This window comes from Mycobacterium genavense ATCC 51234 (assembly GCF_000526915.1).
GTDB classification, from domain to species: domain Bacteria; phylum Actinomycetota; class Actinomycetes; order Mycobacteriales; family Mycobacteriaceae; genus Mycobacterium; species Mycobacterium genavense.
Genome location: NZ_JAGZ01000002.1, coordinates 575,640 through 632,490 on the forward strand (window position 1 = coordinate 575,640; position 56,851 = coordinate 632,490).

Genomic DNA, 56,851 nt, shown 5'->3' on the forward strand with positions numbered 1-56,851 from the left:
CCCACTACCTGGGGTACTCGCTGGGCGGCAGAATCGGTTTAGCGATGGCGGTGCTGCACCCGGGCCGGGTTCGCTCGCTGGTCGTCGTCGGATCTTCGCACCACGCCCAACACGACCTCGCGGAGAGGTTCTTTTGCCGGGGCGCCGTCGAGATCCTCGAGACCGACGGGATGCCGGCTTTCCTCGCCCGGTGGCAACAGGCACGCGGCTTCGTCCTGAGCGCGAAGAACCTCGACCGATTGGCCGGTCACGATCCCCTGGCGCTGGCCGCCTACCTGCCTCCTGCCAAACGGATCCGGGCATCGATGAGCACCAACTTTCGCGGATCGCGATTCCGACGCTCATCTGCGCCGGCACCGATGACGCTTTTCGTTTCGAGGAATCAGCCGAACTGGCGGACCTGATCCCCGGCGCCACGTTTTACGCACTGGCAGGCAAAGACCACGGTCCGACGATCACGACCGGCGCGCCCGAACTCCTCGACCAACTGACCGCGTTCTACGCCGTCAGCAACGCCACCGAATGGGCCGCGTGAGCTACGGCTGGCCGGGTTTGAGTTTGACGAACAACGCATCGGCTTCGGCCAGCAGCGTGTCGCCGTCGTCAACTTGCCCGACACGAAGATCTTGCGGCCGTCCACGCGGTCGATGCCGGCGTCGAACTGCAGGTCCTTTTCGATCGGGACGATGTTGCGGTAGTTGATCGTCAGATAAGCGGTCCGCTGCCGGCGGCTGCCGGTGAGCACCGACGCGGTCAGGCCGAGCACGGTGTCGAACAGCATCCCCAACGACCCGCCGTGCACGGCGCCGTTGCGGCCCAGGTGAAACCGCGCGAAGCGGGCGGTGCCCTCGATCCGGCCGTCCGCGGTCTTGCGGGACGTCAACGGCACCGTCAGGACGTTGCCGCGCATCGGCAGGTCCATTCGGCGGCCCGACGGCGACTCCCACTCGTCCGCGTCGTACGGGCTCAGCAGCACGGACAGCTTCTCCAGCGTGTCGGCGGCCTCGCTGATCACCTCGTCGGGAGCGTCGACGGCCCGCGCGTGGTCCTGCAGCTTGCGCACCGCGTCGATGAACCGGCCGTAATCCGGCCCGCCCTTGGTCGTCGGTTCGGGTGGGTTGAATCCCCCGCCGGGGTGTTTCTGATGCTCACCGGCCACCAGAACACCGTATTGGGTGTGGAATTACTTCGCGCCGGCAGCCGCCAGGGTCTCGAACTCCTCGTCGGACAGCGTGATCTCGGCCGCGGCCACGTTCTCCTCCAGGTGCGACACCTTCGACGTGCCGAGGATCGGCAGCATCACCGGCGAGCGCTTCAGCAGCCAGGCCAGCGCCAGCTGCGAGGGGGCGACGCGTGGTGGTCGTCGGCGATGCGTTTCAGCGGGCCGTCGGGAGCGGCCAGCTGCCCCGCCGCCAGCGGGAAGTACGGGATGAACCCGACGCCGTGTTCGGTCGCGAAGTCGAGGAGCGGTTCAGCCCGGCGGACGGTCAGGTTGTACATGTTCTGCACCGACACGATCGGGGTGATCTGCTGGGCCTCCTTCAGCTGGTCGACGCTGACCTCGGACAGCCCGATGTGGCGGATCTTGCCCTCGTCCTTCAGCTTGGCCAGCTCGCCGACCTGGTCGGCCAGCGGCCACTTGGGGTCGACGCGGTGCAACTGCAACAGGTCGATGGTCTCCACACCCAGCCGGCGCAGGCTCATCTCGGTTTCCTGACGCAGGTAGGCCGGAAAGCCCATCTCGATCCAGACGTCGGGGCCGGTCCGCAAAAATCCGGCCTTGGTCGCGATCACCAGGTCGTCATAGGGGTACAGCGCCTCGCGGATGATCTCCTCGGAAATGTAGGGGCCGTAGGAGTCCGCGGTGTCGATGAGATTTACGCCCAGTTCGACGGCGCGGCGCAACACTCGGACGCATTCGTCGCGATCGGCGGGTGAGCCCCAGACGCCCTTGCCGACGATGCGCATTGCCCCGAACCCGAGGCGGTTGACGGTCAAATCGCCGCCGAGGGTGAACGTTCCGGACGCTTCTGCAACGGTTTTCGAGTTTTGTGCGGTCACCTTTACGACCGTACGCTCGGGCGGGTGGACCTGGCAGCGCTCGAAGAGCTTCCGCTGACGTACTCCGAGGTGGGCGCGACCGCCGCCGGCGAGCTGCCCGCGGGATATCACCATCAACACGTGCAGCGCCGGATCGGCACGGGCCGGCAGCGATTCGAGCGGGCGGCCGAGGCGGTGATGCGCTGGGGCATGCAGCGCGGGGCCGGCCTGCGGGTGCAAGCCTCCTCCGAGGTTGTCGTGCTCGACGCGGTGGTGGTGGTGCGGCTGGGGTTTCTGCCCGCGCCGTGCCGCGTCGTCTATGTGATCGACGAGCCCGATATCCGCGGGTTCGGCTACGGCACCCTGCCGGGCCACCCGGAGTCCGGCGAGGAACGCTTCGCCGTGAGCCGGGACCCGGCCACCGACGCGATGTTCGCCAAGGTGTCGGCGTTCTCCCGGCCGGCGACCTGGTGGAGCCGGGCCGGCGGACCGGTGCTGAAGGTCGGCCAGCGGCTCATCGCGCAGCGGTACCTGCGGGTGGTCTGACCGCTACCCCCCAGCCGGCCAGCAGCCGTTGCGCGCCGGTGCACATGGCGTCGATGACCTCGGCCACCGACGCGTCGTCGCGGATCATGCCGACCCCCTGACCGGCGTCGACCGGGGCGATCCGGCGGTCGTCGGCGTCGATCGCGGCCGCCAGCTCGTCGCAGGCCGGCGCATCGAGCGCGTCCTCGTGGCCCGTCCAGCGCGCGACGAAGTCGTTGGCCAGCACCCGCGCCGGGAATCGCGACGGCCACGGCAGGCCCTTGGCGACGTCGAAGGCCCGGGTGACCCGGGTGTCGGTGGATCGCGCCGCGATCAGGGCCTGGCGGCTGGCGTCGCCGGTCAGCGCCTCCGGGCACGCCGCCAGACGGGTGCCCACCCAGGCGCCGCTGGCCCCGGCGGCCAGCACCGCAGCCAGACTGCGCGGCGAGGCGATGCCGCCCCCGGCGAGCACCGGCACGGTGACGGCGTCCAGCACGTCGTCGAGCAGCGGCAGCGTGCCGAGCTTCGTATCCGCGTGCCCGCCGCCCTGGGCGCCGCGCGCGACCACGACGTCGACGCCCGCCTCGACGGCCTGACGGGCCCCGAGCGCGTCGTAAACCTGTGTGACAGCGGGGATTCCGGCGTCATGCGCCTGTGCCACCCACGACCAGTCGGTGCCGAAGCTGACCGACAGCAGCGCGGGCCGCGCGGCCAGCGCGTCCTCCAGCAGGCTCTCCTCGGTGCGCATCACCCAGTCCACCAAGCCGATGCCGAACCTGCCGTCGACGTGTTGCAACTGGGCCGCCAGCAATTCCCGGTTCGCGACACTGCCCATGCCGACCATGCCCAGACCACCGGCCGCGCTGACGGCGGCGGCCAGCCGGCCACCCGCGACGCCGCCCATCGGGGCGTTGACGATCGGCACCCGCAGGCCGAGCTCCTCGACCAGGGCGTGGACAGCATCGGCTAGTGCGCCGCGCCCGGCTGGCTCTTTAACACGGTCAGGACGATCACCGAATCCTCGACGGCGTGCAGGGCATGCCGTTGCGGTGGAATCGCCACGTAGTCACCGGTCTTACCGTCCCAGGAATCGTCCCCGGCCGTCAGGCGCACATGACCCTGCAGCACCTGCAACGTCGCCTCGCCGGGACTGTCGTGTTCGGACAAATCGTGGCCGGCGAGCAACGCCAGCACGGTCTGGCGCAGTTCGTGGCTGTGGCCACCGCGGATGGTGTGTGCGGCGCGTCCGCTGTGGGACTGCTTGGCTTCGGCCAGCTTTTCGGCGGCCAGGCTGGTGAGCGAGATCGATTCCATGGGTTCATCCCCTCGGTGGGCTGCGGTGGACTGTCAAAATCTCATGTGCTCAATAGGAGTATCCCCGCCACGATCAACGCCGCGACCTTGACTACCTCCAAGCCGACGTAGGCGTAGTGGGCGAAGGAGCGGGGTCCGTCCATCCCGGCGAGCACCTGGTCGGAACGGCGGGTCAGCCGCGGGCGCACCGCGATCAGCTGGATGGCCAGCGTCGCGAACGCGATGACGAACGGGATAGCGATCCGGCTAGGCATCGGGCCGTCCACCACGACCGCCAGGATGACGATGGCGAACGCCACCTCGACGGTGTTGAGCGCGCGAAAGACCAGCCGCCCGATGCCGAGCCCGATCTGCAGCGTGACGTTGGGCGCCCGGAATTTCAGCGGGGCTTCCAAGAACGAGATGGCCAGCACCATGCCAAGCCAGACGAAGGTGACGGCGGCGGCGACCGCCATTTCGATGTTCACTTTCAGGCCTCCTGCAACTCGAGGTGTGCGACACACAGATCGGGTTCGACGAACGCATCCAGCCGCTCGACGGCAACCGGGGCGCCCGAGGTTTCCAGCGCGCCTTGCATGATCCCAAGGTGCACGGGACAGACGACGGCGGTGCGGTTTTCGGCGACTTCCAAAAACGGGCAGTGCCGCAGGCCGACTTGGTGCTCGCCGTCGGCCACCCGGCGCTCCGGGGCGAAGCCGAGCCGGTCGAGCACGTCGATCAGGTGGCCGATGGCCTCGTCCGGGTTCGTGGCGTCCGCCGACGAGCCGGCAACCAGCTGGCGACCCCAGGACCGTCCCGCGGCCAGCGCCTTGTCGGCCGCATCCTGGTCGGCCGCGAACGCCGTCGTCAGTATCTCGGCGAGCAACCGGTAGTGCCGCGTCCCGCCGCGATCCATCTGCCGGACGGCCCGGAACATCAGCGGCGGACGCCCCGGACCCTTGCGGCCCGGCTCCACCTGTTCCACCTGGTCGTCGGCGGCCAGGCTGTCGAGGTGGAAGCGAACGGTGTTGGGATGCACGCCCAGCACATCGGCGATCGCGACGATCGTCATCGGCTCCCGCGACGTCCGCAATATCCGCAGCACCTCACGGCGGCGACCGGCGGACTCCGCCGTTGACGTGACCCCGGGCGTCATCGGCCGCTCACGCTCCTTCGGATACGTCGGCTTTCGGATGGGCGGCCACCAAGGGGGTGTCGACGCCGAGGGCACCGAGCTTGGCCGCGCCGCCCGGTGACCCCAGCGGGGCGTCGCGCCCCGGCAGGGTCTCGGAGAAAAACGCCGCATTGTCGGCCAGGTGCGGCTGCAACTCGTCGGGCAGGTCGTCTTCGTAGTAGATCGCGTCGACCGGACAGACCGGCTCGCACGCGCCGCAGTCGACGCATTCGTCAGGATGAATATAGAGCGCCCGGCCACCCTCGTAGATGCAATCCACGGGACATTCGTCCACACATGCCCGATCCATCACATCGATGCAAGGCTTTCCGATAACGTACGTCATGCGATAGAGTTTACACAATCGCGATTGTGAAAACTAGGAAGGGCGGGAAAGCTTATGTCTCCCATGTCGAGTCGGGCCGACGACAGCGTTGCGGGCCACTGGCTGCTGGCGCGGTTGGGGAAACGCGTCCTTCGCCCCGGCGGTGTCGGGCTCACCCGCACGATGCTCGCCGGCGCCGACGTGACCGACGCCGACGTGCTCGAGCTCGCCCCCGGCCTGGGCCGCACCGCCGCCGAGATCCTCACCCGTGCCCCGCGGTCGTATGTCGGCGCCGAACAGGACCCCGAGGCGGCCGAAACGGTGCGCGACGTCATCGTCGGTGTCACCGGCGCCTCCGGAACGGTTCGGGTCGCCGACGCCGCCAACACCGGGTTGCCCGACGCCAGCCGCGACGTCGTGATCGGCGAAGCCATGCTGACGATGCAGGGCGATGCCGCCAAACACGCGATCGTCGCCGAGGCCGCGCGAGTGCTGCGGCCGCGCGGTCGGTACGCGATCCACGAACTCGCGCTGACCCCCGACACCGTCTCCGAGGAGATCAGCACCGAGATCCGGCAGGCGCTGGCCCGCTCGATCAAGGTGAACGCGCGCCCGTTGACCATCGCCGAATGGTCGCGGTTGTTGTCGGACCACGGACTGGTCATCGACCGCGTCGTGACGGCGCCGATGGCCCTGTTGCAGCCGCGCCGGGTGATCGCCGACGAGGGGCTGTTGGGTGCGCTGCGCTTCACCAGAAACCTGCTGCGGAATCCGGGCGCGCGCAAGCGAGTTCTGGCCATGTGCAACACCTTTCGCAAGCATCGCGAACGGCTGACCGCCGTCGCGATCGTCGCCCGCAAGCCGGAATAGCCATCACTGCCGGGCTTGGCTGTGCGCGACACCGGCAGCCGATGTCTCCACACGGCGTTTGATGCCGAGTAACAAGCCACGCGTGCCGAAGGCGACTATCGGCCTAAGCAGCTCCATGGCGAACACCGCACCCGGGCGGCGCAGGGCGATCCTGACGCGGGTGAGCAGTCGCACCCGGTCCTCCCAGTGCGGCTGAACGTGAAACGACCACACCACATCCCGGGCCGGATCCGATGTCCGGGCATGGAGTACCAAATACTTTTCCGGAACGATTTCAGCGACGCGAAACGTCACCCCGTCGGGCTGGCCCAGCCAGCCTTCGGGAGCCAGGCGAACGGTGTCCCCCACCGCGAGTTGTTGCCATTCCGGGCGCACCCGATCGGTGTGACGGTAACCGAGACCGACCGCGTTCATCACCCCCTCCCAGCCGTAGCAACCACCGCGGTCCTGGCCGATCTGCAGCAGCCAAGGCCAGACCGCCGCGGTGGGGGCGTCGATGTAGATCGCCTCGGTTGACTGGACGGCGGGATCGGCCACCAATGTATCGCCAGGCAGCACCATCCGGCATTCCGATTTGGTTGTGCCCCAATCCCGGTAATAGCGCCGGGCGCCGTACAGCAGCGCAATCAGCGCCGCTGTCCTGGTGACCGATGCGATCGAGTGCCTCACGTTTCGATCTGACCACGCGTCACTGCGCGCCGGTAGGGACCGAAGTCCTCTTTGCCCGCATCCGCGGACGCCCACAGCGGATTCGGGTTCGGCAAGACATTGCTCGATCAGCGGTATCAGGGTGTCGATATCCGGCACGGCCTCGCGCCCAGCCGCGTAGCCGAACCCGATGCGGTCGGAGTACGAGCAGGTCGTGACGTTGAGCGCCATCCCGTCGTAGACGGTCGACACCGGATAGATCTCCTCGATATGCGCCCCGTTCCAATACATTTCGGCTTCAGGACCCGGCACGTGCGAAATCGGGATGTTGAAACCTGTCCGTATCCGCGGCGTGAACGGCAGCAGCGGAGCAATAACGGTCGCGGCGATGCTCGCCGCATTCGTCAACAGCGATGCCGCCGATCCCCGCTTCGCCACCCACTGTTTTCCTGCCGACATCGACCGGTGAATCAGGCCCAACCGCGCGATCGGGTCATCCACATTGGTGCCCAAGGGACACAGCCAAAGGCCGAACATGTTGCCGTACTGCGCAATCAACGGGTCCGAGTTGCGATCGCGCACCGTGATCGGGCAGATCCCGACCAATGACCGCTTGGGCAATTCACCGCGGTCACCCAGCCAGCGCCGCAACACTCCCGCCACCATCGCGGTGATCACGTCGTTGGCGGTGACACCGGCCGACTCTTGCACAGCCCGGATACGGGCCTTGGCCCAACTGCCCGCGCAGACCGCACGCTCGGGCCCCAGCCGGCCGTTGAACCGCGTGTAGGGCGCGCCGAAGGGCCACCCGGTGGTGTAACCGGCCAGGCCGTCCATCAGCGTCGACAGCTCCCCCGTAACGACGCGCTCGATCAGGCCGACGCCGCGGGCCGTGGTGTCGGCCAGTGACCGTACCGGCGCGGTCAGACGAGACAACAGTCCCGGGGACCCGTGTGGCACCGCGGATTCGTCGCGATGGTCGGCATAGACGGGGAGCATCGACCGCCGCTGCGCGTCGCTGCTCAGCGCATCGGCGATCATCCGAAGCCCGGCGACGCCGTCGGTCAGGGTGTGATGCACCTTGATGTAGAACGCGAATCGACCCCCCTCGAGGCCGTCGATCAGATAGGACATCCACATCGGGCGGGACCGGTCGAGGCGTTGCGCGTCCAACTCGCCGATCAGCCGCCACAGGTCGGCGTCGCCACCAGAGATGGCGCGGCGCAGGAAGTGTCGACGCACGTCGAGGCTGTTGCAGTCACGCCACACCCAGAGGCCGCCGGTGTCGACACCGCGATGGGGATATCGGCGAAGTCTGGGATCGACCGGCGCGTTCGCGGCGAGTGTCTCCCGGTACAGTGCTTCGACATAAGCCGGGCCGGCATGCGTGGGCGGTGACAGGATCAGCACGGCACCGGCGTGCATCGGGCTCGACACGACTCCGCGGCCATCATCGCGGCGCCCAGCGGATCCAACGGATGCATGTCAACCGCCACAACTAGGCAGGGCGGTCGCGCTGCGTTGCCGCTCCGTCCAACAGCCCCGACTGCACCAGCGCCTCCCACACGAACCGCTGCACGGGCTGTGAGCGGAAGAATCCGGTGTGACCGCCCCGGTACCAGACGATTTCCGGCTTACCCCAGTGCTCCCAGAGGCGGGTCACCTGCTTGCGCGGATGCACCACGCGGTCGGCGATGCCGGCGTAGATGAAGCGGCCTCTCATGGGCACGAGCGGAGCCAGCGACAACGGCGAGACCATGCGCCCGATGGGCGCGGCCAGTTCCATCGTCTGCCGGCGCAGGTCGCCGTGGCTCAGACCGGAGTGGCTCCTCAGTAGTTCGACCAAGTCGGCCACGGGAACGCCGAGTATCGCGCAGGTGAGGCCCTTGTCGAGGCTGGCGACCAGCGATGCGATGTAACCGCCGAGCGAAAGACTGTTCAACTCGATCAGCGATTCGGGCTCCTGCGAGCGAATCCAGGACAACAGGCGACGGATATCCCATACCGCCTGAGCCGTCGCGTGCACGTCGTCGAGCACATCCTCCCCCGGAAACACCGCCCCCTTGGGCAAGCCACGCGACCGGGGCCCATGCATCGGAAGGACCGGCATGACGACGTTGAGACCGAGTTCGTCGTGCAGTTTCCATGCCCGAAACAACGCGAGATCCAATGCGGCGCGCCCCATTTCGGTTCCATGCACGCACACCAGCCACGGGCGTGGTTGGGAGTGGCGCAGCAGCAGCGCATACTCGCGATTGTTCGCGGTGTAGCCCATCCATCGTTGCGCGCCGGGTTCGCCCGGGTGCGGTGCGTACCCGCTGTCGAAGAAGATGCGGTGATAGGAGCGGCTGCGGCCCTTGACCTTTCGGATCTCGACGTCGGAAAGCACCGGTGGCGTGCCGAAGAACCGCCTGGGCTTTTCCAGCCATCCCTTGTCCCCATAGAACTGGACCCCGTCAACCACCTCGCGGGTGATCCGCTCCCAAATGTCCAATTGGCTGACCGGGCGGCGCGCCTTCAGGCCTGTCAACACGACCTCGTCGCGGAAGGCCTGTGCCGCCAGCGCGATAGTGGGCCGCGCGATCGGCAGTTCGTCGGACCCGCGACCGAGGTAGCCACGCCATGACCGGGTGACGTGCTGGCCGGTATGCACGAAGGGGGTAATGGCGCCACCCAGGACGCCGCCGGACGCGCCTCGACGCAAAGCGTCCCGCTGCCGTGGGTGGTCGCCGGTGGCCGTTGCCATGACGGCACGCTAACACCGTCTCGAGCCGCCCAGGTAGGGACCTAGGGCCCGTTGCCGATCGCGAAAGTCCATCTGGGACAAAGGACTTTAGTCACTCGTGCCGATCCGCGAAACGTCGTACCGTCGGGGGCGTACGCAAGACTTTGTTTCGAGTAGGAGTGGGATCATGACAGAGGCACCGGCAAAATCCGAGCCGCGCTGGGCCGAACTTTCGGACTACGTGCTCGAGTCGGTCGAAAGTTCGGCCGCAAGCAGGCGATCGAGGCGGTACGCAAGTTCGTCGATCAGATCAGCCCTGTGCTCCCGAAGCAGTCGCGACGCAAGACCGTTGTCGACGCCGCGCTGGACCTGGCGGAGGAATTGACCACGGCGCGGATCGAGTTCTTCCGCAGTGTGCTGCGCAGCGCCGCGGAGGTGACGACCAGGTAGGGACCAGGTGAAGCGTTGGCCGGGCGGTTGCGGTCACCGCCCGGCCAACGCATGTCCTCGGCCTCCTCGGCCGGCGGGCCCCGAACTCTCGACCCTACAACGGGACCAAAGGCCCGCATCAGGGGGCTAACGGCTCTGGCGGGCTCGCAAATGCCGTTCATACGGTTGACCAACAGTAGAGGCCAGACACAACAGCCAAGGTGTGCGATGCGATCGGAACGTCTCAGGGGGCTGGTAACGGCGAAAGGCCCTTTCGCCTCGGTGTCTTTCGACGACTCGCACAACACGGCAGGCGCGGTCGAGCAACTCGAAGCGAAGTGGCACGAAATCCGCAAGCACCTCGAAAACATGGGTGCGGGAACGGAACTCCTCGGCACCCTCGAGGATGCCGTGCTGAACCACCGCCCCGTGGTGGGTCGGCGCGGCCGAGCGCTGATCACGAGCAGCGACCACGTGCTGATCGACGAACAACTCTGCAGCCCACCCTCGAGCACGGTGGTTCGCTTCTCGGATTACCCTTATGTCCTGCCGTTGGTCGACGGCGCGATGCTGCGACCGGTTTACCTGTTCGCCGCGGTCGACCACACCGGCGCCGACGTCAGCCTGTACGACGGCACCACCGTCAAATCCAGTCACGTGGAAGGCGCCGGGTACCCGGTGCACAAACCGGCCACGGCCGGCTGGAATGGCTACGGCGATTTCCAGCACACGGCCGACGAAGCCGTGCGGATGAACTGCCGCGCGATCGCCGACCACTTGACCCGGCTGGTGGACGAGGCGGATCCCGAGGTCGTTTTCGTCAGCGGAGCGGTTCCCGCCCGCGCAGATCTCCTTGCCGAATTGCCGCAACGCGTGGCCGAGAGGGTCTGCCAATTGCATGCGGTGCGCGGAAAGGTCGCGCCCGCGAAGCAGAGCTCCACGAAGCGACCTCGGCGGAGTTCGCGCGGCGGCACGGCCTCGAAATGACCGACGTCGCGGATCGCTTCCAATCAGAGGTCGGACGGGGCTCCGGCTTGGCGGCCCAGGGGCTCGGTGCGGTGTGCGAGGCGTTGCGTGACGGCGACGTCGATACGCTGATCGTCGGTGCGCTGGGTGACACCCTCGTGGTTACCGGCCACGCGCTGACCACCATCGCGCCCGATGCCGACATGTTGTCCGAACTGGGCGAGCCGGTGGAACGCATCGCCCGGGCCGACGAGGCGTTACCGTTCGGCGCGATCGCGGTCGGCGCTTCGTTGGTGCGGGCCCCCGACGGGAGCGCGCCGGCCGACGGGATTGCTGCGTTGTTGCGTTATGCCGCCAGCGACCGGCTTGCCGGTAAGCATCCTTAGGATCGGTCGATCACCATGATAGACAAGGAAATCCGGGTCGCCGTCGGGGCGGCGTCGGTGGCCGGGCAGCTCACCGTCCTACCGCACGCCAAGGGCGTCGTCGTGTTCGCGCATGGCAGCGGTAGCAGCGGACACAGTCCTCGCAATCGTTATGTCGCCGAAGTGCTCAACGCCGCGGGGTTGGCCACCGTACTTTTCGACCTGCTGACACCCGAGGAAGAAGCCAACCGGGCCAACGTCTTCGACATCGGATTGCTCGCGCACCGATTGATCCTCGTCACGGCATGGCTGGGCGCTCAACCCGATACGGCGTCATTGCCGGTGGGGTACTTCGGTGCCAGCACCGGCGCGGGCGCCGCCCTGGCCGCGGCCGCGCATCCGGGTGTCAAGGTCACCGCGGTGGTGTCTCGGGGCGGGCGGCCCGATCTGGCGAACGGATTGCTCCGCAAAGTGAACGCCCGACCCTGTTGATAGTCGGCGGGCGCGATGAGACGGTCCTCGAGCTGAACCGGCAGGCGCTGTCCGCGATCCCGGTCGAGTGCGAAGTCGCGGTGGTTGCCGGCGCCACCCACTTGTTCGAGGAACCGGGCACGCTCGAACAGGTGACGAGCCTGGCCCGCGATTGGTTTCTCGGCCATCTCAATCCGGCGGCGCCCGCAGATAAGATGTGTCGAATTTAATCGACATTATTGCTAGTTTTAATCAACAATTTCCCTGGCATATATCGAGGTAACCCTAGGGTATGTGCTGTGTCCGACCCCTCGGCCCACAGCAGGTACGCGCATGCCTCGCGCGGGCGTCGTGCATCGCATCACTCGGGGGACGACCGCAAGAGGGCGATTCTGGCCACCGCCGAGCGGCTCCTGGAAGCGCGGCCGCTGGGCGATTTCTCCGTCGACGATCTGGCGAAAGGCGCGGGTATCTCCCGGCCCACCTTCTACTTTTATTTCCAGTCGAAGAACGCGGTGCTGCTGTCGTTGCTGGACCAGATGAACGGCAAGGCCCACGCCGCCCTGAAGGCGCTGCGGGCCAAGCTGTCCGGCGACCCGGCCACCCTTTGGCGCGACCGGATCGAGGCCTTCTTCGAGGTGTCGGGATCGCACCGCGCGGTCGCGGTGGCCGGTGCCGCGGCCAAGTCCACCAACCCCGAGGTCCGGGCGCTGTGGGCCACGCTGATGCAGAAGTGGATCGCGTTCACCACCACCGCGATCAAGGCCGAACGTGATCGCGGCGCCGCGCCGGACACCGTCTCGGCCGAGGATCTGTCCGTCGCGCTGAACATGTTGAGCGAGCGGGTGATGGCCGCAACCTTCACCGCCGAGGAACCGACGATCCGCGAAGACCGGGTGATCGACACGCTGGTCCACATCTGGCTGGCCAGCATCTACGAGGACGGAATCGCCTCGGCCGGGCACGCCGCCCTGACGCTACGGGCCCCCGCCCCGCTCGCCGAGTACCCGCTCGGCGCGTCCTAGGCTCTCGTCGATCAACCGGTCGACCGCGCCGAAGTAGGTCGGCGACGGCGCCTTCCCGGCCAGCTCGGCGATTGTCTGTTGTTCGCCGAGAACGTCTGCCGTCCTGAGGTTCTCGGCCATTCGCCCGGCGTGGACCTGCAGCCCGGCCAGCAGTTCGCGGCAGTGCGAGCCGGCGACCAGGGTGCGCCGGGCCAGGGTGCGCAGCGTCTCCCATTCGGCATGCCAGGCGCCGTCGGGGCGTTCGTCGTCGGCCAGCGCCGCCGCGGTGTGGCAGGGTCGCGGCCAGTTGCGGTGCGGATATCGCGGTGCAGCGAATCAAGATGGACAGCACCGGATTGTGCTTGTGCGGCAGCGTCGACGAGCCACCGCGCCGCTCGGCGGCCGGCTCGCTCAGCTCGCCGATCTCCGGACGAACCACGATCACCACGTCCGAAGCGATCCAACCTCAGCCGTCGGTGCAGCCGAGAAAGGCATTGGCCGCCGCGGTGACCGGTGTCCGGACGGTATGCCATGGCGCTCGCGCGCTAAGACCCAAAGCGGTTGCCGCACTGCGCATTACCTGCTCGGCCTTCTCCGCCGGATCGGTCGGCTCGGTGAGCAGCCGCGCGAGTTCGGTGGTGGCCGACCATGTTCCGACCGCGCCGCCGACCTGGATCGGGGTGACCAGACCGGCGAGCCGTTCGTAGGCGTCGACGACACCGTTGCACCACCCGGCCGCCTTGACACCGAACGTGGTCGGTGCGGCCTGCTGGGTGAGCGTGCGGGCCACCATCGCGGTGGACCGATGCGCATGGGCAAGCGCTGTCAGTGTCGAAACCTGTTCGCGCAGCTGTTTTCTCAGCTCGTCTGCGACGTCGCGCACACCCAGCATCAGCGCGGTGTCCAGGACGTCCTGGCTGGTGAGTCCGCGGTGGATCCACGGACCGACGGTGGGCTTGGCCCGCCGGCGCAGCAGCTCGACCAATCCGACGATTGGGTTGCCGCCGTCCTCGGCGCCGACCGCGAGCGCCCGCACGTCGTCGTGGTCGACCAACTGTGACAGGTCGGCACCTCGGGCGTCGGCCGGCGCCAGGCCGACGGCGGCCAGGGCGCTCAGCCACGCCGATTCCACCGCCACCATCGAGCACAGCAGCGCCTGATCGGTCATGTGCTCGCCCGCCCGGTGATCGCCCGGCCACAACAGATTGGTCATCCCCCGGCCCGCCGATACGCCAGGAACACGGTTTCGCGCGGACCCTGCAGGTGGATGTCGAATCGGTGATCCGCCCGACCTTCCGCGACGCACAGCATGGTTGGCCGCCGGTCGACGTCGACGGTGCCCAGCACCGGATCGGCGTCCGGGTCGACGCCGGGCAGGTAGGCGCGAGTGAACAATCGGTCCAGCAGTCCGCGCGCGAAGACGGTGATCGCGAAGAACGGTGGATTCTCCGGTACGACCGTCGTGAAGCGATAGTGCCCGTCGGGATCCGTTGCGGCCCGGCCCCATCGGGCCTGGGCCTGCCATAGTTCGACCAGGGCGTCAGGGATCGGCGCGCCGTCGCCGTCATACACCGTGCCGTGCAGCCGCACCGCGTCCGGCCCGTCGGCCAGCTCGCCCGCGCACGGTAATCCGAGATGCAGGAAGGGCCCGACGGTTTGCCCTGGGGTGCAAGGTAATTCAGCCATGACCGGCCTCGGACCACCGGCTGTCGGCCAGCACGATGTCCCATCGATACCCGGTCGCGAACTCCGGCTCGGTCAGGCCGTGGTCGTAGCCGGCGATCAGCCGTGGGCGCGCAGCGGGATCCGTGACCGATTGATAGATCGGATCCAGATTTAACAGCGGGTCACCCGGAAAGTACATCTGGGTGACCAGGCGCTGGGTGAATGCGGTACCGAACAGCGAGAAGTGGATGTGTGCCGGGCGCCAGGCGTTGTGATGATTGCGCCACGGATAGGGGCCGGGCCTGACGGTCACGAATCGGTACGTCCCGTCGGAACCGGTCAGGCAGCGCCCGGCCCCGGTGAAGTTCGGGTCCAACGGAGCCGGGTGCTGGTCGCGCTGGTGGCGGTAGCGACCACCGGCGTTCGCCTGCCAGATCTCGAACAGCTGGCCGGCCAGCGGTCGGCCGGATTGATCGAGCAGCCGCCCGGACACGATGATGCGCTCCCCGATCGGCTCGCCCGGATGACCGGCCGTCAGGTCGGCTTCGAGCGGGTCGACGTCACGCTCCCCGAAGCACGGCGCGCAGCGCTCGAGTTCGTCCGGACCCACAAGCAGCAGAGGGTGTTTCGGGTGGCGCAGCGCGCTGCTGCGGTACGGCGGATAGTTCAGCAGCGGCGCGGCGGTCGCGCTGCCGGCGTGCCGGGCCGCGATGTCGGCGATCTCCGCCGTGATCTCACCCTGCGACGCGACGCGCTGCGGTGCGGCCCTCACGAAGCGTGAGGCTACTCGCCGATGGGACCCGAGTTACAGAGCGCGCACCAGCGCGGCGCGCCCCTTGGTACGCAGCCGGTGCAGCGCGGAACCGCGGTACTGCTCGATTCTGGCGCTCATCTTGTTGCCCAGCTCCTTGAGCTCGGCGTCGGTGATCTTCACCTCCGGCGGAGCGGGAATCATGTCGCGCTCCTCTTCGTCGGCGTGGGCCTCGAGCACCGTCTTGAACGAATTCCATATCGTCGGTGTAGCCCGGCGCGGTCTGCGGAGTCTTGAGCAACACGGAAAGCTGGTCGATCACCTGCCGGTGCTCGGCATGCGCCACCGCGATCAGCTTGGTGGCGGCGGCCAGGGCCGGGTAGTAGAGGTCGTCTTCGATGCGGAAGTGAATGTCGAGTTCGATCAGCATGTCGTCGAAAAGGGCATGGCGCTCTTCACTATTCACCGGCGCTTCGCTGATCTTGCGGCCGAGGCCCTTGATCACGACGTGGTGGTCCTTCAACACTTCGTAGGCGTTCACGCTGCTCCTTTGCTTCGATCCCTATGCCTTGCAGAGGCTGGGCTGCGCCTCGCCGCGAACTTCGACCACACCGTCGACCAACCGGGCCTGGTAACGCGGCAGCGGTGCTGCCGCGGGGCCGCGCACGACCTCTCCCGTCTCGGCCGCGAACCACGAGCCGTGCCACGGGCACACGATCCGGCCGCGATCCACCCAGCCGTCGGCCATCGGTACCGCCAGATGCGGGCAAAACTCGCCGTACGCCGACACCTCGCCGGGCTTGGTCTGGCACACCACCAGCCCGACGCCGTCGACCTCGACCCGCACCGGCTTCCCGTTCAGCGAGCTCGCGTCCAGCACCGGCGTCCATTCACTGGTGCGCAACCGCCGGCCGGACTGGTCGATGCCGATGCCGGATTCGCACACCAGGGCTCCGCCCAGGTAGCTGCCGCCGACGGTGATCAGGTAGCCCAGCGCGGTCAGCGCGATGCCGCGGCCGTGGCGACCGCGGCGGCGATCCCGCCAGGACTGCGCGTACAGCCCGGTCGCGAACAGGTTGATCACGCCGTGCACCAGTCCGACCCGGCCGTCCTTTTCGTGGGTGTGCTGCCAATCGGCGGCGCCGGTGACCGCGGAACCGATGCTCGCCAGAATTCCGACCCCGAGGGCCCGCGCCGCGAACCGGGACGCGTCGACCATTTCGTGGGCGGGCCGGCCCGGTACCACGCTGAACGCGTCGAGGGCCACCGTGGTGGCCAGTGCCCCGCTGGTCAGCGATGCCAGCGGCGGATGCACCGGGTGCCCGAGCCAGACTCCGTTCAGCGCATTGGTGACGGTGTTGCGGGCGCGACCCAGGCTGTTGAAGGCGAAGCTGAGCGCGTGTTCCAGGCGGTAACTCGGCCGGTCCAGCCACTCCTGGCGCCCGATCGCCGCCAATGCGCGCGGTCCGAGATTCTGCAGTCGAGCACCGGCCCGATGTGCCATGGAAACAGTCCTTCCGCCTGCGGAGATCACGAACGGAGGCGGGAATCCTGACGTTAACGGCGGGTTAACTCTGCCGCACACATGTCTCGAATCCGCTGTGACCAACAGCTAACCGCGCGTCCTGGTTACTCAGTTGTGTGAAGCCTGTGAATTGCCTCCGAGGATTCTTTCAGGAATCTGAACGCCCAGGCCCGCGCGGTTTGACCAGCCCGGTCACCGTGCGGGATTCTACTGAGCGGAGGGTATTTCTGTAGAACAGAATCGAGGCAGTCGTGGCTGACGAACGTCGCGCTGGGCGCCGATACCGCCGACACGTCGGGCACCCGCGACAGCGCCGTGGCGTAGGTGTCCAGATCGGCCGGGCTCAGACCGCACGTCGGGAATGACGACGGGCACCGACGTCGCGGAGTCGTGTGCGAAGTTGGTGCGCAGCTGGTCGCCGACCTGGTACGCCGACGCGGATCGCGGCAGCACCCGGTCGTCGGGGAAGCCCCACGTCACCCGCACGAACGGCACACCCAGCAGCACCAGCAGCGTCGCGACCGCCACGCCGATGGGCAGCCAGCGGCGCATCACGAACTTGCTGGACCGGTACCAGAACATCTGCTCGACCGGCCGGTGCACGGGCTCGGACCGGCGCAAGATCCGCCGCACCAGCTTCCGCGCGTCCAGCGCGTCGAGCCGGGGACCCAGCAGCACAATCGCGGCCGGCGTGATCATGGTCGACGCGATCGAGACGAACGCGACGGTGGCGACGCCGGCGTAGGCGAACGACTTGAGGAAGTACATCGGGAACAACGCCGTCGCCGACATCGACGGGGCGACGGTGATCGCGGAGAACAGCACCGTGCGCCCGGAGGTGGCCATGGTGTGGACCAGCGTCGTGCGGGTCACCGCCTTCGGCCAACTCGTCACGATAGCGGCTGACGATCAGCAGCGTGTAGTCGATGGCCAGCGCCAGGCCCAGGGCGGTGCTCAGGTTCAGCGCGAAGATCGACACCTCGGTGGTATAGGTGATCAGTCGCAACACCGTCATCGAGCCGACGACGGCCAGCGCGCCCAGCGCCATCGGCAGCACCGCCGCCAGCAGGCCGCCGAACACCCAGATCAGCACCAGGAAGCTGAGCGGCAGCGCGATCATCTCCATGACCAAGAGGTCTTCTTGGTTCTGCTTGTTGATCTGGGCGTACTCCATGGCCGAGCCGCCGGCGCGGACGGTGACCCCGTCACGATCGTGCACGAGCTGATCCGACAGGGTTTGGGCGTTGTTCTGCACGTTGTTTTTCGCCGCCCTTGAGGTTGACCACGATCAACCCGGCCTTGCCGTCCTTGCTTGTCAGGTCGGCTGCGGCTTGCGGCGGCGCGGTCCAGGGGACGTCACGTTGTAGACCAGCGGCGAGTGCTGCAGCTGGTCGACGAGCTCGGTGCCCGCCTTGCGGGCCTGGTCGCTGTTGGCTCCCGCAGGCGCGGTCACTAGGATGAGCATCTTCTGACCGCTCTGCCCGAACTTCTCGGTGAGCACCGCGATGGCGCGGCCGGATTCTGACTGCGGGTCCTGGAAACCGCCAGGAGCCAAGCTCTTGGCGACCGGAAGGCCGAAGACCGCGGCGGCGATGAAGACCAGGACCCCGATCGCGATGATGCGGCGCGGCGCGGCGATGGCCAGCCGAGCGATCCGTGGCAGCATCTGTGCTTCCTCCCCCGGTGGCGGTCCCGCGGGGACGCGCACCATATTCGCGGTAACCTAGCCCCGGTAAGTGACAGGTGTCAAACAACTCACGGGGTAAGAGCCCGAAAGGTTCGATGCGGTTTCAAACCCGCGAACCCTAAGAGTCCGGCTAGAAAATTGCGCGCGAATTACGCCCCTGACGAGCCGGATCCGCCTCTAGACGACCGGCAACCCTACTGGCGAGTAAATTGCCACCATTTTCCGAATCGTGACTCAAAGATTCCTTAATGGTGGCTTTTACGCTCAGTGTCATGTGGATCGACGACTCAAGTGCGCACGTCATCAAGGTTGACTTCGAGGCTCTCTACCACGGCGACGTGCTGGTGGAAGGCGAGACCTCCGAGCAGTTTGACGACTGGCACCCGCTGCCCAACGCGAGCTGACCATGAGCTTGCTCGCACGGCTTCTGATGGCGGAACCCGAAGTCTCCCGTTGGTTCCGTCGATCGCATTGATCCTGTTGCCAACAAATACCCCCGCCGTGGCGGGGGTATTTGTGTATGCGCCCTGATCTCTCAGCGCGGCGCCATGCGGATGGCGCCGTCGAGACGGATGGCCTCGCCATTAAGCATCGCGTTCTCCACGATGTGCACCGCCAGCGCGCCGTATTCGTCGGGGTCGCCCAGCCGCGCGGGGTGCGGCACCTGCTTGCCCAGCGACTTCTGCGCCTCCTCGGGCAGCGAACCCAGCAGCGGGGTCTTGAACAACCCCGGCGCGATGGTCACCACGCGGATGAGCTCGCGCGACAGGTCGCGGGCGATCGGCAGCGTCATGCCGACCACGCCGCCCTTGGACGCGGAGTAGGCGGCCTGGCCGATTTGGCCGTCGAACGCGGCGACCGAGGCGGTGTTGATGATCACGCCGCGCTCCGGGCTGGTTTCGGGACCGATCGGTTCGGTCTTGGCGATGCGCTCGGCGGCCAGCCGCAGCACGTTGAAGGTGCCGATCAGGTTGACCCCGACGACCTTCTTGAAGCCGTCCAGCGGGAACGGGCCGTCCTTGGACAGCGTCTTGATCGCGTTGCCGATGCCCGCACAGTTGACGTTGATGCGCAGCGAGCCCAGCGACTCGGCCACGTCCAGCGCCTTGCCGACGCCGGCCTCGTCGGTGACGTCGGCCGCGACGAACTTCGCCCGGTCGCCCAGTTCGGCGACGGCCTCCTCGCCCTTGAGGTCGATCACGACGACCTGCGCGCCGGCGTCCAGCAGCCGCTTGGTGGTGGCCAGCCCCAGGCCCGAGGCGCCCCCGGTGACGACGGCAACGGCGTCTTTGATCTCCATTCGAGTCCTTTCGTGATGCCGTGGCCTTCCGGCCACTGGTTGGTTGGGGGTTATGTCCAGTCGTTGAGTATCACTTTGGGGTCGCTCACCGGCGCCGCGCGGCGGGGCTGCTCCGGCGCGGTGCGGGAGAACCGCGGCGCCGGCAGCGGCTGCAGGCCGCCGTCAACCTCGTAGAAGGTGTTGCGCTCGGTGATGTGCGGCTCGGTCTGCACCTCGCCGAACGCCAGGATCGGCGTCACGCACGCGTCGGAGTCGGCGAACACCTTGGCCCAGTGGTCACGGTCCTGACTGGCGAACTTCTCGACGAGAATGGCCCGCAGTTCGGGCCAGCGGCTGACGTCGTTCTGCGGCGGCAGGTCGGCCGCGTCCAGGCCCAGCCCGGTCAGCATGGCGGCGTAGAACTGCGGCTCGATCGCACCGACCGCGACGTAGCGGCCGTCGGCGCACTCGTAGGTGTCGTAGTAGGGCGCGCCGCCGTCGAGCAGGTTGGTACCCCGCGCGTCGGTCCACATCCCCGCGTTGCGCATCTGCCACATCATCTGGACCAGCACGCTGGAGCCGTCCACCATCGCGGCGTCGACGACCTGCCCCTTGCCGGAGCTCTGCCGCTCCCACAGCGCGGACAGGATGCCGAGCAACAGGAACATCGAGCCACCGCCGAAGTCACCGACCAGATTCAGCGGCGGCACCGGCCGCTCGCCCGCCCGCCCGATGGCGTGCAGGATGCCGTTCAGCGAGATGTAGTTGATGTCGTGGCCCGCCTGTTGGCTGCGCGGGCCGGTCTGGCCCCAGCCCGTCATCCGCGCGTAGACCAGTCGCTCGTTGACCTTCGCGCAGTCCTCGGGTCCCAGGCCGAGTCGCTCGGTGACGCCGGGGCGGTAGCCCTCGATCAGCACGTCGGCCTTGGCGATCAGCTCGAGCACGGTGGCGCGCCCCTCGTCGGACTTCAGGTCGGCGGTCACCACCCGCCGGTTGCGCATCATCGCGTCCTTGGTAACACCGCCGGGGCCTTCAGGACCTTTGGCAGGGCGGTCGATGCGCACCACGTCGGCACCCAGATCCCCCAGAATCATCGCGGCGTGCGGGCCCGGCCCGATGCCGGCCAGCTCCACTACCCGTAGTCCATCAAGCGGTCCAGCCATGTTCCACCGACCTTTCGTCTGCTTCGACGCGTGCCAACCCGGCAGTTGGCATCTTCGCAGCCGCCCTCGACGGCCGCGCAGCCCGGTCACCCAACCGGTGGTTAGGGTGAGGTCCATGTCCGAATCCGTGCTTGCTAAGCCATCGTCCGGCGAAGGCCTGGCCGTCTCGTTGTCCGACGGCGTGCTGTCGGTGACGATCGATTGACCGGACAGCGTCAACTCGCTGACGACACCGGTGATCGCCGGGCTTGCCGACACGATGGAACACGCGGCCACCGATCCGCGCGTGCAGGTGGTGCGGCTGGGCGGCGCGGGTCGCGGGCTCTGCTCTGGAGCGGGCATCGGCGCCGACGACATGTCCGCCAGTGGCGGCGCTCCGCCGAACGAGATCATCCTGGAGATCAACCGGCTGATCCGCGCCATCACCACGCTGCCGCACCCGGTGGTCGCCGTCGTGCAGGGGCCGGCCGCGGGCGTCGGCGTTTCCATCGCTTTGGCCTGTGACATCGTATTGGCTTCCGAGAAAGCATTTTTCATGCTCGCCTTCACCAAGATCGGGCTGATTCCCGACGGCGGCGCGTCGGCGTTGGTGGCCGCGGCGATCGGGCGGATCCGCGCGATGCGCATGGCGCTGCTGGCCGAACGGCTGCCGGCCGCCGAGGCGTTTGCCGCCGGCCTGGTGACCGCGGTCTATCCGGCCGAGGAGTTCGACGCCGAAGTGGACAAGGTGATTTCGGCGCTGCTGAGCGGCCCGGTGGTGGCGTACGCCAAGACCAAGGATGCGATCAACGGGGCCACCCTGACCGAACTGGACGCCGCGCTGCAGCGCGAGTTTCGCGGGCAGTCGATCTTGTTGCGCTCGGCCGACTTACGCGAGGGCACGACGGCTTTCCAGCAGCGCCGCACACCGAATTTCACCGACCGCTAGACGCTTAACCGCCGCCGAAGCGGCAATCCTTCCTTGATCGGTCCGAACCGGCGGGACGGGAAGGAAGCCATGCACTGTCTGGTGACCGGGGCGACCGGCTACATCGGTGCTCGATTGGTGCCGCGTCTGCTCGACGACGGCCACCACGTGCGGGCGCTGGCCCGTGACCCGGGCAAGCTGGCCGACGTGCCCTGGCGCGACCAGATCGAGGTGGCGCGCAGCGACCTCGGCGACGTCGAATTGCTGATCGAGGCGTTCGCCGGCGTGGACGTCGTCTACTACCTGGTCCACTCGATGGGGACGGCGAAGAATTTCGCCGACGAGGAGAGCCGCTCGGTCCGCAACGTGGTGACGGCCGTGCGCCGCGGCGGCGTGCGCCGCATCGTGTACCTGTCCGGGCTGCACCCGGACGACAGCGGGCTCTCGCCGCATCTCGAGTCACGCAAGGCCGTCGGCGACGCGCTGATCGACTCGGGGATCGAGACGCTGGTGCTGCAGGCCGGTGTGGTGATCGGTTCGGGGTCGGCCTCGATCGAGATGATCCGGCATCTCACCGAGCGGTTGCCGGTGATGACCACGCCGAAATGGGTGCACAACAGGATTCAGCCCATCGCGGTGCGCGACGTGCTCCACTACCTGGTCGCCGCGGCGACCGCACCGGTGACCTCGCCGCGCACCTGGGATATCGGCGGGCCCGACGTGCTGGAGTAGGGCGACATGATGCGGGTCTACGCCGAGGTCGCCGGCCTGCACCGCCGCTACCTGTTCGTGTTGCCGTTCCTGACCCCGGCGATCACCAGCCTGTGGGTGGGAACCGTCACCCCGATCCCGTCCGGCCTGGCTCGGCCCCTGGTCGAATCGCTGGAATGCGATGCGGTGATGCGCAATTCGGACATCGACACGATCATCGACCCGCCGCCGGACGGCCTGATCCCCTACCGGCAGGCCGTCTCGCTGGCGCTGAATCGGTCGACACCGGGCTCGCCGCGCGCCAGCTGGGACTCGTCGCGCTCGGAGCCGGCCGAGTCGCTGCCCAGCGACCCGGACTGGGCTGGCCAAATCGTCCACACCGACGTGCGGACGATTTCGACAACCGCAGCTCCCCAACGCGTTTGGAAGGCGGTGCAGCAAACCGCGGGCGACCAAGCAGGGTGGTCCGTCGTCGAGAGCGAACCCGGAAGCACGCTTCGGCTGCAGTCCCGGATGCGGGCACGCGGAACCGGGTGGCTAGAAATGACGGTCACGCCGCAGGACGGCGGCAGCACCTACACCCAGCGGGCCTGCTTTGCGCCGGCCGGCGTGCGGGGGGGCCGGCGTGCGGGGGGCGGCTGTACTGGTATCTGACGCGACCACTGCGTGCCGCCGAGCTAGCTACGTTGGCACGCAACGTGATTGGTAACAACGGCTAGACACCGAACATCGGCGGCAACGCCAGCACCATGATCAGTCCCCAGAAAAAGTGGGTCAGCGCCGGAGCCAACACGCCGCCGCTGGCGCGCCGCTCCACCGCGCACACGGTGCCCAGGATGACCGCGGCGAAGCCGAGCATCGGGTTGCCACTGGACAAGGTCGCGCACAGATACAGCAGGGTCGAAATCGCCACTGGCGCATGCCGACCCTGCGCGGTGTACAGCGCACCCCGGAAGAACACCTCCTCGGCGATCCCGTTGATCAGGGTGATCAGGACAACCAGCCAAAACGATCCGTGGTGGGCGAACTGCAGCACCCGGGCGATCAGCGCGACGACGGGCGGGATTTCGCGGGCGATCAGTCCGCCGACCACGAAGACGCCGCCGAGCAACAGACCGATCGCCGTGCCGCTGATCACCGGGCGCTGATTGCGGCCCCGCCAGTTGATGCCACCCAGATGCAGCGGGCCGGACAGGAATCCGCCACCGATCCACACCGCCGCCAAGACCAGGGTCAGCCAATAGAAGCTAGACTCACCGGGCGTGCGGCGCAGCGAAAAGCCCAGCACCCCAGCGCCGATCACCAGCGTGAGCGCCACGACGACACGGCGTCGCCGCACCACCGACGGTGGTTCATGATGCGGCACAGCGACATTCGTGATGGCGCGACGCAGCTCGGAGAACACGCTGGTGTGGTACGGGCGGGTGGCCTGGCTCATGCCGGGCGCACTTTCGGGGTGAGGGCGAGCATGATGTCGAGACCAGTGCGCACTGCTCCGGCAACGGGACCGGGCACCATGTTGACCAGCTTCAGCGTGGGTCGCGCGATGGGCGGGGTGACCGCCCGCGCCAGGCGCCGGATGCGCAGCGCGTCCCCACCGGCCCATCCGGGATCCGTGTCGGCCAGATGATGCGGATCGGTCAGCGCGTTGACCGGCCGGGGTCTGCCGTTGAAGGTCAGCGCCCGGCCGATGGCGTCCTCGACGCCCAGCAGACCGCCGGGCGGGTCGGGCACCCGACCGCGCAGCCCGTCGGCGGACGCGACCATCGGATGATCCAGCGACTGCACCAGGTCGCCGGCCAGTCTCGGCGGTACGGGCAGCGCCAGCCCGGTGACCAGTGACGCCAGCGCGGTATCGACCCTGCCGACCGGCAGTGCGGTGTGCCACCTGCCGGAGATGCGCGCGTACGTCTTGAGTAGCTCCCGATAGGACGTGGTGTCGGGGCCGGCGATGTCGTAGGCGCCGGCGGGCACGCGCTCGGGGTTGGCCGCGGCCAGCAGATAGTGCAGCACGTCGCGGATCGAGATCGGGTCGATCGGATTGTCCATCCAACTCGGCACCGGCAACAGCGGGAACCGGTCCCCGACGTAGCGCATCATCTCGAACGATGTCGAACCGGCGCCGATGATCATCGCGGCGCCCAGCCACACCAGTTCCGGGCCGTCGGCGAGGGTCAGGGCGTCGGCCACCTCGGCCCGGCTGGCCAGATGGTCGGACAGCCCCCCGCCGGACGGCACGAAGCCGCCCAGGTACACGATGCGCCGCACCCCGGCGTCGCGGGCGGCCGCCGCGACGTTGGCGGCCGCCGCCTGATCGGCGTCGCGGAAGTGGGGCTGACCGATGGCGTGCACCAGGTAATAGAGCACGTCGATCGGGCCCGCGGCGTCCAGCGCCGCCTGCGCCGATACCGGATCCGCGGCGTCCAGCCGGAGCGGGGCAACGTCGTCGAACCAACCGAAGCGCTTGAGCCGCGCAGGGTTTCGGGTGGCGGCTACCACCTGGTGTCGATTCGCAAGCAACGCCGTGACCAGGCGCGATCCCACATAGCCACTGGCACCGGTGACCAGAATCCGCATATCCTTGACCCTATCCCGGACGGACTGCGCCTAAACCCAAACGCCCGAGCCGCGCGAACACATGCGTCCGGACGGCAGAAATGACCGGTGGTCATCGTCACAGCGAGTTAGGGTGAACGTAGTTACTTACGGTGCCGTAAGTCGATACATGAACACCATCACAGGGGGCAGTTCGGCAACGCTCGAACTGAGTACAACGACTACCGTCACCGATCCAACCGTCTCGGCAGTATCCGTGCAGTTCCCGCACACCTATCACCCGCAAGAAGCAATCATCGACCGGCTGAGCGATGTGCTCGGTCCACACTTCCGGCGCTTCGCCCTCTCCAGCGGCGTCGAGCACCGTCACCTCGCAGTGCCGATGGATCGCGTGGAGGCGTTCAGCGGTTTCACCGAGGCGAACGAGGCTTATCTGGAAGTGGCCCTCGATATCAGTGAGCGGGCACTGCTCACCGCGCTTGACGAGGCCAAGGTCAAGCCGGCGGACCTCGACATCGTCTTCTCGACGACGGTCACCGGTTTGGCCGTGCCGTCCCTCGAGGCGCGGCTGGCGGGCCGGGTCGGGCTGCGCCCGGATGTTAAGCGCGTCCCGTTGTTCGGCTTGGGTTGCGCGGCGGGCGCCGCCGGGGTGGCCCGCATGCACGATTACTTGCGCGCGTTTCCCGACCAGGTGGCAGCGCTGCTGGCGGTGGAACTGTGCACCCTGACGATTCAGCGCAACGACCACTCGGTGGCCAATCTGGTGGCCACCAGCCTGTTCGGCGACGGCGCCGCTGCCGTCGTCGTCAAGGGCGCCGGGCGCGCCGGTGCAAAAAGCCGTGGCCCTCGGGTGCTGGCCACCCGAAGCCGGCTCTATCCCGACACCGAAGAGGTGATGGGCTGGAAGATCGGCAGCGAGGGCTTCCGGCTCGTGTTGTCCGCCGATGTGGTCAACGTCGTGCAGAAGTATCTGGGTGAGGACGTCCGCAAATTCCTGGCCGATCACGGGCTCACACCGCAGGACATATCCAGGTGGGTTTGCCACCCCGGCGGTCCGGCCGTGATCGATGCTATCGAGGAAGTGTTCGACCTGCCCGGTGACGCGCTGGTTCGCACTCGAAACTCGTTGCGCGACAATGGAAACTTGTCGTCGGTGTCGGTGCTGGACGTGCTTCGGGCCCACCTGGCCGATCCACCGCCGCCGGGTTCGGTCGGTCTGATGATCGCGATGGGTCCGGCCTTCTGTTCCGAGCTCGTTCTGCTGGCCTGGTAGCCCGGGAAGCGTGATCCACGAGATAGTGGTGTCATGTATTACCTGCTGATCCTCGCGGTCGGGGTCGAACGGATCGTCGAGCTGGTGCAGTCAAACCGGAATGCGCAATGGTCTTTTGCCCAGGGCGCCAAGGAGTTTGGCCGGCCACACTACGTCGTGATGGTCGTGATTCACACCGCGCTGCTGGTGGGCTGCCTCGTCGAACCGTGGGCCGGCCACCGGCCGTTCATTCCGTGGCTGGGCTGGCCGACGCTGGCCATCGCGGCGGCCAGTCAGGTGCTGCGCTGGTGGTGCATCACCACGTTGGGCCGGCGGTGGAACACCAGGGTGATCGTGTTACCGGAGGCGCCGCTGGTGCGGCGGGGGCCCTACCGGTGGCTGCACCACCCGAACTATGTTGCGGTGGTGGCCGAAGGGTTCGCCTTACCGCTGATCCATACGGCGTGGCTGACCGCGGCGACGTTCACCGTCGCCAACGCGATCCTGCTCACGGTGCGTATCCGGGTGGAGAACTCCGCGTTGGGTTACACATGAGCGGCCGTGCCGCGACGATGAGTTGGGGCACGCTCCCACGAGTGGGAGGTACCCCCACCCGCGTGCGGAGGGACGACGCGAGGAGGAGGAGCGGCGCTCATGTCTTATGATGTCTTATGACGCGGACCTGCTGATCGTCGGCGGCGGCCCCGGCGGGCTCGCCACCGCGTTGCACGCGCGCCGACACGGGCTTTCGGTGATCGTGGCCGAACCGCGCGAGGACCCGATCGACAAGGCGTGCGGTGAGGGGCTGATGCCCGGCGGCCTGGCCGAGCTGACGTCGCTCGGCGTCGACCCGGCCGGTATGCCGTTTCACGGCATCGCCTATGTCAGCGAGCGGCGCCGCGCCGAGGCCCTGTTTCGCACCGGGCCGGGCCGCGGTGTGCGGCGCACCACGCTGCACGCCGCCCTTGAGGCACGCGCGAAAGAGCAAGAGACCGAATGGGTTCGCACCAAGGTGACCCGCGTCGAGCAGGACGCCCATGGCGTGACCGCGGCCGGCGTTCGCGCGAAGTTTCTGGTCGGCGCGGACGGGCTGCACTCGACGGTGCGGCGCTGCGTCGGTATCAAGGCGACGGCCGGAAAGCCGCGGCGTTACGGCGTGCGTTGGCATTTCACGGTGCCGGCCTGGTCGCAGTTCGTCGAGGTGTACTGGTCTCGGTTGGGTGAGGCCTACGTGACACCGGTGGAGCCGGATCTGGTCGGCGTGGCGATCCTGTCGCAGGGCCGGCCCGACCTGGACTGGTTCCCCCGGCTGGCCCGGCACCTCGACGGAGCACACCGCGGGCACGCCCGGGGTTGCGGCCCACTGCGCCAGGTGGTTTCGCGTCGCGTCGCGGGCCGGGTGTTGCTGGTGGGCGACGCGGCCGGCTACGAGGACGCGCTGACCGGCGAGGGCGTCAGCCTGGCCGTCAAACAGGCCGCGGCGGCGGTCGACGCCATCGTCAACGAGACCCCGGCGGCGTATGAGAAGGCGTGGCACCGGGTTACCCGCAACTACCGACTGCTGACCCGGGCGGTGGTGCTGGCCAGCACGCCGCGCGCGACGCGGCGTGCGATCGTGCCGGCCTGCGAACGCCTACCCGCGGTGTTCGGCTTCGGGGTCAACGTTCTGGCGAGCTAGCGCGCCTTCCAGACCGGCTCCCGCTTCTCGGCGAACGCCAGCGGTCCTTCCTTGGCGTCCTCCGATTTGCTCAGGATTCGCATTTCGTCGAAAGTGTGCTCCCAGAACGGCTTTTCACCGCTGATGACGCCGTCGGCGGCGCCGTAGGCGATACGCTTGCTGGCCTGCACCGACAGCGGCGCGTTGCCGGTGATGCGCGCCGCCATCGCCAGGGCCGCGTCGAGCACCGAGCCCTCCTTGACGACCTGGTTGACCAGGCCCCACTCCCAGGCGTCGGACGCGGTCATCGGCTCGCCCGTCAACAGCAGTTCCATCGCCACCTTGCGGGGCAGCTGATCGACTATCCGGAAGACGCCGCCGGCTGCGGCGATCAGCCCGCGTTTGACTTCGGGCAGACCGAATTTGGCGAGTTCGTGCGCGACTACCAGGTCACTGGCCAACGCCAGCTCGGTGCCGCCACCCAGCGCGGTGCCGTTGACCGCTGCGATCGTCGGCTTGTCGATGAAGTGCTGCACATAGCCGGCGAAACCCCAGTCCGCGCGGTCGGGGTGATAGATGTTCTCCCAGCGGGCGATCGCCTTGAGATCGGCTCCGGCACAAAACGACTTGTCGCCGGCGCCGGTGATCACCACGGCCCGCACCTCGGGGTCGGTGTGTGCCTCTTCCAGCGCGTCCCCGACGCCGATGCTGACCGCCGCGTTGATCGCGTTGCGCGCCTCGGGCCGGTTGGTGGTGATGACCATCACGTTGCCGCGGCGCTCGACCAGCACCGCCGGCGCGGCACCGTCAGCGTCCGTCACAGCAGCTCCACAATGGTGGCGTTGGCCTGGCCACCACCTTCGCACATCGTCTGCAGACCGTAGCGAATTCCCTTGTCCCACATGTGGTAGAGCAGCGTGGTCATGATCCGCGCACCGGAGTCGCCGAGCGGGTGACCGAGCGCGATCGCACCGCCGTTGGAGTTCAGCTTCTTCTCGTCGGCGCCGATGTCCTTCAGCCATGCCAGCGGAACGGGCGCGAACGCCTCGTTGACCGCGTAGGCCCCGATGTCGCCGATGGACAGGCCGGAGCGCTTCAGCACCTTCTGGGTGGCCGGGATGGGCGCGGTCAGCATGATGACCGGGTCGGCTGCGGCCAGAGTGGCGGTGTGCACCCTCGCAATTGGCTTGAGAACCAAGTCTTTGCCTTCTCGGCCGACATGAACAGCAGTGCGGCCGCGCCGTCGGAGATCTGCTAGGAGTTACCGGCGTGGATCACGCCGTCCTCCTTGAACGCCGGCTTCAGCGAGGCCATCTTCTCCATCGGGGTGCCGCGCCGGATGCCCTCGTCCTTGAGTATGACGTTGTCGTCGGGGTCCTTAATGCCGACGATCTGGTCATCGAATGCGCCGGAATCCTGTGCGGCGGCGGCCTTTTCGTGAGAGTCGAGGGAGAACTGGTCGAGCGCGGTGCGGTCGAAGCCCCACTGCTCGGCGATCATCTCCGCGCCCAGGCCCTGGTTGGGCGTCTTGTGGTATCGATCCTTGAAGCCCTGCGGATACGGGTTGCCGCCGTTGGCCAGCGATGCCCCCATCGGCGTGCGCGACATCGACTCCACACCGCCGGCGACGACGACGTCGTAGTGTCCGGCCACCACGCCGGCCGCGGCGAAGTGGATGGACTGCTGGCTGGATCCGCACTGGCGGTCGACGGTCACACCCGGGACGGTCTCGGGCCAACCGGCGGTCAACAGTGCTGTGCGGCCGACGTCGAGGGCCTGCTCGCCGGCTTGCATCACGCAGCCCCAGATCACGTCGTCGACGATTTCGGGGTCGATGCCGGCCCTGGTGGCCAGTCCGTTGAGCACCTGCGCAGACAGCTCGGCGGGGTGCACCCCGGAAAGTCCCCCGTTGCGCTTGCCGATGGGTGAGCGCACGGCCTCGACGATGACGGCTTCAGGCATGGTTGTGTCTCCTTTGACTGGTTCTTGCCTCGATTGTCAACCAAGGGGTTGGGCGGCCGGGTGCCGGGGGTCATAGGCCGCGAAGTCGCCGATGGACTCGGGCGATGCGGGTGCGTGTTTGGTGACGACACGCCGACAGACCCCGCCTCGAGCGCACCCGCGAGGCGTCGACTGTCGACCCGGGTAGAAGACCGGTCGCTCAGGCCGAGCGACCGATCACCGAAACAGGTTCGGCGACAATGCCGTCCGGACCTACACCGCGGGATATGCGACCGACTTGATCTCGGTGTATTGGTCGAAGCCGGCCACACCGTTCTGGCGTCCCACGCCGCTTTCCTTGTAGCCACCGAACGGCGTGTCGGCCCCGTACGGCGCATTGCCATTGACGCCCATGAAGCCGGCTTTGATCCGGCGGGGCCACCGCGAGGGAGCGCTCCAGCGAGCCCGACATGACGTTGCCGGCCAGCCCGTACTTGCTGTCGTTGGCGATCCGGATCGCGTCCTCCTCGTCGTCGAACGGGATGACCGACAGCACCGGGCCGAAAATCTCCTCCTGGGCGATGGTCATCTTGTTGTCGACGTTTGTGAAAAGCGTTGGGCGAACGAAGAATCCCCGGTCGAAGCCGGTCGGGGCGTCGGGACCGCCGACCAGCGCGGTGGCGCCCTCTTCGACACCCTTGTTGATGTAGCCCATCACACGGTTGTGCTGTAACTGCGAGATCACCGGACCGCACAGCGTTGCGGGGTCCTGCGGGTCGCCGCACGTGACGTTCTCGTAGATGTTCTTGAGGATCTCCACGCCCTCGTCGTAACGGGACCGCGGAAGGAGCATCCAGGTCGGGTTTGCGCAACCCTGACCGGCGTGCATGCAGGGCGCGATGCCGACCATGCAGGCGGTCGCGAAGTCGGCGTCCTCCAGCACGATGGTGGCCGATTTGCCGCCTAGTTCCAGGAACAGCCGCTTCATGGTGGCCGCACCCTTTTCCATGATCCGCTTGCCGACCACGGTCGAGCCGGTGAACGAGATCAGGTCGACCTTGGGCGACAGGGTCAGCTCTTCACCCACGAAGTGATCCGAGGCGGTGACCACGTTGACGACACCGGCTGGGACGTCGGTCTTTTCGGCGATCAGCCGACCGAGCCGGGTGGCGTTGAACGGGGTGTTGGGGGCCAGCTTGAGCACCACGGTATTGCCGGTACCCAGCGCCTGGCCGAGCTTGTTGAGGGTGACCTCGAACGGGAAGTTCCACGACACGATCGCGCCGACCACGCCGACCGGTTCGCGCCACACCTTGCGGGTGGTGAGCGTGCCGGTCAGACTGATCACCTTGTCGCCCAGGTCGGTCTCCCAGGCGTACTCGTCGATCAGCCACGCGGGGTACTTCAGTCCGTCTTCCAGGGGAGCGTCCAGCTGGGGGCCGAAGGTGATGGCCCGCGGCGAGCCGACCTCGAGGATGAGCTCCTCACGCAGCTCGTCGATCTCGGACTCGATCGCCTCGTGCAGCTGCAGCAGGCAGCGCTTGCGCAGCTCCTTGTTGGTCGACCAGTCGGTCTCGTCGAAGGCACGCCGGGCGGCGTCGATGGCCCGGTGCATGTCCTCCTTTGAGGCGTCAGCAACCTCACCGAGCGGTTCCTCGGTGGCGGGGTTGATGTTGGTGAAGGTGGCGGGGTTGATGTTGGTGAAGGTGGCGGGGTTGATGTTGGTGAAGGTGGCGGGGTTGATGTTGGTGAAGGTGCCGGCCTGGCCGATCCGTTCTTCGCCTACGCGGAGGCCAAGGCCGCCGTGGACGCCCACCTGCGGGCCAGCGCACTCGACTGGACGGTCTTGGGTCCCGGGCAGCTCACCCTGGACGAAGCGACCGGCAAGATCGCGCTGAACGAGGGCAACGGCTCCGTCTCGCGCGCCGACGTCGCGCTGGTCGTGGCCGCCGCCTTGGCAGACGATTCCACGATCGGGCGGACCATCGAATTCAACAATGGCGACATCCCGATCGCCGAGGCACTGGCGGGCTGACTAAACTGCCTGTCGCAGCTGGTCTGCTTGCGCCGCACCCGCGGCGCCGGCATCGAGCGAGGCAGATTTGGTAGCGCTTCGCAAGAGGGAACCCGGTGAGAATCCGGGACTGTCCCGCAACGGTATGCAGGAACGACCGCCGTCACAAGCACTGGTCAGCACGACTGGGAAGCGACGGCCACTAGGAGCACCGCCTGAGTGCGCGCCTGCGAGTCCGGAGACCTGCCGGTTGTGCCGGGCGCGCCGCGTCCGGCGGCTCATCGCCTCGTGGAATGGGCGTTAGACCGCAGCCGTTTGTGGTTAGTGCTTGGGTACTAGCCGCTGTTGGATGGGCTGCACGTCCGCCGGCGGTGACCATTACGCCGATTGAAGGACGAATATCGTGACCTTTCAAGCATTCACCGCAACCGTTGTCGGCTCCCCGCGCATCGGCCCGAAACGCGAACTCAAACGCGCGACCGAGGGCTACTGGAAAGGCCGTACCAGCCGATCCGAACTCGAAAGCGTCGCCGCCACGCTGCGCCGCGACACGTGGAAGGCCTTGGCCGACGCCGGTTTGGATTCGGTTCCGGTGAACACCTTCTCCTACTACGACCAGGTGCTCGACACCGCGGTGATGCTGGGCGCGTTGCCGGCCCGGGCCGCGCAAATCACCGACGACCTGGACCGCTACTTCGCCGCTGCCCGCGGCAACAAAGACGTCGCACCGCTGGAGATGACCAAGTGGTTCGACACCAACTACCACTACATCGTTCCCGAGATCGAGCCCGCGACGAAGTTCACGCTGAACCCGGACAAGGTGCTCGCCGAGCTGAAAGAGGCTCTCGGACAAGGGATTCCGGCGCGCCCGGCCGTCATCGGGCCGATCACCTTCTTGCTGCTCAGCAAGGGCGTCAACGGTGCCGGCGCGCCGATCGAGCGGCTGCAGGAACTGGTGCCGATCTACTCCGAGCTGCTGGGCCTGCTGGCCGACAACGGCGCGCAGTGGGTGCAGATCGACGAGCCGGCGCTGGTCACCGACACCTCCCCCGACGCCCCCGCCCTGGCCGAGGCGGTCTACAACGCGCTGGGCAAGGCGAGCAACCGCCCCGCCATCTACGTCGCCACCTACTTCGGCGATCCCGGCGAATCGTTGGGCTCGCTGGCCCGCACGCCCATCGAGGCGATCGGTGTCGACCTGGTCTACGGTGCCGACACCGCGATCGCGGCGGTGCCCGAGCTGGCCGGCAAGACACTGGTGGCCGGGGTCGTGGACGGGCGCAACATCTGGCGCACCGACCTGCAGGCGGCGCTGGCCAAGCTGGAAACGCTGCGGGCGTCGGCCGCCAACGTCGCGGTCACGACGTCGTGCTCCACCCTGCACGTGCCGTACTCGCTGGAGCCGGAGACCGGGCTCGACGACGCGCTGCGCAGCTGGCTGGCGTTCGGGCAGGAGAAGGTCGCCGAGGTGGTGACGTTGGCCCGCGCGCTGCACGACGGGCGCGACGCCGTCGCCGCCGAGATCGAGGCCTCCAACGCCGCCGTGGCATCGCGCAAGAAGCACCCGCGGCTGCACAACGATCAGGTCCGCGAGCGGATCGCCTCGATCGTCGCCTCGGGTTCACACCGCGGTGACGCCGCCGCCCGTCGCGCCAGCCAGGACGAGCGGCTGCACCTGCCCCCGCTGCCGACCACGACGATCGGCTCGTTCCCGCAGACCGTCGAGATCCGCAAGGTCCGCGCCGCGCTGGTGGCCGGTGAGATCGACGAGGCCGAGTACCAGAAGCGGATGAAGCAGGAGATCGCCGACGTCATCAAGCTGCAGGAGCGGCTGGGCCTCGACGTGCTGGTGCACGGCGAGCCCGAGCGCAACGACATGGTGCAGTACTTCGCCGAGCAGCTAAACGGGTTCTTCGCCACCAAGAACGGGTGGGTGCAGTCCTACGGCAGCCGCTGCGTGCGGCCGCCGGTGCTCTACGGCGACGTGATCCGCCGGCAGCCGATGACGGTCCAGTGGGCGAAATATGCGCAGTCGCTGACCGACAAGCCGGTCAAGGGCATGCTGACCGGGCCGGTGACGATCCTGGCATGGTCGTTCGTCCGCGACGACCAGCCGCTGGCAGATACCGCCAACCAAGTGGCGCTGGCGATCCGCGACGAGACTGTGGATCTACAGGACGCCGGCATCGCGATCATCCAGGTCGACGAGCCCGCGCTGCGCGAGCTGCTGCCGCTGCGTCGGGCCGCTCAGGACGACTATTTGCGTTGGGCGGTCGGGTCTTTCCGGTTAGCCACCTCCGGCGTCGCCGACTCGACGCAGATCCACACGCACCTGTGCTACTCGGAGTTCGGTGAGGTGATCGGCGCGATCGCCGATCTGGACGCCGACGTCACGTCCATCGAGGCGGCCCGCTCCCACATGGAGGTGCTGGACGACCTGAACGCGGTCGGCTTCGCCAACAGCGTGGGCCCGGGCGTCTACGACATCCACTCGCCGCGGGTGCCCAGCACGGGCGAGATGGCCGAATCGCTGCGGGCCGCGCTGCAGGCGCTGCCGGCGGAGCGGTTGTGGGTCAACCCCGACTGCGGGCTGAAGACACGCAGCACCGACGAGGTGACGGCGTCGCTGCAGAACATGGTTGCTGCCGCGCAGGAAGTCCGCGCGGGGGTCTAGCCTTCGCGTTTCGACCGCGAACGTAAGCGCGCTGCGACTTTCGGAGCCAATTTTCGCGGTGTGCTTACGTTCGCGGCCCCGGCTCCTGCTCCTCGGCGGGTTCTTCGGATTCGGACGCGGCAGCACCCGACAGCACCTGGACCGGCACCTGGTCGTCCCAGGGCTGCCGGGTGACCATGTCCGCGACTTTGACTATGCCGCGCTCGAATTCGCCGGTGGCGGCATCGACCAGCCGGTAGGACTGGGTCTGCTGGTGGATCGGCTGGGCGTCGAGTAACACTACGCGCACTTCACCGGGCAGGAAGCCGCAGCGCTGCTGCATCGCGGCGATCAACTGCTCGTTGTGCATGTGGCCGTCGCCGAAATTCCAGCCGACGGCGGTGCTGCAGATCCGCTCGCCGTCGGTGATGACGTAGTCGTCTTCGTTCTGACCGGCCATCGCCCGATGCGCCAGCGTGAACAACGCCCTGCCGTGAGTGTTCATGGCGCGGAACGCATATCCCAGATACATCGGGATTTGCGTGCGCTCCTTGCCGTACACCTTCTCCAGCTGGGCGGCCGGCATGCTGGTGATCGAGACGATGTTGTGGTTGATCTTCTTGTCGGCCGAGGCCTTGATACACCACAGCGTGGTGTCCCAGTTGCCGGCGTAATAGCGCATGGCGGGCAAGAACGAGATCTTGCGCGGAAACAGGTTGCCCGCGATCACGATTCCGGCGATGAATGCGATGAAAATCCCCACCGGGACAGGGTTTTTCAGATCGGTCAGCCCGGTATGAGTGTGGCCGACGAACAGCGCGAACACGCCGAAGATCATGAACACGTTCCACTCCAAGGGCACCCCCATCGGGATGGCCGACAGGATGCCGAAGTGGAAGATCACCATGATCGCCGCCGGGACCGCGGTCCACCAGCCGCCGTGCGCGACGAACAGTGCGATGGGCACGCACATTTCGACGAAGGTGCTCACGTGGGCGAAGACCCGCGCCAGTCGCCCGGGCCGCAGATCGTCCGGGAACTTCTCGAAGAACATCCGCTTGATGAACCGGGGCCGGAACACCGGGTTGTTGGACATCATCGTCGACATCACGAACGGAAAGTGCTTGTTCAGTTTGGATGTCGCGGCGCCTATCCAGATCACCATGAACACCAGCTTGGCGGCGATGATCATGTCGATACCGCCGAACAGGAACGTCACCGCCAGCGTCGCGTAGACCTCGCCGCGGGCAGCCAGGAAGATCACCTTGTCGCGCAAGCCCAGTACGCCGAGCAGCACCAGGATCAGCACGATCCGCCACGGACGAATCAACCCGATCTGGGTGCCCAGCTCCGGCACCGGGCCGGTGCCGTCGGCGAACAGCGTCAGGAAGGTCACCAGCAAGAACAGCCCGTACAGCGCGTTGTCGACCAGCGTGCGCGCGGTGCCCTTGGTTCCCGGGACACGCTTGGGCCACGGCGGCAGGCGGATGGTGTCGGGGCGCAGCCAGTACAGGATCGACCCCATCGGCGGATTGAACCGGTTGTTCAGCGGCCCGAAGCCGCAGCCCAACCCGATCACCTCGAAGAGCATCGTGTAGAGCACTACCTTCTCGAACACGATCGGCTCGGCGTACCACGACAGCACGTTGGTGACCACCAACCCGCGAGTGGTCGGCACCGCCAACAGCCAAGCGAACAGGATGTAAAGCAGGACCTTGCCGACGTAGAACAGATGCAGAACGACCGGCGTTCCGAAACCGACCTCGGCCCAATGTCGGGCCATCGGACGAATCTTCTCGCTGCGGGACAGCTTGCTCCACTCGTCGATGTCGACCTGCGGCAGTTCCGGTTGGAGAAATCCCATGGTTCCTCACCCTAGGACCTGTGCTAGCGAACCGTGTTGCGGATCGCGGATGACATCCTTTGCCAGCGGCTTCTGCACCGGTTAGCGTGATCTCCTAGCACCCGCTGAGGAGATGTCCATCATGAGCAGACTTCGGTTGCTGATATCGGCCACGGCGCTGGCGGGCGCGACCGCCACCGCGGTGGGCGCCGGCACCGCCTACGGCCAGGCGCCGGCACCGGGTGTTTCGTGCACGGTGTTGCACTCCACCACCCAGGACGCCAACGGCCGCACCATGTGGTGCAACCCGACCATGACCGGCAACCACAGCCTGGTCTGGCAGTACGGTGGTCCGACGGACTGATTGGCCTACCTGAAGGCCAGGGCCCGCTGCTCGCGGCCGGAATACGCACTCAGCGGGCGGATCAAAGAGTTCGACGCGGCCTGCTCCATGATGTGAGCGGTCCATCCCGTGATCCTGCTCATCACGAAGATCGGAGTGAAGCAGGCGATGTCGAATCCCATCAGGTAGTAGGCCGGGCCCGTCGGGAAGTCGAGATTGGGCAAGATGGCGGTGGCGTCGAACATCTCGGCCTCCAGGATGTTGTACATCTTTAGCCAGCGCTGCCCGTCACGCACCGCCGCGACGCGACTCAGCGCTTGCTTCATCGTCGGCACCCGCGAGTCACCGTTCTTGTAGACCCGGTGCCCGAACCCCATGACCTTCTCCTTGCGGGCGAGCTTGCCGCGCAACCATTCCCGCGCATTGCCCGGGTCGCCGATCTCGATCATGTCGTGCATGACGGCCTCGTTGGCACCGCCGTGCAGCGCACCCTTGAGCGCACCGATGGCCCCGGTGACCGCGCTGTAGATGTCCGACTGCGTCGAGGTCACCACCCGCGCCGCGAACGTGGAGGCGTTGAAACCGTGCTCGGCGTAGAGGATCATCGACTGCTCGAATGCCCGCACGACTGCGGGTTCGGGCACCTCGCCGAAGCACATCTGCAGAAAATTCTCGGCGTATCCCAGCCCACTGTGTGGTGGGATCGGCGCCAGCCCGCGCCGGCGGCGCATGTCCACCGCGACGATGGTCGGCAGCACCGCGAGCATGCGCAGCGCCTTGGCCCGGTTCGCCGAGTCGTCGTCCTCCTCGGGGTCCTCGGCGCCCAAAAAGCTGATCGCCGTGCGTACTACGTCCATCGGATGGCAGTTGTCCGGGAGCTTTGTCAACAGCGACAGCATCGACCGGTCGATGCGGCGGCTGGCGCGTTCGCGCTGGCTGAACAGCGCCAGCTCCGCATCGGTGGGCAGTTCACCGCGCCACAGCAGGAAGGCGACCTGCTCGAAACTGCAGTGGGCGGCCAGATCCTGGACCGGATATCCGCGGTAGGTCAGCGAATTGGTCTCCGGCACCACCTTCGAGATGGCGGTGGTGTCCACCACGACGCCGGCGAGGCCCTTCTTGATGTGAGCGGTCGGAGTGGTCATGGCTGCTTCCCTTCGAGCGTGAAATTGTAAGTGTCGGTGTCGAATTCGTTGTAGTCGGCGTAGCGCAGCAGCTCGTAGAGGCGGTCGCGATGCTGCATCCGATCCAGTAGATCGAATTGTGTTCCCGTTGCGGCGATTTCGCGCAGACCCGCTTCGACGGCGAACATCACCAGCCGCAGCCTGGTGACCGGGTAGATGACGACGTTGTAGCCGAGGTCGGCCAGTTGACGTGCACTCAACAGCGGTGACTTGCCGAATTCGGTCATGTTGGCCAGCAGCGGAACATCGACGGCGGCGCGAAACGCTTCGAAGTCCGCGGGTTCAGTCAGCGCTTCGGTGAAGATCATGTCGGCGCCGGCGTCGTCGTAGGCACGGGCGCGGTCGATCGCGGCGGGCAGGCCTTCGATGCCTGCGGCATCCGTGCGTGCGCAGACGACGAAGTTGGGGTCGCGCCGCGCGGATACCGCTGCGCGCAACCGCTTTACCATGTCAGTGGCCGGCACGACGGCCTTGCCGTCCAGGTGACCGCAGCGCTTGGGGTTGACCTGATCCTCGAGGTGGCAGCCCGCCAGGCCGGCGTCTTCGAGGACGGTCACCGTGCGCGCGGCGTTCAGTGGCGCACCGAATCCCGTGTCCGCATCGATCAGCGTCGGCAGGTCGGTGGCGGCGGCGATCTGCGCGCCCCGGCCCGCGACCTCGGTCAGCGTCGTCAGCCCGATGTCCGGCAATCCGAGATCGGCGGCCAGTGCCGCACCCGACACATAGACGCCCTCGAAGCCCGCCTCGGCGACCGCCTTGGCCACCAGCGGCGAGAAGGCGCCCGGAAACTGTTGCAGCCGACCGGAATCCAGACCGGAGCGGAATGCGACCCGCTTGTCGGCTGCGCTGGAGGAGGAGCCGATCATCGGAAGATCCCCGACGGTACCACCGGCGCCTGGTCCAGCACCCGCGGATCGACCAGCACATTCAGTGCCCCCAGCGCACCGCCCTTCAGATCGGCCAGCGAGTCGACGGCGGACAAGAAGCGTTGCTGCTCAGCGGGATCCACGATGCCGTCGGCGAGCGCGGTGAACTTACTCACGTACTGCTGGCGCGCGAACGGCCGAGCGCCCAGCGGATGGGCATCGGCCACCGCCAATTCGTCGGAGATCACCTCGCCGTTCTTCAGCGTCACCTCCGCGCGCGCCCCAAAAGCCTTCTCGGTCGGGTCGTTCGAGTGGTAGCGGTGAGTCCACTCCGGATCCTCGACGGTGCAGATCTTGTGCCAGAGGTCCACGGTGTCGGGGCGGTGTGCCCGCTCGGGAGCATAGGAACGCTCGTAGTGCCAGCTGCCGTCTTGCAGCGCGACCGCGAAGATATAGGGCAGCGAGTGATCCAGCGTCTCGCGCGAGGCGTCCGGGTCGAACTTCTGCGGGTCCCCCGAGCCGGTGCCGATCACATAGTGGGTGTGGTGGCTGGTGTAAAGCACGATCGTCGCGATCTGTTCGAGATCGCCGATACGCTCACGCAGCCGGCGCGCCAGGTCGATCGGCGCCTGGCTCTGGTACTCGGCGGAGTGTTCCTTGGTGTAGCTGTCCAAGATCGCGCGCTTGGGTTCGCCGGGCTCGGGCAGCGGCACCCGGTAGGTGTGTTCGGGACCGCCCAGCAGCCAGGCGATGACGCCGTCCTCGCCCTCCCAGATCGGCGCCGGCGATCCCTCCCCACGCATCGCCCGGTCGACCGCCTCGATGGCGATCTTGCCGGCGAACGCGGGCGCGAACGCCTTCCAGCTCGAGATCAGCCCTTTGCGTGATTGACGGGTGGCCGTCGTGAGGTGCAGCGCCTGTCCGACCGCGTGGTAGATCGTCTCGACATCCAGTCGCAGCATCGTTCCGATGCCCGCGGCCACCGACGGGCCCAGATGCGCGACGTGGTCGATCTTGTGCTCGTGCAGGCAGATTCCCTTGACCAGATCGATCTGGATCTCGTACGCGGTGGCCAGACCGCGGATCAGGTCGGCGCCGCGCACATCGAGCCGCTGGGCGACGGCGACGAGCGGCGGGATGTTGTCGCCGGGGTGGGAGTAGTCGGCGGCCAAGAACGTGTCGTGGAAATCGAGCTCGCGCACCGCGACACCATTGGCCCAGGCCGCCCACTCGGTCGCATAGCTGCCCGGCACGCCGAAGACCCGCGCCCCCCGCTGCACCGGATGCGCCAGTGCCTGCTCGCGCGCTACCGTGACCGGTCGCCTGATCACCGAGGCGGCACTGACGGCCGCGTTGTCGATGATCCGGTGGCACACCATCTCCGCGGTCTGCGGATCGACGGCGACCGGATCCGCGGCCACCTCGGCAATCTTGGCGGCCAGGTGCTCGCTGCGGGGAAACTCGTCGGCACTGCGCCGGGCTCGAACGTCGTGGATGCGCATAAACCGCACAGTACGCAGGCTGGGCAGCACGGTAAATCACCTAAACAAGCGTAATTTTGTGTCCTCATCCCGCCGATTTTGCGAATGTTGTGAAAGGCTACGCGCGTACCCTGTTGCGGGTGGCGAAGACGTTCGCCGGTGCGCGGCTAAGGCGGCTACGTGAGGAGCACGGGCTCACTCAGGTAGCGCTGGCGCGCGCCCTGGGATTGTCGACCAGTTACGTCAACCAGCTGGAAAACGACCAGCGTCCGATCACCGTCCCGGTGCTGCTCACTCTCACCGAGCGATTCGATTTGCCGACCCAGTATTTCGCGCCCGACTCCGATGCCCGACTGGTCGCGGACCTGCGCGAAATCTTCGCCGAGGGTCCCGCGACGGCCGGGCAGATCGAGGAACTCGTCGCCCGCATGCCGGAGGTGGGCCAGACGCTGGTCAGCCTGCACCGCCGGGTGCACGACGCCACCGCCGACCTCGAAGCGCTGCACAGCCGGGCCAACGCCGAGACATTGGCGCCACCGTCTCAGCCGATGCCGTTCGAGGAGGTCCGGGACTTCTTCTACGACCGCAAGAACTACATCGGGGATCTGGACGTCGCCGCCGAGCAGCTGTTCAGCGAAAACCGTTTGCACACAGGAGGACTCGACGCCCAACTGGCATCGTTTGTTCGCAACAACCTCGGTGTCACCGTGATCATCGACGACGGTCAAGTCTTGCAGCCCAACTCAAAGCGGCTGTTTCGTCCCGAGACGCGCACCTTGTATCTGGCCCGCTGGCTGCGTCCGGACCAGCGCGCCTTCCAGTTGGCGACCCAGATCGCGTTGCTCACCCAGGCCGAGTTGATCAGTGCCATCATTGCCGGCGACGACCGGCTCAGCGATGACGCCCGCGGCGTGGCGCGCATCGGGCTGGCCAACTATTTCGCCGGCGCGCTGCTGTTGCCCTACCAAAGATTCCTCGAGGCCGCGGAGGGCGTGCGCTACGACATCGACCGGCTGGCAAGGGGTTTCGAGGTGGGCTTCGAAACCATCTGCCACCGGTTGTCGACGCTGCAACGCCCCGGTGCGCGCGGCGTCTCGTTCATCTTCGTCCGGACCGACAGCGCGGGAAACATCTCTAAACGACAGTCCGCCAACGCTTTTCACTTCTCCCGGGTGGGCGGCAACTGCCCCCTATGGGTGGTCCACCATGCCTTCTCCCGCCCCGGGCAATTCTTGACCCAGATCGCTCAAATGCCTGATGGCCGAACTTATTTCTGGATCGCCAGGACCACGACAAGCGAGCCCAGCCGCTATCTCGGCCTGGACAAGAGCTTCGCGATCGGGCTCGGCTGCGACGTAACCCACGCCGAGAAGCTGATCTACTCGGCCGGCATCGATCTGACGGACACCGAGGTGGTAGTGCCGATCGGTGCGGGATGTAAGATCTGCGACCGACCCGCCTGTCCGCAACGCGCGTTCCCCTATCTGGGCCATCCGGTGCACGTCGACCCGCACTCCAGCACCGATCTGCCCTATCCACCGGCAATCACGTCCTAAACGGTTCGGTGGACGTGAATTCCGCGCGAACCCACTGCTGGCATCTAGCGATCGGTGTAGTTTGCTGCTCAGCAGCCAACTGCAACCGAGGAGCCGGTCGTGGCGGACGTCGATTACTGCGTGGTCGGGGCGGGTTTCGCCGGTTTGACCGCGGCCCTGCGGTTGAAGCAGGCGGGGCACTCGGTGGCCTTGCTGGAAGCCCGTGACCGGGTAGGCGGTCGCACCTTCACCGAAACTCACCCGGACGGAACGTGGGTCGACCGCGGTGGCGCGTGGATCGGGCCGGGACAGGACCGCATCTACGCGTTGATGGACGAGTTCGGCGTGCCGGAATACAAGCAGCACAACGACGGCGACGCGATGATGATGATCATCGACGGCAGGAAACACCGCTACGGTGGCACCATCCCGTGGACGATGAGCCCATGGTCGGTCGCGAACCTGGGGCTCGGAATGGCCTCCATCGAGAAGATGTGCAAGGAGATTCCGCGCGAAGCCCCGTAGGAAGCCAAGAAGGCCGATGAGTGGGACCGCATCAGCATCGGCGAATGGATCCACTCGAACACCGCCTCCAAACAGGCCGCCGCGATGCTGGACATGGCTTTCGCGGGCCTCTACACCTCGGCGGCGTCGGAGACGTCGCTGCTATGGGACCTGCTGCAGACGGCGTCGGCCGGCGGAATCACCTTCGCGATTTCGGGCAAGGGCGGCTCCCAAGATGCCCGCCCGGTCGGTGGGATGGGAGCCCTGCACCGGCCGCTGGTGGCCGAACTCGGTGACGCGCTGCATCTTTCGCAGCCCGTCGGGCAGATCGCCCAAGACGCCGACGGCGTGACGATCAGCGCGTCCGATCTGACGGTGCGGGCGCGGCTGGTCGTGGTCGCGATCCCGCTGGCAATCGCCACGTCCATCCGCTACGAGCCGGCGCTGCCGGTGGATCGCGCGTTCCTGCACCAGCGCATCCCAAGCGGCGCGGTGATCAAGACCTCGGTCTTTTACGACGAGCCGTTCTGGCGTGCCGACGGGTTGTCGGGCCAGACCGCCGCACCGGGATCCCCGGCCACCCTGACCATCGACGCCTACACCGACACGGCGGACAAGGGCATCATGTGCGTCATCACCGAGGGACCGGCGGCGCGCCGGTTGACCGGGCTCGACGAGGCCGAGCAGAAAGAGATTTTGGTCGGCGAGCTCGTCGACCGGTTCGGCGCCAAGGCCAACGCACACCGCGAATTCCATTTGCAGAACTGGACGGTGGATCGCTATTCCGGTGGCGGCATGATCGGCCACGCCCCCACCGGCGTGCTAACCGAATTCGGTTACACCCTGCGAGAACTCTGCGGTCGCATCCATTGGGCCGGAACCGAGAGTTCGGCGATCATGTGCGGGTGGATCGACGGGGCGATTCGGTCCGGCGAGCGCGCCGCGGCCGAAGTGGCCGCCGCCGAGACCGCCGCCGTCGCCTAGGCGCGCACACCCACCTGGTCAGCCCCGGGGTGCTTTCCCGAAAAGGCAGTGCCACAATGGGCCGAATGTCGGCATTGCGGGGGCCTGACCAGGAAAGTTGACGACATGGGTGTTAGCGTCGCACACCCGTTCGGTCGTCGAGCTATGCGGCGGTATCGGCTTCGGCTCAGTGCCGATTCCGGTAATGGTTTCTACGGCAGCCAACAGGTCCGGTTGTTGCGAATTTACTTGGGCGCCACCACTTTCCTGTTCACCTACGGCGTGGTGTTCAGCTTGTTCCCGATCCACCCGGGCCAAATACCGGGCAGGCCCGGCGGCGGCATCGCGGCGATCGCCCTGGGCCTGGCCGCCCTGGTCTGGCTGGCCGTGCGGCCGGACAAACCCGCGCCGGCCACCGCCGTGGCGATCGTGGCCACCCCGATCGTGATGGCATTCCACGTGGCGATCACCGTCGAGTTCGCGTGCCTGATCGCGCCGATGTTTCTGGCGATGTACCTGCGCGCGTTCTACCCGCCGCGCCGTGGCGTGAGCCTGGTCGCGATCCTCACCCTGGCGTCGGTCGTCGCCCTGGCGATCTCGCACACGGCCAGGTTGTACATCGACTACCTGATCTCCGCGATCGCTATCGTCGGGGCCGCCGAGTCGTTCGGGCTGCTGATGCGGGCCCTGCTCAATGCGGCGTGCACCGACCCGCTGCCCGGCTGCTCAACCGCGCGGGCTGGGAGATCGCCACCGCCGACCTGTTGGCCCGATCGCGTTCGGCGAAGGTCACCGTAATCGTGCTCGACATCGACAACTTCAAGACGATCAATGACACCCAGGGGCATCTCGCCGGCGACCAACACCTGGTCAGCCGCGCGGATTGTTGGCGAAAGCTAGCGTCCGCCGATGCCGTTCTGGCCAGGCTCGGCGGCGACGAGTTCGCGGTGTGTATCGCCGACGACGCGGACCTGACGCCGGCCCGCGCGCAGAAGTTTGTCGCCGACGTCCGCGTGCACACCCCGAACACCAGCATCGGCACCGCGTCGCGTAGCGGTGCGAGCGCCGACATCGCCGCGCTGTACGCCGAGACCGACGCCGAACTCTACGAAGCCAAGCGCAAAAAGCTTCCGGGCGCCCTGGGGATCTAGCCGGCTTGCTTGGCCGGCGGACGGTAGAAGATCAGCAGCAGCCCCAGCCCGCCGGCGAGCCCGAGGCCCACCGCGATCAGCAGCCCGTTCCAGCCCATCAGCGGATTGTTGACCCCGAAAATCACCGAGTCCAGGCTGAACCGGCCGGGCCCCAGGGCCGCCACCGCGATGGCGCTGACCACCAGGACCAGGTTGTACTCCCAGCCCTCTTTGACGATGAAGAAACCGTTAGCGCGGTGCACGGTCCAGGCCGCGACCAGCATCAGGGCGACAAAGCCCGCGACCGGGATCGGCGTGAGCAGCCCGGCCGCCAGCCCCAGCCCGGCGGCGAGCTCGGTGGTGGCGGCCACCGTCGCGTGGAACTTGCCCGGCTTCATACCGATGCTCTCGAACCAGCGCGCGGTACCCGGTATGCGGCCTCCGCCGAAGAACTTGTTGTAGCCATGCGCGGCCAATGTCACGCCCAGCACCAGCCGCAGGATCAGCAATCCGACGTCGTAGGGAGTCATACGTGCAAACCTAGATCATCGGGCGGATCGGGTAACAGCAACGGTGAGGGAGCACCGCGTGCGTTGTCGCGATTGCCGAAAACCAGCGGAGCCGGGAGCCGCCTATCGCACCCGACAACGGCGCTCCCGACGGCGTCGGGCATGCGGCCGCCTCCACCGACGATGCCGCGGTATAGCTGACCGGCGACGCGGATCATCCGCGCGAAATTTCTGGGCGACGCGATCCGGGTGGCGCGTGCAGGCCCGACTGTGCCGATCATCGAGCCGGTCGCAACCCAGGCACCGCGGGGCTGACCCGCGAGGAAGCGGCGAGATCCGGAGACGCGCAATACGTCTACAGCGCGGCGTCGAGCAACTCCAGGTAGGTGTCCATGTCGGCGATCACGGACTCCGCCGTGTGGACGCTGATCGCGATGGTCTCGCCGATGCCGTGCACTCCATGTGTCAGACCCATCGACGTGTCAGACCCATCGACGGCGACAGCCCGGGATAGCCGGCCGTCAGCACCACCGGCGCGTCCCCGAACTGCAGATCGGCGGGCCCGCGGTTGACACTGGACACCACGGTGTTGCCCGACACCTGCGCGGGCCGGGCCCCGAAGTCGAATTGTGAAACGCCCCAACGTAGTAGCGGAGCGGGCACCGCGGCGAATGCACGGTCCCCCGCGCGTGTGGCGGGATGTTCGAATCGCCGCCGCCCGTTGGCCAGGTCGGCGACGATCCAGCCGCGCGTCCAGTTCGAGCCGCGGGTAGATCCCGACCACGATATTGCCGAAATGGTTATTAGCTTGGGGCACACCGGGTTTGGCCATCGGAACCTCCGCGCCCAGTGCGTCGGACCCGGCGGCAAGCAGCCGCGACAGCGCGGTCGACACGGCGGCGAGCACCGCGACGGTGACGCTGGGTCCACGTAGCTGTGCCCGCTGTCGCACGAGTGTGCGGATCGAACGGGCGCCGTCGGGGCCGGCGTTGGTGGCCAGCGGCGGCCGGCTGCCGACCCCCGGCGCCAGCAGCCCCGCCCGGGTGTCGCGAAGCAGCCCGCGATGCCTCCAGGCGGCCTCGGCGGCCCGCCAGGCGAAGCAGCCCGGCGACGCCCGTCGCACCGCGGGCACCGGAGCGTCCCGGCCGAACAGCCAGCCCGCCAGCGCCGCACCGCGTGCGCCGTCGGCCAGCGCGTGCGATGTTTGCAGGACCGTAACGACGCCCGGCCTGTCGACACCGGGAATGCCGAGCACCGGTGTGAACACGTGCAGCCGCCAGGGCACGCGCCGGAGGTCCAGCTGGCTGTCGGCCAAGCGCGCCACCGCCGCCAGGCAGGCCTGCCAGCCGTGATCGGCCACGTCGTGGCGAACGACCTGCTCGGGCGAGACCGTCGTGGGGACCCACCGCGGATAGGTCAGCGAGCAGCCATCCTCGACCCGCAGCGTCAGCTCGGGGCACGCCCGAGCCCAGCAACGGATTTCGTCGAGGGCACGATCCAGGTCGCCGGGTTGGCCGCCGAATGCGTACAGCAGGAACTCGTCGTTGGGGACTTTGGCCGACATCCAGTAAAACTGCGCATCGACGGCGGCCATTCGGCGCGCGGCCACGGCCTCAGCCGGGTGAGCCGATGAACGCCAGCACCCGCTCGGCGATTTTCTCGAGCTGTTCCAGCTGCAGGAAATGCCCGGCATGATCGATGATCGCCACGTCGCTGCCGGCGGGCAGCACCTTTTCGGTCCAGTGGGCGAAAGCCGGGGTCATGCAACCGTCGTCGCGGCCGTGCAAATACAGGGTCGGCAAAATCGGCGCCTCGGTCCACAGCCGGTTCAGCTCGGCATACCGCTGCGGCGGGCGGGTGTTGCGAAGCGTGGCGCGGTAGGTCCCCAGCGCCGCGCGCCAGCTTTCCGGTGTCCCGATCGCGGCGTCGACGTGACGCAGGTCCTCCTCGGCGCCGTGGTAACCCGGAGACCACCGCCGCCACAACCGCGGCAGCACCCACGACGCGGAACGCTCAGGCAGGAAAGGCAATTGGAAGTAGAACATGTACCAGCTGCGCAGCAGTTGACGAGGAATCTGACGCGCCAGCCGTCCGCGCTCGCTGACCTGGCCGCGGAACGCGGCCGAGACGGGCACCGACATGATCACGGCCTTGGTAAACGGGCTGTTGGGCATCGCGGCCAGGCCGGTGCCCGCCAGTGCGCCCCAGTCGTGTCCGATCACCACGTCGCGATCGGTGCCCCCGGCGACCTCGCGCACCCGCAGCGCGTCGTCCATGATCGCGCCGACGTGATAGCTGCCGTCGTCCGGAATGGACGACGGCGCGTATCCCCGCATGAACGGTGCGACGACACGCCAGCCGGCCGCGGCCAGCAGCGGGGCCAGCTTGCGCCAGCCGTAGGCCGTGTCGGGGAAGCCGTGTAGGCACAAGGCGATCGGGCCGTCGGCCGGGCCCCAGGTCAGCGCCTTGAGCTCGGCGGGAGGACCCGGCACGTCGATCCATCGCGGCTTGGTCATCTCGGGTAGTCCGCCATGTTCACTCCTGTTCGGGGCGTCCGCACGGACCAACCTAACACCGGAGCGAAAGAAACCCCGAACCCTCACTGCATCCAGGGATTTCATCAACGCTCGGTCGAGATCGACGTCAGCGTGGTGCTCACTCGGACTGTTGCGCGCCGTGGTCGATCTCGGTACCCCCACCTCTTCCATGTTGTGGTCCGACCACAGCGACGGGCGTGATCGATGGCGTCGGCGTCTCCCAGCTGTTTCACCGATAGACTCCGGCGACCGCGAGAACTCATCGAGCGACTATGTAACGTCAGATCGATGAGCACCGTGAGCAGCAGCCCCCAGACGGTCAAATTCGCTGGTGTCGGCGGTATCGGCCTGGTCGCCGACGAATGGAACCGCGACACCGCGATCGCGGGCCGACCGTCGATCCTGATGTTGCACGGCGGCGGCCAAAACCGATTCTCCTGGAAGAACACCGGCCAGGTCCTGGCCGACGAGGGCTTCCACGTCGTCGCGCTGGACAGCCGCGGGCACGGCGACAGCGACCGGGCACCGGGCGCGGACTACGCGATCGAGACGCTGATGGGCGACGTCCTGCAGGTCCTGGACGCGATCGGCCGCCCCGTCGTGCTGATCGGGGCCAGCATGGGCGGGTTGACCGGCATCCTGGTCGCCGACAAAGCGGGCCCGGCGCAGGTGACCGGCTTGGTGCTGGTCGACGTCGTGCCGCGGTACGAGAAGACCGGCAGCGCCCGGATCCGGGATTTCATGCTGACCAACCTGCACGGCTTCGCGTCGCTGGAAGAAGCCGCCGACGCCGTATCCGCTTATCTGCCGTATCGGGAAAAACCGCGCAGCCCCGAAGGGCTGAAGAAGAATTTGCGGCTGCGGGACGGACGCTGGTACTGGCACTGGGATCCGGCGTTCATGACCGCCCCCGGCGACGACCCGGAGTTGCGCACGGACAACTTCGAGCGTGCCGCGGCAGATCTAACGATCCCGGTCCTGTTGATCCGCGGCAAGCTCTCCGACGTCGTCAGCCCCGAAGGCGTCAATCACTTCCTGGCGACGGTTCCGCGTGCGGAGTTCGTCGAGCTGTCCGACGCCGGACACACCGCCGCCGGCGACGACAACGACGCCTTCAGCGACGTCGTCGTCCAGTTCGTCAAGCGGCTGACCGGCTGAGCCCAATGGCGGCGACCCTCCTCCGCGAGCGGGAGGTGCCCCCAATCACTCGGCTTCGCCGCCCTCGCGATCGCCGCGTCAGCCACCGACCCCCGGCTTCTCGGCGTGCCCGCCGAACTGCTTGCGCATCGCCGAGAGCGCCTTGTTGGCGAAGTCGTCGAGGCTGCGCGAAGCGAAGCGGGACTGCAACGCGGTCGTCAGCACCGGGGCCGGCACCCCCTCGTCGATCGCCGCGATCGCGGTCCAGCGGCCCTCCCCGGAGTCGGAGACCCGGCCGGAGAATTCGGACAGGGTGGGCGATTCGTGCAGCGCGATCGCCGTCAAGTCCAGCAGCCAGGAGCCGACGACACTGCCCCGGCGCCACACCTCCGCGACGTCGGCGACGTCGAAGTTGTACTGGTAGCACTCGGGATTCGACAGCGGCGCGGTTTCGGCATCGCCCTTTTCGACGCGGGTGCCGATGTCGGCGTTGCGCAGAATGTTGAGCCCCTCGGCGAGGGAGGCCATCATTCCGTACTCGATGCCGTTGTGCACCATCTTGACGAAGTGACCCGCCCCGGACGGGCCGCAGTGCAGGTAGCCCTTCTCGGGTTGGGCGACCTCGCCGTCGCGGCCGGGGGTGCGCGTAGCGGCGTCGACCCCGGGTGCGATGACCTTGAACAGCGGCTCCGCGTGCTCGAAGGCGTAGTCGTCGCCCCCGATCATCAGGCAGTAACCACGCTCCCGGCCCCAGACCCCACCGCTGGTGCCGCAGTCGATGAGGTGAATTCCCTTCTCGGACAGCAGCTTTGAGTGCTTGAGGTCGTCGCGGTAGTAGGAGTTGCCGCCGTCGATCACGATATCGCCGGACTCGAGGGTGTTCGCCAGCTCCTCGATCACCGAGGTGGTGATCTCACCCGCGGGCACCATCACCCAGACGATCCGCGGCGCGGTCATCTTCTCGGCCAGCTCCGCAACCGAGAACGCCCCGGTCATTCCCTTCTCACTGGCCAGCGTCTTGACGACTTCCTTGTCGTGGTCGTACACCACGCCCTCGTGTCCGCCGTCGACGACACGACGGATGATGTTGGCACCCATTCGGCCCAGGCCGATCATTCCCAGCTGCATTCCGGTCTCCTTACTGTCCCGACTTGGTTTTCGGAGGGAACCACGGGTCTTGCCAATGGCAGTGACCGCGGACCAGCGACTGCGCGGCCTCGGGTCCCCACGACCCGGGCTCGTAGGGGTGAATCTCGCTCGGCTTGTCCAGCAGCGGCTGGACGATGCGCCAGGTCTGCTCGATGCTGTCTTCCCGCGCGAATAGCTGGCGATCGCCGCTCAGCGCGGCGTGCAGCAGCAGTTCATACGGGCCCTCCGCTTCGCCCAGGTCCGTGGCGAACAGCGAGTCCAGGTGGACGTCGTGCCACTCGTCATGGACTTGGGCGGACAACTGCATTCGCATGCCCGGCTGGGGGTCGATGCGCAGCACGATCTGGTTGGGCTCGGCCGTCGTGCGGTGCGGCAGGAAGGCCAGCTGTGGAACGCGGCGCAGAAACAGCCGCACCTCGGTGACCTTCTCCGGCAGTTCCTTACCGGCCCGCACGAAGATGGGTACTCCGGACCAGCGCCAGTTGTCGATCTCGGTGCGCAGTGCGATGAAGGTTTCGGTCTGCGAATCCTTCGCCACCCCGTCGACGTCGGTGTAGCCGTGGTACTGGCCGCGCACACAATGTTCGGGGTCCAGCGGCGGCATCGCGCGGAACACCTCGGATTTCTTGTCGTTGAGGTCGTCGGCGCTGCCGCCGACCGGCGGTTCCATCGCGACCATGGCGAGCACCTGCAGCAGATGGTTCTGCACCACGTCACGCAGGGTGCCAACCTTGTCGTAGAACCTGCCCCGGTCCTCGACGCCGAAGTTCTCGGCCATCGTGATGTGAATCTCGGACACACTCTGGCGATCCCACAGTGCGGCCAGCGCCTGGTTGGCGAAGCGCAGGCATTCGAGTTCCACCACGGGCTGCTTGCCCAGGAAGTGGTCCACCCGCAGGATCTGGTCTTCGTCGAGCACCGCGTGCAGCCGATCGTTGAGTTCGCAGGCGGACTTCAGGTCATGGCCGAACGGCTTTTCCACCGCGACGCGGGCCCGCTCCACCAGGCCCTCGCGCGCGAGGCCCTCGACGATCGGCGCGAACAGCGCGGGCGGCATCTCGAGGTAGTACAGCGGGCGGTAGTCCGAACCGATCAGCTCGGCGAGCCGGTGATAGAGAGCGCGGTCGGTGACGTCGCCGTGGATGTAGTCCAGCCGATTGGCCAGCCGATCGAACACCTCGTCGTCGATCTGCTCCCCGGCATCGTTGATGGAGGTGCGCGCCCGCTCGATCAACTTCTTGACGCTGATGTCGTCGCTCGCCACGCCCAGGATCGGGCAGTCCAGCAGATTGCGGCGCTCGAGCCGATACAGCGCGCGAAACGTCATCTTGCGGGCCAGATCACCGGTAATGCCGAAGATCACCAACAGGTTGGACGAATCACCACCGTCGTCGGCCAAAACCGAACCTCCCAAAATTCACCGGACCGGTTCACTCGAGCTGCACTACCCGGGGGTGATCGCACTCAACCCTAGACACTGCTGAAAGGGCCGACAACCGGAAGCCATCCCGCGCTTTGCAAGGATGCGAGACGTGGGTGATGCACTGCATATCGCGGTCTACGTCCTGGCCGGCGTTGCCGTGATCGAAGCCTGCGCACTCGCCGTGATGGGCAAGTTGCTGGTCCGTAGCCGCGAGGAAGCCGAGGAGTTACGGCAACGTGCCGACACCCGCAATTGGCTGATATCCGGCGGCCGGGAGGCCCTCAAAACGGCCTGGAACACTGCCAACGTGATGCGCAAGGAGGGCTTCGGCGCGGCGGTGCGCAGCAGCATCGAAGACCTCGCCGACTGGGCCGAGGTCGAGCGGCCCGACCTCGCGCGAGTCACGCCGGACGGCCGGGTGGTAATTCTGTTCTCCGACATCGAGGAGTCCACCGCGCTGAACGAGCGGATCGGCGACCGCGCCTGGGTCCGGCTGATCAGCTCGCACGACAAGCTGGTGTCCGGGTTGGTGAAGCGCCGATCCGGCTACGTGGTCAAAAGCCAGGGCGACGGCTTCATGATCGCCTTCGCCCGCGCAGAGCAGGCGGTGCGGTGCGGCATCGACCTTCAGTCCGAGCTGCACCGGAACGCAAAACGCAAGCGGCACGAGGATATTCGGGTCCGGATCAGCATCCACATGGGCCGCTCGGTGCGTCGCGGCGACGATCTGTTCGGACGCAACGTCGCGATGGCGGCGCGGGTGGCCGCCCAGGCCGTCGGTGGACAGATCCTGGTGAGCGAGCCGGTGCGCGAGGCGCTGCGCGACTGCGACGACATCCGGTTCTACGAAGGCCGCGACGTGGAGCTGAAAGGCTTTTCGGGCAGTCATCGCTTGTTCGCGGTGTCGGCCGGCGTCGCTGGCGTTCTCGAGGCTTAATCCGTGGCGACCCGCCGCGGCGTGTCGTCGCAACCGGTTAAATGTCGCGGGGTCGACGTCAGCGCGTCACGGCGCGCCGGACTCGGCCAGCCGCTGATGCAGCCGGGCGCGGATCTCGCCGGGGGTGTAGGCGCGACGTTTGCGTTGATCACGTACGACCAACGCACCCCCGGCCACGACACCGGCGACGCCGGCCAGGCCGATCCACTTCCAAATGCTGCGCATACTTGACACGCTATTACCGCCATGGACACCCTTCGCGACAAGGTCGCCGTCATCACGGGAGCGGCCAGCGGCATCGGCCGCGCGATCGCCCGCAGCTTGGCCGATCGGGGCGCATGCATCCTGGCGGTCGACCTCGACGACGAAGGTCTCCAGGTTCTCGCCGACGAGCTGGGTGCGGCGGTTCTGCCGCATCGTGCCGACGTGTCGGATCCCCACGCGTTCGAAGGCGTTCGGGACGCGGCGCTGCGGCGGTTCGGCCGGGTCGACATCGTGGTCAACAACGTCGGCGTCCTGACAAACGGGCTGCCACAAGACATTCCCGCCGCGGAGTGGCAACGCATCCTCGATGTCAATCTGATGTCGGTGGTCCGCAGCAACGCCGCGTTCCTGCCGCTGCTGCTGGGTCAGGGCAGCGGCCATCTGGTCAACACCGCGTCCTTTGCCGGGCTTTTCAGCTACTCCTACGATCGAATGCCGTATGCGGCAAGTAAAGCCGCGATCGTGCAAATGACCGAGGGTTTGGCGATTTACCTGCGGCCCAAGAACATTGGCGTCACCTTGTTATGCCCCGGGCCGGTGCTGACGAATATCGCGGCCGACGTACCGACGTTCGGCGCCGGTGCACCCCTGCGGATTCCCGGCGAGCAATTCGACCTGCTGGACCCGGCGAGCGTCGGGGAGCTGGTCGCCGATGCGATCCTGCACAACCGATTTTTCGTGCCCACCCATCCCCAGGTGGTCGACGAGTTACGCCGTCGCCTCGACGACTGGGACGGCTATATCGACTACCAGATCTCCCGAAAACCCTTAGGAAAGGCGGATACCGATGACTGATGTGCGCGCTCAGGGACTGGCACTGTTCAGGGACATGCCCGGCCTAATCCCGGACGGCGCCACCAGCCTGCGCGACGACGGCGTGGCCGGTGAACTCCTCGAGCTGGGCCTCGATCATGTCTTCGGATCGCTTTGGACGCGGCCCGGATTGGACCGCCGTTCGCGCAGCCTGGTCACCCTGGGTGCGCTGATCGCGCTGCGGGCGTCGGACGAACTGAAGGCGCATTTCCCCATCGCGCTGCGCAACGGTCTGACCATCGAGGAGATTTCCGAGGTGATCTACCACATGACCGGCTATGCGGGTTATCCGGCGGCCGCCAGTGCACGCGCCGTCGCGCGCAAAGTGCTGGCGAACTCCTAAGCCATGCTCACGCTGCAGGAAGCGCTGAACGATACCCGGACCGGCGACCTGTGGTTGTTCCGCGGCGGCTCGGGACCCGACCGTGCCATCCAGACCCTGACCAACAGTCCGGTGAACCATGTCGGCATGACCGTGGCCATCGACGACCTGCCGCCACTGATCTGGCATGCCGAACTCGGCGACAAGCTCGTCGACTTATGGACCGGAACCAACCATCGCGGTGTGCAGCTCAACGATCTGCACCAGGCCGTACTGCAGTGGAGCGAGCGCTACCACCAGCGCTGCTGGCTGTGCCAGCTGACGCCGCACCCCACCCGCGAACAAGAGGACCAGCTGCTGCGGGTGATCGCGCGGATGGACGGCACCGCATTTCCCACTACCGCCCGGTTGACGGCCCGATGGTTTCGCGGCCGGATCCCGACGGCCTACGACTGGACAAAGGGAATCCCCTTCGTGGACAAGAAGGTTCGAGAGTCGACGCAACGACGCAAACAGCGGCAGCGGGTCGGGCTGGAAACGGCGTACTGCGCCGAGACGGTGGCGATCACGTACGAGGAGATGGGATTGCTCAGCACCGAGAAGTACGCGAACTGCTTTGACCCAGCGTCATTTTGGAGTGGTGACACGCTGCCGCTGGCACCGGGATATCAGCTGGGCAACGAAATCGAAGTCGCTGTCGGCTAGTCGACCGACATCTCCCCCATCTCCGACCAACCGGTCGCGTCGATCGTCTGACTGATGATATTGGGCGTCGACTTCAGCGCCTGCGGAAGTTCCTGCATGGCGCGCTTGAAGTGATCGCTGGTGACGTGGACGCCGCCCGCGTCACCGTCGCGAAACGCCTCCACCAAGACGTACTCCGCCGGATTCTCCAGGCTGCGCGACCACTCGAACCACAAGTTGCCCGCTTCGGCGCGCGTCGCCGCGGTAAACGGGGCAACCAGGTCCGGCCAGCGGTCCGACCAGTCGGGCTTGGTTTCGAACTTGACGACGATGAAGATCATTGCGGTCCCCGCTCACAGCTCCCAGTGCGCTTGGCTGCCCATCCTCCGACGGGCAGCGCCAGGATATACGGGCTACGGGGTGTGGGGTGTGACTGATGTGACATTGCGGGTAGGGTTCGCTGTACAGCAAAGTCCGCCTAGATGTCGTAATCGATGTCTAGGCGGACTTCGCGTTTGTCCAGCGCTAAACGGATTCGCGCCGACGCTTGTGACGCGTCTCACAGTGGCGTGTTTTATCCGACTATTTCACTGAGGGCAAGCACGCCAATGCCGTCGGCATGATCCGCGCCGCAGTAATCCGCGGCATTGAATAACAGGCGCGCCGTGCGATTATTTATCAATTCGGAATTCCGGGATCGCCCGGCGGCGGCAATTCCGGCGCCGGCGGGACCGGGGGTGCCGGCATTTCGGGCGCGACGGCTCCCACCAAAACGGGAGGCGGAGGCGACGCGTCGGGAGGCGGAGGCGGCAGGCCCGGCAGGCCCGCTGGAGCGCCGCCCCCGTCCGAAGGCATCGGCAGAAATATGTGGTGGGTGAATCCGGGCTGGTAAGCGCCGGCACCACCGATGTGCACGCCGCCGCGTTCCCCGCTGGACACCGGGGTGCCGTCGGGCAGGGTCACTGCCGTGTGGCCACCGTTCCAGCCGACAACCAACGCGTTGGGGGCCGTTCCATACTGAAAGCCCCGCGCCGATAGCGCGGCTTCTTCATTCCCGGTATTAAAGCGGTTTCCATAAATAGGCCTGTCGGTTGCCGCATTTACAACCCACGAAACAAGTCCTGAACAATCGGTACCCGCGGGAGAATCTCCGCCCGCGATATAGGGCTTCCCGGATACCTGATTGATCAGCGATATCAACGATGCAAGAACAATCATGCGGAGGGACACTAGCAACAAGGTAGTTAGCAATCCAAAATTTGTGGCGTGCGTCACGTGTCAATCAATTAATGGCCTGCAGCGCACCTACAGCAAATAAGTCACGACATTGCATATCCCCGAAACGAAAAGGGCTGAATCGTTTTGGCCTGGCGTTATGCCGCCGACGCGGGCCTGAGGCGAAACACCGGGATCCGCCGGCCGATCACGGCCGCCTTGGCGCGATAGTCGCGGTAGTTGACGCAGACATGCTCGGCCAGCGCGTACAGGCGCTCGTAGTCGTCGGGATCGGTGACCTCCACGGCTACGAAGTCCTCGTCGCCGAATCGACACCGCGGATGCGCCTTCAGGTTGTAGTACCACTGCGGATTCTTGGGCTGGCCCAGATAAGAGGCGACAAGAATCGTGTCGGGGCCATCGTGAAAGTAGGCGAGTTGATGCTCTCGCGGCAGGCCCGACTTGGCGCCCGTGCTGATCAACGGGGCCGACGATAGGCCGCCGAGGATGGATGGGTAGCGCCCGCAGGTGGCGCGGTACAGCCAGGGATCGATGTGCCAGAACAGATGTCGCGCCAGGAAGCCGGCCGCACGCGAGCGCCCGAAGCGTTCCAGAGCCCGATACCAGCGGCCGTACTCCACGGTCGGGTCGACGTAGGGCAGCGGCATGCTACGACTCTACTTACCGGCGCGAGAGGGTTCGCCTTGCCTGCCACATGACCCCTGGCACCGTGTTCGCCAGATCCGCCCGACTTTTGCTGAAGACAGCCACAGCACGATAAAAGGACCAAACTTGTTGGGGTGTAGGTACTTTCGGTATCCATGCCAGCTCCCAATGAATACCATTGATCGGGTCGTCGAAGAACACCGCGTAATAGCCGGGCCAATACTGCGGGTACTCCTTGGGTTCGTCGGTGACCGGTACGTCGTGCCTGACCAAGAAATCGTTATGGAAGCGATCGACCTCTCTTCGGTTGCGCGCCCACAGCGCGATGTGGTTGATACCGACCGCCTGATCGCCGTGCGTGAGCTTGCCTCCGGTACGAGCCGGCTGGATGCCGATGTAGCTGTGCGGGTTAGCGTTACGTGTCATGTAGTAGATCGACTGATATTCCATGTTCAGCGACGAAAAGCTGCTGTAGCCAAGCCAGCCGAACAACGCGTCGTAGAACGCGATGGACTCGTCATAGTCCAGCACCGCGAACTCGACGTGACTGACACCACGCCACCGCATCAGACCGGCGTCCAGATCCCGTTGTTGAAGAATCCCCACGCACCCCTAGTGGGATTCCACATCAGGTGAGCCTGCGGCGCCCATGACGGCGCAGGTGGCTGCGGCGGCGCCCACGGCGGCGGCGGCCCCCAAGGCCCCCAACCCGCCGGTGCCGGACCTTGCCAGTCGTGGCACTGATTCCAG

General features: G+C 67.0%; 44 protein-coding genes, 17 pseudogenes and 1 riboswitch (2 of these 62 only partly in view). Of the genes and pseudogenes, 24 read left to right on the plus strand and 37 right to left on the minus strand.

Annotated elements, in window-relative coordinates:
- Positions 1 to 404: the 3' portion of an alpha/beta fold hydrolase gene (locus T428_RS26325; RefSeq protein ID WP_051465147.1), read on the plus strand. The gene continues 304 nt to the left of window position 1, outside the view; only the last 404 of its 708 coding nucleotides appear in the window; its start codon lies beyond the left edge, outside the window; its stop codon occupies positions 402 to 404.
- Between the two features lie 132 nt (positions 405 to 536).
- On the opposite strand, the pseudogene T428_RS26330 reads toward T428_RS26325, so the two are convergent.
- Both T428_RS26330 and T428_RS26335 read right to left on the minus strand, forming a co-directional pair.
- Positions 537 to 1,162 (minus strand): annotated as a pseudogene (locus T428_RS26330) (PaaI family thioesterase).
- Positions 1,163 to 1,183: 21 nt separating this feature from the next.
- Positions 1,184 to 2,061 (minus strand): annotated as a pseudogene (locus T428_RS26335) (aldo/keto reductase).
- A gap of 24 nt (positions 2,062 to 2,085) precedes the next feature.
- Between T428_RS26335 and T428_RS0107395 the strand changes: the two are divergent.
- Complete coding sequence (locus T428_RS0107395; RefSeq protein ID WP_025735975.1) at positions 2,086 to 2,586, plus strand: DUF1990 domain-containing protein; 501 nt, start codon at positions 2,086 to 2,088, stop codon at positions 2,584 to 2,586.
- Here T428_RS0107395 and T428_RS26340 read toward each other — a convergent pair.
- The 5 genes and pseudogenes from T428_RS26340 to fdxA all read right to left on the minus strand — a co-directional run bounded on the left by T428_RS26340 (position 2,555) and on the right by fdxA (position 5,378).
- Positions 2,555 to 3,528, minus strand: a pseudogene (locus T428_RS26340) (NAD(P)H-dependent flavin oxidoreductase). The gene T428_RS0107395 and the pseudogene T428_RS26340 overlap by 32 nt on opposite strands.
- A 3-nt stretch (positions 3,529 to 3,531) precedes the next feature.
- Positions 3,532 to 3,879: a cupin domain-containing protein gene (locus tag T428_RS0107405; RefSeq protein WP_025735976.1), complete on the minus strand. Its 348-nt coding sequence runs from the start codon at positions 3,877 to 3,879 to the stop codon at positions 3,532 to 3,534.
- A 41-nt stretch (positions 3,880 to 3,920) separates the two neighbouring features.
- Complete coding sequence (locus tag T428_RS0107410; protein ID WP_156942890.1) at positions 3,921 to 4,334, minus strand: hypothetical protein; 414 nt, start codon at positions 4,332 to 4,334, stop codon at positions 3,921 to 3,923.
- 14 nt (positions 4,335 to 4,348) lie between these two features.
- Positions 4,349 to 5,014, minus strand: a complete 666-nt coding sequence (locus tag T428_RS26345; RefSeq protein ID WP_036467307.1) for a helix-turn-helix transcriptional regulator — start codon at positions 5,012 to 5,014, stop codon at positions 4,349 to 4,351.
- Between the two features lie 7 nt (positions 5,015 to 5,021).
- Entirely contained in the window at positions 5,022 to 5,378 is a 357-nt protein-coding gene (gene fdxA / locus T428_RS0107420) for a ferredoxin (protein WP_025735978.1), read from the minus strand.
- Between the two features lie 54 nt (positions 5,379 to 5,432).
- Here fdxA and T428_RS0107425 point away from each other — a divergent pair, with 54 nt between their 5' ends.
- On the plus strand, positions 5,433 to 6,227 hold the full coding sequence (locus T428_RS0107425) for a class I SAM-dependent methyltransferase (protein ID WP_025735979.1): 795 nt from the start codon (positions 5,433 to 5,435) through the stop codon (positions 6,225 to 6,227).
- Positions 6,228 to 6,962: 735 nt separating this feature from the next.
- Here T428_RS0107425 and T428_RS26350 read toward each other — a convergent pair.
- Together T428_RS26350 and T428_RS0107440 are read right to left on the minus strand one after the other, a co-directional pair.
- A pseudogene (locus T428_RS26350) lies at positions 6,963 to 8,359 on the minus strand (wax ester/triacylglycerol synthase family O-acyltransferase); the annotation flags it as partial.
- A gap of 14 nt (positions 8,360 to 8,373) precedes the next feature.
- The gene (locus tag T428_RS0107440; RefSeq protein ID WP_025735980.1) at positions 8,374 to 9,621 is read right to left on the minus strand and encodes an alpha/beta hydrolase family protein; all 1,248 of its coding nucleotides are present in this window, start codon (positions 9,619 to 9,621) and stop codon (positions 8,374 to 8,376) included.
- Positions 9,622 to 9,918: 297 nt separating this feature from the next.
- Here T428_RS0107440 and T428_RS35325 point away from each other — a divergent pair, with 297 nt between their 5' ends.
- From T428_RS35325 to T428_RS0107460, 4 genes and pseudogenes are all read left to right on the plus strand, one after another.
- Complete coding sequence (locus T428_RS35325) at positions 9,919 to 10,050, plus strand: hypothetical protein (RefSeq protein WP_281173742.1); 132 nt, start codon at positions 9,919 to 9,921, stop codon at positions 10,048 to 10,050.
- Between the two features lie 207 nt (positions 10,051 to 10,257).
- Positions 10,258 to 11,381 (plus strand): annotated as a pseudogene (locus T428_RS26360) (Rv2629 family ribosome hibernation factor).
- A gap of 21 nt (positions 11,382 to 11,402) precedes the next feature.
- Positions 11,403 to 12,061: pseudogene (locus T428_RS26365) on the plus strand (dienelactone hydrolase family protein); the annotation flags it as partial.
- 69 nt (positions 12,062 to 12,130) lie between these two features.
- Entirely contained in the window at positions 12,131 to 12,856 is a 726-nt protein-coding gene (locus T428_RS0107460; protein ID WP_025735981.1) for a TetR/AcrR family transcriptional regulator, read from the plus strand.
- Here T428_RS0107460 and T428_RS26370 read toward each other — a convergent pair.
- From T428_RS26370 to T428_RS26380, 6 genes and pseudogenes are all read right to left on the minus strand, one after another.
- A pseudogene (locus T428_RS26370) lies at positions 12,809 to 14,048 on the minus strand (lyase family protein). The gene T428_RS0107460 and the pseudogene T428_RS26370 overlap by 48 nt on opposite strands.
- Positions 14,045 to 14,521, minus strand: coding sequence for a carboxypeptidase regulatory-like domain-containing protein (locus T428_RS0107470; protein ID WP_051465148.1), 477 nt, complete (start codon positions 14,519 to 14,521; stop codon positions 14,045 to 14,047). Before T428_RS0107470 ends, T428_RS26370 begins: the two are co-directional and overlap by 4 nt.
- Positions 14,514 to 15,272, minus strand: coding sequence for a protocatechuate 3,4-dioxygenase subunit beta (gene pcaH / locus T428_RS0107475; RefSeq protein WP_025735983.1), 759 nt, complete (start codon positions 15,270 to 15,272; stop codon positions 14,514 to 14,516). Before pcaH ends, T428_RS0107470 begins: the two co-directional genes overlap by 8 nt.
- 33 nt (positions 15,273 to 15,305) lie before the next feature.
- Positions 15,306 to 15,792 (minus strand): annotated as a pseudogene (locus T428_RS26375) (hemerythrin domain-containing protein).
- Positions 15,793 to 15,813: 21 nt separating this feature from the next.
- Positions 15,814 to 16,755, minus strand: coding sequence for a Rieske (2Fe-2S) protein (locus T428_RS0107485; protein ID WP_025735984.1), 942 nt, complete (start codon positions 16,753 to 16,755; stop codon positions 15,814 to 15,816).
- Positions 16,756 to 17,035: 280 nt separating this feature from the next.
- Positions 17,036 to 18,442, minus strand: a pseudogene (locus tag T428_RS26380) (MMPL family transporter); the annotation flags it as partial.
- A 293-nt stretch (positions 18,443 to 18,735) separates the two neighbouring features.
- On the opposite strand from T428_RS26380, the gene T428_RS35330 reads away from it, so the two are divergent.
- On the plus strand, positions 18,736 to 18,867 hold the full coding sequence (locus T428_RS35330) for a hypothetical protein (protein ID WP_156942880.1): 132 nt from the start codon (positions 18,736 to 18,738) through the stop codon (positions 18,865 to 18,867).
- A 131-nt stretch (positions 18,868 to 18,998) separates the two neighbouring features.
- Here T428_RS35330 and T428_RS0107510 read toward each other — a convergent pair whose 3' ends face one another.
- Both T428_RS0107510 and T428_RS0107515 read right to left on the minus strand, forming a co-directional pair.
- Complete coding sequence (locus T428_RS0107510) at positions 18,999 to 19,763, minus strand: 3-hydroxyacyl-CoA dehydrogenase (protein ID WP_025735988.1); 765 nt, start codon at positions 19,761 to 19,763, stop codon at positions 18,999 to 19,001.
- A 50-nt stretch (positions 19,764 to 19,813) separates the two neighbouring features.
- The gene (locus T428_RS0107515; RefSeq protein WP_025735989.1) at positions 19,814 to 20,905 is read right to left on the minus strand and encodes a CaiB/BaiF CoA transferase family protein; all 1,092 of its coding nucleotides are present in this window, start codon (positions 20,903 to 20,905) and stop codon (positions 19,814 to 19,816) included.
- Between the two features lie 115 nt (positions 20,906 to 21,020).
- On the opposite strand from T428_RS0107515, the pseudogene T428_RS26385 reads away from it, so the two are divergent.
- A pseudogene (locus tag T428_RS26385) lies at positions 21,021 to 21,833 on the plus strand (enoyl-CoA hydratase).
- A 69-nt stretch (positions 21,834 to 21,902) separates the two neighbouring features.
- A pseudogene (locus T428_RS35665) lies at positions 21,903 to 23,242 on the plus strand (DUF2867 domain-containing protein).
- Here T428_RS35665 and T428_RS0107530 read toward each other — a convergent pair.
- Positions 23,239 to 23,961, minus strand: a complete 723-nt coding sequence (locus tag T428_RS0107530) for a CPBP family intramembrane glutamic endopeptidase (protein ID WP_025735990.1) — start codon at positions 23,959 to 23,961, stop codon at positions 23,239 to 23,241. The pseudogene T428_RS35665 and the gene T428_RS0107530 overlap by 4 nt on opposite strands.
- The gene (locus T428_RS0107535; RefSeq protein WP_025735991.1) at positions 23,958 to 25,100 is read right to left on the minus strand and encodes an NAD(P)H-binding protein; all 1,143 of its coding nucleotides are present in this window, start codon (positions 25,098 to 25,100) and stop codon (positions 23,958 to 23,960) included. Before T428_RS0107535 ends, T428_RS0107530 begins: the two co-directional genes overlap by 4 nt.
- Positions 25,101 to 25,248: 148 nt before the next feature.
- Between T428_RS0107535 and T428_RS0107540 the strand changes: the two genes are divergently transcribed.
- The 3 genes from T428_RS0107540 (at position 25,249) to T428_RS0107550 (ending at position 28,009) form a co-directional block, all read left to right on the plus strand.
- Complete coding sequence (locus T428_RS0107540; RefSeq protein WP_025735992.1) at positions 25,249 to 26,352, plus strand: type III polyketide synthase; 1,104 nt, start codon at positions 25,249 to 25,251, stop codon at positions 26,350 to 26,352.
- 33 nt (positions 26,353 to 26,385) lie between these two features.
- Complete coding sequence (locus T428_RS0107545; protein ID WP_025735993.1) at positions 26,386 to 26,886, plus strand: isoprenylcysteine carboxyl methyltransferase family protein; 501 nt, start codon at positions 26,386 to 26,388, stop codon at positions 26,884 to 26,886.
- 106 nt (positions 26,887 to 26,992) lie between these two features.
- Complete coding sequence (locus tag T428_RS0107550) at positions 26,993 to 28,009, plus strand: NAD(P)/FAD-dependent oxidoreductase (RefSeq protein ID WP_025735994.1); 1,017 nt, start codon at positions 26,993 to 26,995, stop codon at positions 28,007 to 28,009.
- Here the strand turns inward: T428_RS0107550 and T428_RS0107555 are convergent.
- The 3 genes and pseudogenes from T428_RS0107555 to T428_RS26400 form a co-directional block, all read right to left on the minus strand.
- Entirely contained in the window at positions 28,006 to 28,809 is an 804-nt protein-coding gene (locus T428_RS0107555) for a crotonase/enoyl-CoA hydratase family protein (protein WP_025735995.1), read from the minus strand. The genes T428_RS0107550 and T428_RS0107555 overlap by 4 nt on opposite strands.
- Positions 28,806 to 29,950: pseudogene (locus T428_RS26395) on the minus strand (thiolase family protein). The gene T428_RS0107555 and the pseudogene T428_RS26395 overlap by 4 nt, the downstream one beginning before the upstream one ends.
- A 252-nt stretch (positions 29,951 to 30,202) precedes the next feature.
- Positions 30,203 to 31,673 (minus strand): annotated as a pseudogene (locus T428_RS26400) (aldehyde dehydrogenase family protein).
- An 18-nt stretch (positions 31,674 to 31,691) separates the two neighbouring features.
- Between T428_RS26400 and T428_RS26405 the strand changes: the two are divergent.
- Positions 31,692 to 31,964, plus strand: a pseudogene (locus T428_RS26405) (NAD(P)H-binding protein); the annotation flags it as partial.
- 51 nt (positions 31,965 to 32,015) lie between these two features.
- Positions 32,016 to 32,208, plus strand: a riboswitch (cobalamin riboswitch).
- A gap of 138 nt (positions 32,209 to 32,346) precedes the next feature.
- Positions 32,347 to 34,617 carry a 5-methyltetrahydropteroyltriglutamate--homocysteine S-methyltransferase gene (gene metE, locus T428_RS0107575; protein ID WP_025735997.1) on the plus strand — a complete coding sequence of 757 codons (2,271 nt, stop codon included), beginning with the start codon at positions 32,347 to 32,349 and terminating at the stop codon, positions 34,615 to 34,617.
- Between the two features lie 64 nt (positions 34,618 to 34,681).
- On the opposite strand, the gene T428_RS0107580 is transcribed toward metE, so the two are convergent.
- Positions 34,682 to 36,460 carry a DUF3556 domain-containing protein gene (locus T428_RS0107580; RefSeq protein WP_025735998.1) on the minus strand — a complete coding sequence of 593 codons (1,779 nt, stop codon included), beginning with the start codon at positions 36,458 to 36,460 and terminating at the stop codon, positions 34,682 to 34,684.
- A gap of 121 nt (positions 36,461 to 36,581) precedes the next feature.
- On the opposite strand from T428_RS0107580, the gene T428_RS0107585 reads away from it, so the two are divergent.
- The gene (locus T428_RS0107585) at positions 36,582 to 36,803 is read left to right on the plus strand and encodes a hypothetical protein (protein ID WP_036467491.1); all 222 of its coding nucleotides are present in this window, start codon (positions 36,582 to 36,584) and stop codon (positions 36,801 to 36,803) included.
- A gap of 5 nt (positions 36,804 to 36,808) precedes the next feature.
- Here T428_RS0107585 and T428_RS0107590 read toward each other — a convergent pair whose 3' ends face one another.
- Genes T428_RS0107590 through prpD form a run of 3 tightly spaced genes read right to left on the minus strand, consistent with a single transcriptional unit; the run spans position 36,809 to position 40,334 of the window.
- The gene (locus T428_RS0107590) at positions 36,809 to 37,927 is read right to left on the minus strand and encodes a bifunctional 2-methylcitrate synthase/citrate synthase (RefSeq protein ID WP_025736000.1); all 1,119 of its coding nucleotides are present in this window, start codon (positions 37,925 to 37,927) and stop codon (positions 36,809 to 36,811) included.
- The gene (gene prpB, locus T428_RS0107595) at positions 37,924 to 38,832 is read right to left on the minus strand and encodes a methylisocitrate lyase (RefSeq protein WP_025736001.1); all 909 of its coding nucleotides are present in this window, start codon (positions 38,830 to 38,832) and stop codon (positions 37,924 to 37,926) included. The genes T428_RS0107590 and prpB overlap by 4 nt, the downstream gene beginning before the upstream one ends.
- Positions 38,829 to 40,334, minus strand: coding sequence for a 2-methylcitrate dehydratase PrpD (gene prpD, locus T428_RS0107600; RefSeq protein ID WP_025736002.1), 1,506 nt, complete (start codon positions 40,332 to 40,334; stop codon positions 38,829 to 38,831). The genes prpB and prpD overlap by 4 nt, the downstream gene beginning before the upstream one ends.
- 110 nt (positions 40,335 to 40,444) lie before the next feature.
- Between prpD and T428_RS0107605 the strand changes: the two genes are divergently transcribed.
- From T428_RS0107605 to T428_RS35670, 3 genes and pseudogenes are all read left to right on the plus strand, one after another.
- A complete protein-coding gene (locus tag T428_RS0107605) occupies positions 40,445 to 41,869 on the plus strand; it encodes a short-chain fatty acyl-CoA regulator family protein (RefSeq protein WP_025736003.1) in 1,425 nt (474 codons plus the stop codon).
- 99 nt (positions 41,870 to 41,968) lie between these two features.
- Positions 41,969 to 43,336: pseudogene (locus T428_RS26410) on the plus strand (flavin monoamine oxidase family protein).
- A gap of 105 nt (positions 43,337 to 43,441) precedes the next feature.
- A pseudogene (locus T428_RS35670) lies at positions 43,442 to 44,466 on the plus strand (GGDEF domain-containing protein).
- Here the strand turns inward: T428_RS35670 and T428_RS0107620 are convergent.
- The 3 genes and pseudogenes from T428_RS0107620 to T428_RS0107630 all read right to left on the minus strand — a co-directional run bounded on the left by T428_RS0107620 (position 44,463) and on the right by T428_RS0107630 (position 47,470).
- A complete protein-coding gene (locus tag T428_RS0107620; protein ID WP_025736004.1) occupies positions 44,463 to 44,975 on the minus strand; it encodes a DoxX family protein in 513 nt (170 codons plus the stop codon). The pseudogene T428_RS35670 and the gene T428_RS0107620 overlap by 4 nt on opposite strands.
- A gap of 334 nt (positions 44,976 to 45,309) precedes the next feature.
- Positions 45,310 to 46,563, minus strand: a pseudogene (locus T428_RS26420) (wax ester/triacylglycerol synthase domain-containing protein).
- 4 nt (positions 46,564 to 46,567) lie between these two features.
- Positions 46,568 to 47,470 (minus strand): alpha/beta fold hydrolase, encoded by a 903-nt coding sequence (locus T428_RS0107630; RefSeq protein ID WP_025736005.1) that lies wholly within the window; start codon positions 47,468 to 47,470, stop codon positions 46,568 to 46,570.
- Positions 47,471 to 47,779: 309 nt separating this feature from the next.
- Here T428_RS0107630 and T428_RS0107635 point away from each other — a divergent pair, with 309 nt between their 5' ends.
- On the plus strand, positions 47,780 to 48,649 hold the full coding sequence (locus tag T428_RS0107635) for an alpha/beta fold hydrolase (RefSeq protein ID WP_025736006.1): 870 nt from the start codon (positions 47,780 to 47,782) through the stop codon (positions 48,647 to 48,649).
- Between the two features lie 78 nt (positions 48,650 to 48,727).
- On the opposite strand, the gene gnd is transcribed toward T428_RS0107635, so the two are convergent.
- Both gnd and T428_RS0107645 read right to left on the minus strand, forming a co-directional pair.
- Positions 48,728 to 49,756, minus strand: a complete 1,029-nt coding sequence (gnd, locus tag T428_RS0107640) for a phosphogluconate dehydrogenase (NAD(+)-dependent, decarboxylating) (RefSeq protein ID WP_025736007.1) — start codon at positions 49,754 to 49,756, stop codon at positions 48,728 to 48,730.
- A gap of 10 nt (positions 49,757 to 49,766) precedes the next feature.
- On the minus strand, positions 49,767 to 51,176 hold the full coding sequence (locus T428_RS0107645; RefSeq protein ID WP_025736008.1) for a glucose-6-phosphate dehydrogenase: 1,410 nt from the start codon (positions 51,174 to 51,176) through the stop codon (positions 49,767 to 49,769).
- Positions 51,177 to 51,300: 124 nt separating this feature from the next.
- On the opposite strand from T428_RS0107645, the gene T428_RS0107650 reads away from it, so the two are divergent.
- Positions 51,301 to 52,137, plus strand: coding sequence for an adenylate/guanylate cyclase domain-containing protein (locus T428_RS0107650; protein ID WP_025736009.1), 837 nt, complete (start codon positions 51,301 to 51,303; stop codon positions 52,135 to 52,137).
- 66 nt (positions 52,138 to 52,203) lie between these two features.
- On the opposite strand, the gene T428_RS32650 is transcribed toward T428_RS0107650, so the two are convergent.
- A complete protein-coding gene (locus T428_RS32650; protein ID WP_156942881.1) occupies positions 52,204 to 52,362 on the minus strand; it encodes a hypothetical protein in 159 nt (52 codons plus the stop codon).
- Positions 52,363 to 52,383: 21 nt separating this feature from the next.
- Here T428_RS32650 and T428_RS0107660 point away from each other — a divergent pair, with 21 nt between their 5' ends.
- The 3 genes from T428_RS0107660 to T428_RS0107670 are packed head-to-tail and all read left to right on the plus strand — an operon-like array spanning position 52,384 to position 54,241.
- Positions 52,384 to 53,196, plus strand: a complete 813-nt coding sequence (locus T428_RS0107660; RefSeq protein WP_025736010.1) for an SDR family oxidoreductase — start codon at positions 52,384 to 52,386, stop codon at positions 53,194 to 53,196.
- On the plus strand, positions 53,189 to 53,557 hold the full coding sequence (locus tag T428_RS0107665; protein ID WP_025736011.1) for a carboxymuconolactone decarboxylase family protein: 369 nt from the start codon (positions 53,189 to 53,191) through the stop codon (positions 53,555 to 53,557). Before T428_RS0107660 ends, T428_RS0107665 begins: the two co-directional genes overlap by 8 nt.
- Positions 53,558 to 53,560: 3 nt before the next feature.
- The gene (locus tag T428_RS0107670) at positions 53,561 to 54,241 is read left to right on the plus strand and encodes a hypothetical protein (protein ID WP_025736012.1); all 681 of its coding nucleotides are present in this window, start codon (positions 53,561 to 53,563) and stop codon (positions 54,239 to 54,241) included.
- Here the strand turns inward: T428_RS0107670 and T428_RS0107675 are convergent.
- The 5 genes from T428_RS0107675 to T428_RS31820 form a co-directional block, all read right to left on the minus strand.
- On the minus strand, positions 54,238 to 54,561 hold the full coding sequence (locus T428_RS0107675; protein ID WP_025736013.1) for a putative quinol monooxygenase: 324 nt from the start codon (positions 54,559 to 54,561) through the stop codon (positions 54,238 to 54,240). The two genes, T428_RS0107670 and T428_RS0107675, sit on opposite strands and share 4 nt — an antisense overlap.
- A gap of 337 nt (positions 54,562 to 54,898) precedes the next feature.
- Positions 54,899 to 55,495: a peptidoglycan endopeptidase gene (locus tag T428_RS36020; RefSeq protein WP_425411990.1), complete on the minus strand. Its 597-nt coding sequence runs from the start codon at positions 55,493 to 55,495 to the stop codon at positions 54,899 to 54,901.
- Positions 55,496 to 55,593: 98 nt separating this feature from the next.
- Positions 55,594 to 56,103, minus strand: coding sequence for a nitroreductase/quinone reductase family protein (locus T428_RS0107680; protein WP_025736014.1), 510 nt, complete (start codon positions 56,101 to 56,103; stop codon positions 55,594 to 55,596).
- 13 nt (positions 56,104 to 56,116) lie between these two features.
- Positions 56,117 to 56,668 (minus strand): VOC family protein, encoded by a 552-nt coding sequence (locus T428_RS0107685; protein ID WP_025736015.1) that lies wholly within the window; start codon positions 56,666 to 56,668, stop codon positions 56,117 to 56,119.
- Positions 56,668 to 56,851 carry the 3' portion of an Mtp family mycobacterial-type pilin gene (locus tag T428_RS31820; protein WP_211243900.1) on the minus strand. 173 nt of this gene lie beyond the right edge of the window, so only the last 184 of its 357 coding nucleotides appear in the window; the start codon falls outside the window, past its right edge — the gene reads right to left on this strand; its stop codon occupies positions 56,668 to 56,670. The genes T428_RS0107685 and T428_RS31820 overlap by 1 nt, the downstream gene beginning before the upstream one ends.

Coding starts and splice junctions, on each gene's coding strand:
- T428_RS0107550 (WP_025735994.1), top strand. CDS start 26,993: ATGATGTCTTATGACGCGGACCTGCTGATCGTCGGCGGCGGCCCCGGC.
- T428_RS0107410 (WP_156942890.1), bottom strand. CDS start 4,334: ATGGCGGTCGCCGCCGCCGTCACCTTCGTCTGGCTTGGCATGGTGCTG.
- T428_RS0107580 (WP_025735998.1), bottom strand. CDS start 36,460: ATGGGATTTCTCCAACCGGAACTGCCGCAGGTCGACATCGACGAGTGG.
- T428_RS0107620 (WP_025736004.1), bottom strand. CDS start 44,975: ATGACTCCCTACGACGTCGGATTGCTGATCCTGCGGCTGGTGCTGGGC.
- T428_RS0107590 (WP_025736000.1), bottom strand. CDS start 37,927: ATGACCACTCCGACCGCTCACATCAAGAAGGGCCTCGCCGGCGTCGTG.
- T428_RS0107440 (WP_025735980.1), bottom strand. CDS start 9,621: ATGGCAACGGCCACCGGCGACCACCCACGGCAGCGGGACGCTTTGCGT.
- T428_RS0107675 (WP_025736013.1), bottom strand. CDS start 54,561: ATGATCTTCATCGTCGTCAAGTTCGAAACCAAGCCCGACTGGTCGGAC.
- T428_RS0107530 (WP_025735990.1), bottom strand. CDS start 23,961: ATGAGCCAGGCCACCCGCCCGTACCACACCAGCGTGTTCTCCGAGCTG.
- T428_RS0107585 (WP_036467491.1), top strand. CDS start 36,582: ATGAGCAGACTTCGGTTGCTGATATCGGCCACGGCGCTGGCGGGCGCG.
- T428_RS0107685 (WP_025736015.1), bottom strand. CDS start 56,668: ATGCGGTGGCGTGGTGTCAGTCACGTCGAGTTCGCGGTGCTGGACTAT.
- T428_RS0107670 (WP_025736012.1), top strand. CDS start 53,561: ATGCTCACGCTGCAGGAAGCGCTGAACGATACCCGGACCGGCGACCTG.
- gnd (WP_025736007.1), bottom strand. CDS start 49,756: ATGCAGCTGGGAATGATCGGCCTGGGCCGAATGGGTGCCAACATCATC.
- T428_RS0107470 (WP_051465148.1), bottom strand. CDS start 14,521: ATGGCTGAATTACCTTGCACCCCAGGGCAAACCGTCGGGCCCTTCCTG.
- T428_RS32650 (WP_156942881.1), bottom strand. CDS start 52,362: ATGCGCAGCATTTGGAAGTGGATCGGCCTGGCCGGCGTCGCCGGTGTC.
- T428_RS0107665 (WP_025736011.1), top strand. CDS start 53,189: ATGACTGATGTGCGCGCTCAGGGACTGGCACTGTTCAGGGACATGCCC.
- T428_RS0107425 (WP_025735979.1), top strand. CDS start 5,433: ATGTCTCCCATGTCGAGTCGGGCCGACGACAGCGTTGCGGGCCACTGG.
- T428_RS0107650 (WP_025736009.1), top strand. CDS start 51,301: ATGCGAGACGTGGGTGATGCACTGCATATCGCGGTCTACGTCCTGGCC.
- prpB (WP_025736001.1), bottom strand. CDS start 38,832: ATGATCGGCTCCTCCTCCAGCGCAGCCGACAAGCGGGTCGCATTCCGC.
- prpD (WP_025736002.1), bottom strand. CDS start 40,334: ATGCGCATCCACGACGTTCGAGCCCGGCGCAGTGCCGACGAGTTTCCC.
- T428_RS0107630 (WP_025736005.1), bottom strand. CDS start 47,470: ATGACCAAGCCGCGATGGATCGACGTGCCGGGTCCTCCCGCCGAGCTC.
- T428_RS35330 (WP_156942880.1), top strand. CDS start 18,736: ATGTGGATCGACGACTCAAGTGCGCACGTCATCAAGGTTGACTTCGAG.
- T428_RS0107485 (WP_025735984.1), bottom strand. CDS start 16,755: ATGGCACATCGGGCCGGTGCTCGACTGCAGAATCTCGGACCGCGCGCA.
- T428_RS0107535 (WP_025735991.1), bottom strand. CDS start 25,100: ATGCGGATTCTGGTCACCGGTGCCAGTGGCTATGTGGGATCGCGCCTG.
- T428_RS0107540 (WP_025735992.1), top strand. CDS start 25,249: ATGAACACCATCACAGGGGGCAGTTCGGCAACGCTCGAACTGAGTACA.
- T428_RS0107660 (WP_025736010.1), top strand. CDS start 52,384: ATGGACACCCTTCGCGACAAGGTCGCCGTCATCACGGGAGCGGCCAGC.
- T428_RS0107510 (WP_025735988.1), bottom strand. CDS start 19,763: ATGGAGATCAAAGACGCCGTTGCCGTCGTCACCGGGGGCGCCTCGGGC.
- T428_RS26345 (WP_036467307.1), bottom strand. CDS start 5,014: ATGACGCCCGGGGTCACGTCAACGGCGGAGTCCGCCGGTCGCCGCCGT.
- T428_RS0107680 (WP_025736014.1), bottom strand. CDS start 56,103: ATGCCGCTGCCCTACGTCGACCCGACCGTGGAGTACGGCCGCTGGTAT.
- T428_RS0107405 (WP_025735976.1), bottom strand. CDS start 3,879: ATGGAATCGATCTCGCTCACCAGCCTGGCCGCCGAAAAGCTGGCCGAA.
- T428_RS0107635 (WP_025736006.1), top strand. CDS start 47,780: ATGAGCACCGTGAGCAGCAGCCCCCAGACGGTCAAATTCGCTGGTGTC.
- fdxA (WP_025735978.1), bottom strand. CDS start 5,378: ATGACGTACGTTATCGGAAAGCCTTGCATCGATGTGATGGATCGGGCA.
- T428_RS0107545 (WP_025735993.1), top strand. CDS start 26,386: ATGTATTACCTGCTGATCCTCGCGGTCGGGGTCGAACGGATCGTCGAG.
- T428_RS0107515 (WP_025735989.1), bottom strand. CDS start 20,905: ATGGCTGGACCGCTTGATGGACTACGGGTAGTGGAGCTGGCCGGCATC.